Source organism: Enterobacter sp. LM3 (genome assembly GCF_046622475.1).
Lineage (GTDB): Bacteria > Pseudomonadota > Gammaproteobacteria > Enterobacterales > Enterobacteriaceae > Enterobacter > Enterobacter cloacae_P.
The window spans coordinates 1-48,612 of the sequence record NZ_JBJURN010000023.1; the positions used below are offsets into that span (position 1 = coordinate 1).

General features: G+C 53.5%; 45 protein-coding genes and 2 pseudogenes. 30 read left to right on the top strand and 17 right to left on the bottom strand.

Features of this window, described 5'->3' with window-relative positions; translation table 11 throughout:
* Window positions 1-309 precede the first annotated feature (309 nt).
* A complete protein-coding gene (tynA, locus tag ACJ9N4_RS18835) occupies window positions 310-2,586 on the bottom strand; it encodes a primary-amine oxidase (protein WP_196391253.1) in 2,277 nt (758 codons plus the stop codon).
* 165 nt (window positions 2,587-2,751) lie between these two features.
* Window positions 2,752-4,791, bottom strand: coding sequence for a phenylacetic acid degradation bifunctional protein PaaZ (gene paaZ / locus ACJ9N4_RS18840; RefSeq protein ID WP_182271330.1), 2,040 nt, complete (start codon window positions 4,789-4,791; stop codon window positions 2,752-2,754).
* 284 nt (window positions 4,792-5,075) lie between these two features.
* On the opposite strand from paaZ, the gene paaA reads away from it, so the two are divergent.
* From paaA to ACJ9N4_RS18920, 16 genes are all read left to right on the top strand, one after another.
* Window positions 5,076-6,005 (top strand): 1,2-phenylacetyl-CoA epoxidase subunit PaaA, encoded by a 930-nt coding sequence (gene paaA, locus ACJ9N4_RS18845; protein ID WP_411500710.1) that lies wholly within the window; start codon window positions 5,076-5,078, stop codon window positions 6,003-6,005.
* A gap of 11 nt (window positions 6,006-6,016) precedes the next feature.
* Complete coding sequence (gene paaB, locus ACJ9N4_RS18850) at window positions 6,017-6,304, top strand: 1,2-phenylacetyl-CoA epoxidase subunit PaaB (RefSeq protein WP_182271332.1); 288 nt, start codon at window positions 6,017-6,019, stop codon at window positions 6,302-6,304.
* An 8-nt stretch (window positions 6,305-6,312) separates the two neighbouring features.
* Window positions 6,313-7,059: a 1,2-phenylacetyl-CoA epoxidase subunit PaaC gene (paaC, locus tag ACJ9N4_RS18855; protein ID WP_411500711.1), complete on the top strand. Its 747-nt coding sequence runs from the start codon at window positions 6,313-6,315 to the stop codon at window positions 7,057-7,059.
* Window positions 7,060-7,073: 14 nt separating this feature from the next.
* Complete coding sequence (paaD, locus tag ACJ9N4_RS18860; protein ID WP_411500712.1) at window positions 7,074-7,571, top strand: 1,2-phenylacetyl-CoA epoxidase subunit PaaD; 498 nt, start codon at window positions 7,074-7,076, stop codon at window positions 7,569-7,571.
* Between the two features lie 7 nt (window positions 7,572-7,578).
* Window positions 7,579-8,649 (top strand): 1,2-phenylacetyl-CoA epoxidase subunit PaaE, encoded by a 1,071-nt coding sequence (gene paaE, locus ACJ9N4_RS18865; RefSeq protein ID WP_196391256.1) that lies wholly within the window; start codon window positions 7,579-7,581, stop codon window positions 8,647-8,649.
* On the top strand, window positions 8,646-9,413 hold the full coding sequence (gene paaF / locus ACJ9N4_RS18870; protein WP_182271336.1) for a 2,3-dehydroadipyl-CoA hydratase PaaF: 768 nt from the start codon (window positions 8,646-8,648) through the stop codon (window positions 9,411-9,413). The genes paaE and paaF overlap by 4 nt, the downstream gene beginning before the upstream one ends.
* Window positions 9,413-10,201, top strand: coding sequence for a 2-(1,2-epoxy-1,2-dihydrophenyl)acetyl-CoA isomerase PaaG (gene paaG, locus ACJ9N4_RS18875; protein ID WP_411500718.1), 789 nt, complete (start codon window positions 9,413-9,415; stop codon window positions 10,199-10,201). The genes paaF and paaG overlap by 1 nt, the downstream gene beginning before the upstream one ends.
* Window position 10,202: 1 nt before the next feature.
* Window positions 10,203-11,630 (top strand): 3-hydroxyacyl-CoA dehydrogenase PaaH, encoded by a 1,428-nt coding sequence (gene paaH, locus ACJ9N4_RS18880; RefSeq protein ID WP_411500713.1) that lies wholly within the window; start codon window positions 10,203-10,205, stop codon window positions 11,628-11,630.
* Entirely contained in the window at window positions 11,620-12,042 is a 423-nt protein-coding gene (gene paaI / locus ACJ9N4_RS18885) for a hydroxyphenylacetyl-CoA thioesterase PaaI (protein ID WP_182271338.1), read from the top strand. Before paaH ends, paaI begins: the two co-directional genes overlap by 11 nt.
* Window positions 12,042-13,247 carry a 3-oxoadipyl-CoA thiolase gene (pcaF, locus tag ACJ9N4_RS18890; RefSeq protein WP_182271339.1) on the top strand — a complete coding sequence of 402 codons (1,206 nt, stop codon included), beginning with the start codon at window positions 12,042-12,044 and terminating at the stop codon, window positions 13,245-13,247. The genes paaI and pcaF overlap by 1 nt, the downstream gene beginning before the upstream one ends.
* Before the next feature lie 26 nt (window positions 13,248-13,273).
* Window positions 13,274-14,596: a phenylacetate--CoA ligase PaaK gene (gene paaK, locus ACJ9N4_RS18895; protein WP_182271340.1), complete on the top strand. Its 1,323-nt coding sequence runs from the start codon at window positions 13,274-13,276 to the stop codon at window positions 14,594-14,596.
* Between the two features lie 110 nt (window positions 14,597-14,706).
* Window positions 14,707-15,642, top strand: a complete 936-nt coding sequence (gene paaX / locus ACJ9N4_RS18900; protein ID WP_182271341.1) for a phenylacetic acid degradation operon negative regulatory protein PaaX — start codon at window positions 14,707-14,709, stop codon at window positions 15,640-15,642.
* Window positions 15,643-15,651: 9 nt separating this feature from the next.
* Window positions 15,652-16,248 carry a phenylacetic acid degradation protein PaaY gene (gene paaY / locus ACJ9N4_RS18905; RefSeq protein ID WP_182918469.1) on the top strand — a complete coding sequence of 199 codons (597 nt, stop codon included), beginning with the start codon at window positions 15,652-15,654 and terminating at the stop codon, window positions 16,246-16,248.
* Between the two features lie 190 nt (window positions 16,249-16,438).
* Window positions 16,439-16,831, top strand: coding sequence for a cell envelope integrity TolA C-terminal domain-containing protein (locus ACJ9N4_RS18910; protein WP_182918468.1), 393 nt, complete (start codon window positions 16,439-16,441; stop codon window positions 16,829-16,831).
* Between the two features lie 107 nt (window positions 16,832-16,938).
* Complete coding sequence (locus ACJ9N4_RS18915; RefSeq protein ID WP_182271344.1) at window positions 16,939-17,283, top strand: DUF1294 domain-containing protein; 345 nt, start codon at window positions 16,939-16,941, stop codon at window positions 17,281-17,283.
* Window positions 17,284-17,394: 111 nt separating this feature from the next.
* Window positions 17,395-17,913 (top strand): DUF2569 domain-containing protein, encoded by a 519-nt coding sequence (locus ACJ9N4_RS18920; RefSeq protein WP_182918467.1) that lies wholly within the window; start codon window positions 17,395-17,397, stop codon window positions 17,911-17,913.
* A 261-nt stretch (window positions 17,914-18,174) separates the two neighbouring features.
* Here ACJ9N4_RS18920 and ACJ9N4_RS18925 read toward each other — a convergent pair whose 3' ends face one another.
* The 4 genes and pseudogenes from ACJ9N4_RS18925 to ACJ9N4_RS18940 all read right to left on the bottom strand — a co-directional run.
* Window positions 18,175-18,447, bottom strand: a complete 273-nt coding sequence (locus ACJ9N4_RS18925; RefSeq protein ID WP_182271346.1) for a hypothetical protein — start codon at window positions 18,445-18,447, stop codon at window positions 18,175-18,177.
* 134 nt (window positions 18,448-18,581) lie between these two features.
* A complete protein-coding gene (locus ACJ9N4_RS18930) occupies window positions 18,582-19,181 on the bottom strand; it encodes a DUF3916 domain-containing protein (protein WP_232105419.1) in 600 nt (199 codons plus the stop codon).
* 144 nt (window positions 19,182-19,325) lie between these two features.
* Complete coding sequence (locus ACJ9N4_RS18935) at window positions 19,326-19,763, bottom strand: VOC family protein (RefSeq protein WP_182918466.1); 438 nt, start codon at window positions 19,761-19,763, stop codon at window positions 19,326-19,328.
* A gap of 83 nt (window positions 19,764-19,846) precedes the next feature.
* A pseudogene (locus ACJ9N4_RS18940) lies at window positions 19,847-20,244 on the bottom strand (MFS transporter); the annotation flags it as partial.
* 64 nt (window positions 20,245-20,308) lie between these two features.
* Between ACJ9N4_RS18940 and ACJ9N4_RS18945 the strand changes: the two are divergent.
* The 4 genes and pseudogenes from ACJ9N4_RS18945 to ACJ9N4_RS18960 form a co-directional block, all read left to right on the top strand.
* Window positions 20,309-20,455: pseudogene (locus ACJ9N4_RS18945) on the top strand (WbuC family cupin fold metalloprotein); the annotation flags it as partial.
* Window positions 20,456-20,628: 173 nt separating this feature from the next.
* The gene (locus tag ACJ9N4_RS18950; protein WP_411500714.1) at window positions 20,629-23,019 is read left to right on the top strand and encodes an ABC-three component system protein; all 2,391 of its coding nucleotides are present in this window, start codon (window positions 20,629-20,631) and stop codon (window positions 23,017-23,019) included.
* The gene (locus ACJ9N4_RS18955; protein WP_182918463.1) at window positions 23,012-23,557 is read left to right on the top strand and encodes a hypothetical protein; all 546 of its coding nucleotides are present in this window, start codon (window positions 23,012-23,014) and stop codon (window positions 23,555-23,557) included. Before ACJ9N4_RS18950 ends, ACJ9N4_RS18955 begins: the two co-directional genes overlap by 8 nt.
* Window positions 23,544-26,357, top strand: a complete 2,814-nt coding sequence (locus ACJ9N4_RS18960) for an AAA family ATPase (RefSeq protein WP_196391263.1) — start codon at window positions 23,544-23,546, stop codon at window positions 26,355-26,357. Before ACJ9N4_RS18955 ends, ACJ9N4_RS18960 begins: the two co-directional genes overlap by 14 nt.
* A gap of 235 nt (window positions 26,358-26,592) precedes the next feature.
* Here ACJ9N4_RS18960 and ACJ9N4_RS18965 read toward each other — a convergent pair whose 3' ends face one another.
* Both ACJ9N4_RS18965 and ACJ9N4_RS18970 read right to left on the bottom strand, forming a co-directional pair.
* Window positions 26,593-26,907: a PTS sugar transporter subunit IIB gene (locus ACJ9N4_RS18965; protein WP_182271349.1), complete on the bottom strand. Its 315-nt coding sequence runs from the start codon at window positions 26,905-26,907 to the stop codon at window positions 26,593-26,595.
* Window positions 26,908-27,016: 109 nt separating this feature from the next.
* Window positions 27,017-27,925 (bottom strand): LysR family transcriptional regulator, encoded by a 909-nt coding sequence (locus ACJ9N4_RS18970; RefSeq protein ID WP_182918461.1) that lies wholly within the window; start codon window positions 27,923-27,925, stop codon window positions 27,017-27,019.
* Window positions 27,926-28,024: 99 nt separating this feature from the next.
* Here ACJ9N4_RS18970 and ACJ9N4_RS18975 point away from each other — a divergent pair, with 99 nt between their 5' ends.
* The gene (locus ACJ9N4_RS18975) at window positions 28,025-29,143 is read left to right on the top strand and encodes an alkene reductase (RefSeq protein WP_182271351.1); all 1,119 of its coding nucleotides are present in this window, start codon (window positions 28,025-28,027) and stop codon (window positions 29,141-29,143) included.
* Between the two features lie 25 nt (window positions 29,144-29,168).
* The gene (locus tag ACJ9N4_RS18980; protein ID WP_182271352.1) at window positions 29,169-29,708 is read left to right on the top strand and encodes an ester cyclase; all 540 of its coding nucleotides are present in this window, start codon (window positions 29,169-29,171) and stop codon (window positions 29,706-29,708) included.
* A gap of 48 nt (window positions 29,709-29,756) precedes the next feature.
* Here ACJ9N4_RS18980 and ACJ9N4_RS18985 read toward each other — a convergent pair whose 3' ends face one another.
* Entirely contained in the window at window positions 29,757-30,224 is a 468-nt protein-coding gene (locus ACJ9N4_RS18985; RefSeq protein ID WP_182918460.1) for a DUF1348 family protein, read from the bottom strand.
* 104 nt (window positions 30,225-30,328) lie between these two features.
* Between ACJ9N4_RS18985 and ACJ9N4_RS18990 the strand changes: the two genes are divergently transcribed.
* Window positions 30,329-30,940, top strand: coding sequence for a TetR/AcrR family transcriptional regulator (locus ACJ9N4_RS18990; protein WP_182918459.1), 612 nt, complete (start codon window positions 30,329-30,331; stop codon window positions 30,938-30,940).
* Window positions 30,941-31,150: 210 nt separating this feature from the next.
* On the opposite strand, the gene ACJ9N4_RS18995 is transcribed toward ACJ9N4_RS18990, so the two are convergent.
* A complete protein-coding gene (locus ACJ9N4_RS18995) occupies window positions 31,151-32,179 on the bottom strand; it encodes a methionine synthase (protein WP_182918458.1) in 1,029 nt (342 codons plus the stop codon).
* 27 nt (window positions 32,180-32,206) lie between these two features.
* Window positions 32,207-33,181 carry a DUF1852 domain-containing protein gene (locus tag ACJ9N4_RS19000; protein ID WP_182271356.1) on the bottom strand — a complete coding sequence of 325 codons (975 nt, stop codon included), beginning with the start codon at window positions 33,179-33,181 and terminating at the stop codon, window positions 32,207-32,209.
* Window positions 33,182-33,390: 209 nt separating this feature from the next.
* Here ACJ9N4_RS19000 and ACJ9N4_RS19005 point away from each other — a divergent pair, with 209 nt between their 5' ends.
* Window positions 33,391-33,930, top strand: coding sequence for a DUF2058 domain-containing protein (locus ACJ9N4_RS19005; protein WP_182271357.1), 540 nt, complete (start codon window positions 33,391-33,393; stop codon window positions 33,928-33,930).
* A 7-nt stretch (window positions 33,931-33,937) separates the two neighbouring features.
* Here the strand turns inward: ACJ9N4_RS19005 and ACJ9N4_RS19010 are convergent, their stop codons facing one another.
* Both ACJ9N4_RS19010 and azoR read right to left on the bottom strand, forming a co-directional pair.
* Entirely contained in the window at window positions 33,938-34,636 is a 699-nt protein-coding gene (locus tag ACJ9N4_RS19010) for an RluA family pseudouridine synthase (RefSeq protein ID WP_182918457.1), read from the bottom strand.
* Between the two features lie 90 nt (window positions 34,637-34,726).
* A complete protein-coding gene (gene azoR / locus ACJ9N4_RS19015) occupies window positions 34,727-35,332 on the bottom strand; it encodes an FMN-dependent NADH-azoreductase (RefSeq protein ID WP_182271359.1) in 606 nt (201 codons plus the stop codon).
* Between the two features lie 204 nt (window positions 35,333-35,536).
* Here azoR and hrpA point away from each other — a divergent pair, with 204 nt between their 5' ends.
* On the top strand, window positions 35,537-39,439 hold the full coding sequence (gene hrpA, locus ACJ9N4_RS19020; RefSeq protein WP_411500715.1) for an ATP-dependent RNA helicase HrpA: 3,903 nt from the start codon (window positions 35,537-35,539) through the stop codon (window positions 39,437-39,439).
* A gap of 113 nt (window positions 39,440-39,552) precedes the next feature.
* Here hrpA and ACJ9N4_RS19025 read toward each other — a convergent pair whose 3' ends face one another.
* Complete coding sequence (locus ACJ9N4_RS19025) at window positions 39,553-40,179, bottom strand: O-methyltransferase (RefSeq protein ID WP_182274509.1); 627 nt, start codon at window positions 40,177-40,179, stop codon at window positions 39,553-39,555.
* 425 nt (window positions 40,180-40,604) lie between these two features.
* Here ACJ9N4_RS19025 and ACJ9N4_RS19030 point away from each other — a divergent pair, with 425 nt between their 5' ends.
* A complete protein-coding gene (locus ACJ9N4_RS19030) occupies window positions 40,605-41,399 on the top strand; it encodes a YdcF family protein (protein ID WP_411500716.1) in 795 nt (264 codons plus the stop codon).
* 33 nt (window positions 41,400-41,432) lie between these two features.
* Here the strand turns inward: ACJ9N4_RS19030 and gap are convergent, their stop codons facing one another.
* Window positions 41,433-42,434, bottom strand: coding sequence for a type I glyceraldehyde-3-phosphate dehydrogenase (gap, locus tag ACJ9N4_RS19035; RefSeq protein WP_411500717.1), 1,002 nt, complete (start codon window positions 42,432-42,434; stop codon window positions 41,433-41,435).
* Between the two features lie 190 nt (window positions 42,435-42,624).
* Between gap and cybB the strand changes: the two genes are divergently transcribed.
* Window positions 42,625-43,161, top strand: coding sequence for a cytochrome b561 (gene cybB / locus ACJ9N4_RS19040; protein WP_182271363.1), 537 nt, complete (start codon window positions 42,625-42,627; stop codon window positions 43,159-43,161).
* Window positions 43,162-43,205: 44 nt separating this feature from the next.
* On the opposite strand, the gene ACJ9N4_RS19045 is transcribed toward cybB, so the two are convergent.
* Both ACJ9N4_RS19045 and ACJ9N4_RS19050 read right to left on the bottom strand, forming a co-directional pair.
* Window positions 43,206-44,273, bottom strand: coding sequence for an oxidoreductase (locus tag ACJ9N4_RS19045; protein ID WP_182918453.1), 1,068 nt, complete (start codon window positions 44,271-44,273; stop codon window positions 43,206-43,208).
* A 16-nt stretch (window positions 44,274-44,289) separates the two neighbouring features.
* Window positions 44,290-45,033 carry a DeoR/GlpR family DNA-binding transcription regulator gene (locus tag ACJ9N4_RS19050; protein WP_182918452.1) on the bottom strand — a complete coding sequence of 248 codons (744 nt, stop codon included), beginning with the start codon at window positions 45,031-45,033 and terminating at the stop codon, window positions 44,290-44,292.
* Between the two features lie 142 nt (window positions 45,034-45,175).
* Between ACJ9N4_RS19050 and ACJ9N4_RS19055 the strand changes: the two genes are divergently transcribed.
* The 3 genes from ACJ9N4_RS19055 (at window position 45,176) to ACJ9N4_RS19065 (ending at window position 48,457) form a co-directional block, all read left to right on the top strand.
* Window positions 45,176-45,451 (top strand): metal/formaldehyde-sensitive transcriptional repressor, encoded by a 276-nt coding sequence (locus ACJ9N4_RS19055; protein WP_003857256.1) that lies wholly within the window; start codon window positions 45,176-45,178, stop codon window positions 45,449-45,451.
* A gap of 33 nt (window positions 45,452-45,484) precedes the next feature.
* Window positions 45,485-46,603, top strand: coding sequence for an S-(hydroxymethyl)glutathione dehydrogenase/class III alcohol dehydrogenase (locus tag ACJ9N4_RS19060; RefSeq protein WP_182918451.1), 1,119 nt, complete (start codon window positions 45,485-45,487; stop codon window positions 46,601-46,603).
* A 159-nt stretch (window positions 46,604-46,762) separates the two neighbouring features.
* A complete protein-coding gene (locus ACJ9N4_RS19065) occupies window positions 46,763-48,457 on the top strand; it encodes a methyl-accepting chemotaxis protein (protein WP_182918450.1) in 1,695 nt (564 codons plus the stop codon).
* Window positions 48,458-48,612 lie beyond the last annotated feature (155 nt).

Sequence of the window (48,612 nt, forward strand, 5' to 3'; positions counted from 1 at the left end):
GTGAATTCATTTTTTGCACCTCATCAGTTATTTAATTTATAACCTCTGAACGTGTCTAAAACTATTAAACCACTTCACCCGTCCCCGAAAAGCCGGAAGGAATAAGCTGAGGGCACCGCGAAGCGGCGATTTTCTTTGCCGGGAGCCGGGATTGTTAAGGGGGCGCGATAGCCCCCTTAACACGTTCACCGCAGCGGATTATGCAGGTAGCAGAAATGTCTGAGTGAACGGAACGATACCACTGAAATAACAAAGTGCCTTTGCGTCGCTTAACTGACAAACATTAGGGCATCGCGCCCGGTCGTTTACTTATTTCTGCTCGTCTTTCTTCTTGCCAAGCGTTGGTGTCTCGTCGAAGAAGTTCCACGGTTTGAGCAGGGTATGCACCCATTCCGTCGGCATAATTGGCCACTCTTCGGCACGTGCAACGTGAGTTGTCCCGGTCGTCATCCAGACCACATCATCCTGGTCGTTCAGCGACTCGTTATCCTTGCTGTACTGGCCCAGGCCCGTATCGTGCGTTGAGCGGTTCGGGAATTTCCCTTCCGGGTACATTTCATCTGGATGGTAGCGCGTCACCCACAGCTGTTTATCCATAAAGCTCAGGCGGTGGTAGATCCACTCGTCCGGGGCAAACTTCGCACCGGTCGCCACCGGGTGTGTACCGCCCGCGTAAGGGATGATCTGGTACGAGACCGGGTTACCCATGCGGTTCTCTTTGCTGGTGTTACTCAGCAGCCGGATGGTACCCGGGTCAAATTTCTGCGCAGCCTGTTGCTCGGTATCAATGCTGTACTGATTGATCTGCATGGTGCTGGTACGCGGGCCACCGGCGGTGTTGGGTTTCACTTCCGGATCCATCGCCACCATCTTGTTATTGATACCATCCACGTCCATATCCAGACGGAAGTTATAGATGTGCTGGTGGGTGGTACCCACGATGTTATGATCGATCAGGGTGCCATATTTAGTGTCGTCTTTTGCGGTGGCATCATGCATGGTTTTCGCCTGCACGCCTTTCACGGCTTCAATACCCGTCGCGCCCGCATCAATACCGATGGTGCCATTTTCGTGGAATACCCAGTCGAAGATGTAGTCATAGTTGCCGACGGTACTGACCCAACGCACCACCAGTTCACGACGTTCGGTACTGACGTTCGGCTGACCCATCTCCTGGTGCTTATACTCCGGCCCGGCATAACGTTCGAAGATGGCGATTGCGCGAGGGATCTCCATGGGTGCACCGGTGTAATCCGGAATGGTTTCATTGAGCATCACGGCGTTAGACGGTACGTCTTTGCCGCGCACCAGTGGGGAGGTCAGCGTGCCCATGCCGTAGTCGCCGGAATCCAGATACGCCTTAAAGTACCAGCCGACATCCGGGTCGCCGTAAGGGACGATCATCCCACCGAGCGATCCTTCATACATGATCTGGCGCTTTTTGCCATTGTCGTTCCAGGTCACGGTAGAAATAACCGGCCCGACACGGGAGTCCAGGCTCAGGTGGAAATCCCAGTTCTGCCAGTGCACCATATCGCCGGTAATGGTGTAGTTTTTCCCTTCCGGTTCAATGATGTCGAGCGGTTTTTTCGGGGTTTCTATGCGGTCACGGCCATCATATGGGCGTGGAGCCATCGGAACCGGAACAACCGCACCTTCTTCAATTTTCTGGATTTTCTTCTGTTCGAGGTCGACCACTGCCACCAGGTTTTCGATAGGGTGTGCCCAGTAGTTACCGTCGCCAACGTCCAGATAGCTCACCACTTTCAGCAGGCGGTCTTCCTGTTTCAGCCCGTCTTTACCGTCAAAATAGCCGACGGTTAACGGGGTCGTAATGACCTTCTTCGGGTCGGTGACGCCGTGTTTTTTCAGCGCATCGGCATATTCCGGGCTGTCATTGATAATCTGTTGTACGGCGGTGAAGTCATCCAGCAACACCATGCCGTGCGCGTCTTTGACCGGCTCCCAGCGCAGGACTTTTTTCTCTTTCAGGTCAACCCGGCTTTCAATAACATGTTTTCCGTCCAGCATGATGACGTTCGCCTGGCGAGGAGAGTCTACCGGCGTACCGTTCAGCACAAAGTCCCACACTTTGGCTTTCTCTGGCTCAGCAAGGGCAATCTGGGTAAAGCGGGTATTCGGTTTAAAATCGGCAGAGGCTTTGACAATGTCGACAGCCTGCTTAATTTCGTCAGCCGTTAACGCATTTAACGGGTGAGGGCGTTTTTCAACCTGGAAAGTCTGGTCAAGGCCGGACTGGAAGACATCGTTAATGAAGGTGTCAGCGATCCAGGCTTTTTTGTTTTTCATCACCACCGGCACCTGCAGCTTCAGGGTTTTGCCGTTGACGATGGCGGTTTTTGCGCCGGGTTTTACCTTCACAAACGCACCGTCTTTGGTAATGGTGAACATCTGTGCGTAATCATCCCACTGCACATCAGCGCCAAACGTCTGCAGCGTTTTGTCCATCGGGACCATATGCGCCTCACTGCCGTGGGCGAAAACGGGAGACTGCCAGGCGCAAAACAGAGCAACTGTCATGGCCAGTGCCGTTTTACGGGCAGAAAAAGAAGAGTTGCTTCCCATCGTTGACCTCATATTGTTGTGTTTATTGTGTTGTGATGACCTTATCCTGACAGCCGCAGGCGAAAAGCGTTTGCCTGCATCTGCCAGGTTATTTGCCAGTCTTGCCAGGTTAAAAAAAGACCGGGGGTAAATCACACCCCGGTCAATGGACTTGAGAGGAAAACGTCAGAAGTCGCTCTGCTGGCGCGCCACCAGCGTCAGAATGGAGTAGAGCGCGACGGCTTGTTGGTTCTGGTTGAAGATCTCAACGGCCCATTCCACCACGCCAGTCGGTTTTTCATCGGCAGAGCGTTGTTTCTTCAGCGTTTTGCGTTTGCAGGTCAGGCGCACCTGAATGGTATCGCCAGGTTTGACCGGCTCGATAAAGCGCAGGTTTTCCATGCCATAGTTGGCAATGACCGGCCCGACACCCGCATCGACAAACAGCCCCGCCGCGGCTGAAATCAGGAAGTAACCGTGTACCACGCGCTCGCCAAAGATCGACTCCGCTGCGCCGATCTTGTCCATGTGGGCGTAGAAATGATCCCCGCTCAGGCAGGCAAAGTTAACGATATCGGCTTCCGTCAGGGTACGGCGCGGCGTCAGCAGGCTATCGCCCGGCTGCAGTTCCTCGAAGTATTTACGGAATGGATGTACGCGATCTTCCTGCACTTGCGCACCGCGCACCCACTGTTTGCCAATGGCGGCGAGCATCGTCGGGCTGCCCTGAATGGCAGTACGCTGAAGGTAATGCTTCACGGCACGCAGACCGCCCAGCTCTTCACCGCCGCCCGCGCGGCCTGGACCGCCGTGTACCAGCTGCGGCAGCGGAGAACCGTGCCCGGTGGACTCTTTGGCCGACTCCTCGTTGAGGATTTGAATGCGTCCGTGGGCGCGCGCCGCACCGGAAATAAACTGGCGGGCGATGGTCTGTTCGGCCGTCACCAGCGTGCCCGCCAGGCTGCCGCCGCCCGCGCGTGCCAGCGTTATCGCGTGCTCTGCGTTACGGTATGGCATCAGGGTGGCAACCGGGCCGAAGGCTTCGGTGGCGTGCACGGCAGGGGTCTCGTCCGGCTGCGGGCAGAAGAGCAGGGTTGGCGGGAAGAACGCGCCCGCGGCCTGCAGATCGGCTTTGCCACCCAGACGGATCTGGCAGCCTGCGGCAACCAGCAGATCGACTTTTTCCTGCACGTCGGCGCGCTGTTCACTATTCACCAGTGCGCCCATTTTGACCCCTTCCTGTGCCGGGTCGCCCACCACCACTTTTTCCAGCCGCGCAATCAGCGCCTGGCTGACGGTATCAATTTGCCCCTGCGGCACAATAATGCGGCGAATAGCCGTACATTTTTGCCCGGCCTTCGTGGTCATCTCGCGGACCACTTCGCGAATGAACAGGGCAAATTCCGGTTGATCTGGCGTGACGTCTTCCCCCAGCACGCAGCAGTTCAGGGAGTCTGCCTCCATCGTGAAGGGGATCGCGTTCGCCACGATGTTTGGGTGAACGCGCAGGCTCTGTCCGGTGCTGGCGGAGCCGGTGAACGTCACCACGTCCTGGCTGTCGAGCTGGCTCAGCAGATCGCCTGCACCGCCGCAGATCAGGCTGATGGCTCCCGCCGGTACCAGACCGCTTTCCACGATCGATTTCACCATTGCCTGCGTGACCTGCGCGGTGGCGGTGGCGGGTTTGATGATCGCAGGCATCCCGGCAAGCCAGGTGGGAGCCAGTTTTTCCAGCATGCCCCAGCACGGGAAGTTAAAGGCGTTGATATGCACCGCCACGCCAGATTTTGAGGTTAATACGTGGCGCGCTGCAAAACCGCCTTCTTTCGACAGGGGGATCAGCTCATCTTCTGGCCACAGCGTGTCGTCCGGCAGTTCGCGGCTACCGAGGCTGGCATAGGTGAAGAGGGTGCCGATACCCCCTTCGATATCGACCCAGCTGTCGGCCTTTGTCGCCCCGGTCTGGGCTGACAGGGCATAAAACTGTTCTTTCTGGCTGAGCAAATGTTTTGCCACCGCTTTCAGCATGGCGGCTCGTTCGATAAAGGTCATCGCGTGAAGTGCTTTACCGCCGTGTTCAATGGCGTAGTGGCGGGCGGCCGCCATATCCAGCCCTTCGCTGGTGACTTCCCACAAGGCTTCGCCGCTGATGGCGTGATGAATATTGCGCTCGCGGCCCCGGCCAGACTGCCAGGTACCGGACAAGAAGCTGGCTAACTGCTGCATCGCTTATCTCCAAATGTTACGTAATTTCACTATAGATAGTTTGATCATGAATCATAAAAATCAAGCTGAGTTTTAATGAATTGTTAACGTTGTGATCTGGCATGACGAAATACAGCTCATAAAGCCTCAGTTCACACGCCTTGCTTGAAAAGCCTTGCGAGCAGCATCACAAAACAAGGAAACATTTCTTGGGGTTATATTTAACTTCTGTGTAACTTTTAAGAAACGAAATGATTCACCATTTCACTTGTTAAGATAGATTAGCGAATCATAAAGGTGATGATGTGACGCAAGAACAACGCTTTGAGCAGCGCATAGCGCAGGAGACGGCCATCGAGCCGCAGGACTGGATGCCTGACGCCTACCGTAAGACGTTGATCCGCCAGATTGGTCAGCACGCACACTCTGAAATTGTCGGCATGCTGCCGGAAGGGAACTGGATCACCCGCGCCCCCACGCTGCGCCGTAAAGCCATTTTGCTGGCGAAAGTGCAGGACGAGGCCGGCCACGGTTTGTATCTCTACAGCGCGGCGGAAACGCTGGGCTGCGCGCGGGAAGACATCTATCAGAAGATGCTCGACGGCAAAATGAAATACTCCTCCATCTTCAACTACCCAACGCTGAGCTGGGCTGATATCGGCGTAATCGGCTGGCTGGTGGACGGTGCTGCCATCGTCAACCAGGTGGCGCTGTGCCGTACCTCTTACGGCCCGTACGCCCGGGCGATGGTGAAAATCTGTAAAGAAGAGAGCTTCCACCAGCGTCAGGGCTTTGAAGCCTGTATGGCACTGGCGCAGGGCAGTGGATCCCAGCGTCAGATGTTACAGGATGCTATCAACCGTTTCTGGTGGCCGGCACTGATGATGTTCGGGCCTAACGATGACAACTCACCGAACAGCGCCCGCAGCCTGGCCTGGAAAATCAAGCGCTTTGGTAACGACGAGCTGCGCCAGCGTTTTGTGAATAACACCATCCCGCAGGTGGAAATGCTGGGCATGACCGTGCCGGATGCTGACCTGCACCTGGACGAAGGGACGGGCAACTACCGCTTCGGCGAGATCGACTGGCACGAGTTTGACGACGTCATTAACGGGCGCGGTATCTGCAACCACGAACGCCTGGCCGCAAAACGTAAAGCCTGGGAAGAAGGGGCGTGGGTGCGCGAAGCCGCACTGGCGCACGCAGAAAAACAACACGCCCGCAAAGTGGCTTAAGAGGAAGCAACATGAGCAATGTCTACTGGCCGTTATACGAAGTGTTTGTACGCAGCAAACAAGGGTTATCCCACCGTCACGTTGGCAGTCTGCACGCCGCTGACGACCGCATGGCGCTGGAAAACGCGCGTGATGCTTATACCCGCCGCAGCGAAGGCTGTTCCATCTGGGTGGTGAAGGCGAGCGAGATTGTCGCCTCCCAGCCAGAAGAGAGCGGTGCGTTTTTCGACCCGGCGGAGAGCAAGATCTACCGCCATCCGACGTTTTACACCATCCCTGATGGCATTGAGCACATGTGAGGTCAGGGATGAAAACATTATCTGCATACGTCCTGCGTCTGGGCGACAACGGTCTGGTGCTCTCTCAGCGTCTGGGAGCCTGGTGTGGTCACGCGCCGGAGCTGGAAATTGACCTCGCACTGGCCAATATCGGTCTCGATCTGCTGGGACAGGCGCGCAATTTCCTGACCTACGCCGCCGAACTGGAAGGCCAGGGCGATGAAGATACGCTGGCCTTTGGCCGCGATGAGCGCCAGTTCCGCAATGTATTGCTGGTGGAACAACCTAACGGCAATTTCGCCGACACCCTCGTCCGTCAGTACTTTATGGATGCGTGGAACGTGGCGCTGTATGAGCGCCTGATCCACAGCAGTGACCGCCAGATTGCCGCTATTGCCGCAAAAGCGATTAAAGAAGCGCGCTATCACCTGCGCTTTAGCCGCGGCTGGCTGGTGCGCCTGGGTGACGGCACAGAAGTATCCGCACAAAAAATGCAGCAGGCGGTCAACAATCTGTGGCGCTTTACCGCTGAGCTGTTCGACGCCGATGACGTCGAACTGGAACTGGTTGCGTCCGGTATTGCCATCGACCCGCGCACGCTGCGTCAGGCATGGGAAAGCGAAGTGTTTGCTGGCTTGCAGGAAGCCACCCTGAACGTGCCCGATGAAGTGGCGTATCGCACTGGCGGCAAGCGTGGGCTGCACACCGAACATCTGGGGCCAATGCTGGCAGAGATGCAATATCTCCAGCGTATGTACCCCGGGCAGCAGTGGTAAGAGAGGGGAATGTCATGCAACGTCTCGTGGACATCGCACCTGCACAAATCCCGCAAATCTGGTCGCTGTTAAGCCAGATCCCGGATCCTGAAGTCCCGGTTTTGACCATCACCGATTTAGGTATGGTGCGCAGCGTTTCCGCGCAGGGCGAAGGCTGGGTGATTGGCTTCACGCCAACCTACTCGGGCTGCCCGGCGACGGAACACCTGCTGGGAGCCATCCGCGACACGATGACTGCGCATGGCTTTACCCCGGTACATATCGTGCTCCAGCTTGAACCCGCCTGGACCACCGACTGGATGACAGCCGATGCGCGCGAACGTCTGCGTGAGTATGGCATCAGCCCGCCTGTAGGCCATAGCTGTCACGCCCATGTTCCTGCGGCGGTGAGCTGCCCGCGCTGTGCGAGCACCGATACCGCGCTCATCAGTGAATTTGGTTCAACGGCCTGCAAAGCGCTCTGGCGCTGCAACACCTGCCGTGAACCTTTCGATTATTTCAAATGCATTTGAGGCTGCCATGACAACGTTTCATTCATTAAAAGTGGCAAAAGTGGAACCCGAAACACGTGACGCTGTCACAATTACCTTTTCCGTGCCGCAGGAATTGCAGGATGCTTACCGCTTTCGCCCGGGTCAGCACCTGACCTTAAAGGCCACGCTGGGTGGTGATGAGCTTCGCCGCTGCTACTCCATCTGCCGTAGTACCGCACCGGATGAGATCAGCGTGGCGGTGAAAGCCATCGAAGGCGGGCGTTTTTCCCGTTATGCCCGCGATACGATTGTGCAGGGTATGACGATGGACGTCATGGTGCCGCAGGGCCATTTTGGCTATCAGCCCCGGGCCGAACGGGAGGGTCACTATCTGGCGATAGCGGCTGGATCGGGCATTACGCCGATGCTGGCTATTCTCTCCGCTACGCTGGCCACCGAGCCGAAAAGCCACTTCACCCTGATCTACGGCAACCGCAGCAGCCAGAGCATGATGTTCCGCGGCGCGCTGGCGGATCTGAAAGACAAATACCCGCAGCGCCTGCAGCTGGTCTCCATCTTCAGCCAGGAGCGGCTTGACAGCGATCTGCTTCACGGTCGCATTGATGGCGAAAAACTGCAGGCGCTGGCGAAAACCCTGATCAATTTCCGCCAGTATGACGAAGCCTTTATCTGCGGCCCGTCGGCGATGATGGACGACGCTGAAGCGGCGCTGAAAGCGCTGGGGATGGCAGAAAAATCTATCCACCTTGAGCGCTTCAACACGCCTGGCTCAGCGGTGAAACGCGCTGTAAACGTGCAGGTCGAAGGGCAGAAAGTCACCGTCCGCCAGGACGGGCGCGACCGTGAAATCACCCTGACGGCCGATGACGAAAGCATTCTTGATGCTGCCCTGCGCCAGGGGGCAGATCTGCCCTATGCCTGTAAAGGCGGCGTGTGTGCCACCTGTAAATGTAAAGTGGTGCGCGGTAAAGTGGATATGCTCACCAACTATAGCCTGGAGCCGGACGAGCTGGCTGCCGGGTATGTCCTGAGCTGTCAGGCGTTGCCGTTAACCGCTGACGTGATCGTCGATTTCGACGCGAAGGGGATGGCATGAGCGAACTGATTGTCACCCGTCATGGTCGTGTATTGCAGCTGACGTTGAACCGTCCGGCGGCGCGTAATGCGCTCAACAATGCGCTGTTAACGCAGATTGCTGAAGAACTGGAAGCCGCAGCGGCGAATACCGACATCTCCGCCTGTGTGATCTACGGCAACGAGCGCTGTTTCGCTGCCGGAGCCGATCTCAATGAAATGGCGGAGAAAGATCTGCCCGCCACGCTGAACGATATCCGTCCTCAGCTGTGGGCGCGGATCAACACCTTTAACAAACCTCTGATCGCCGCGGTTAACGGCTTCGCGCTGGGAGCCGGGTGTGAACTCGCGTTGCTCTGCGACGTGGTTATCGCCGGTGACAACGCCCGTTTTGGTCTGCCGGAAATCACCCTCGGCATTATGCCGGGTGCGGGCGGCACGCAGCGTCTTATTCGCTGTGTGGGCAAATCGCTTGCCAGCAAAATGGTGCTGACCGGGGAAAGCATTACGGCACAACAGGCGCAGAGCGCCGGTCTGGTCAGCGATGTGTTTCCGGCGTCGCTGACGCTGGAGTACGCCCTGAAGCAGGCCGCGCTGATGGCGCGCCACTCTCCGCTGGCGCTGCAGGCGGCGAAACAGGCGCTGCGCCAGTCTCAGGAAGTGCCGTTGCAGGCCGGGCTGGCCCAGGAGCGGCAGCTGTTTACGTTGCTTTCGGCGACTGACGATCGTCGTGAAGGCATCGACGCCTTCTTACAAAAACGCACCCCCGACTTTAAAGGACGCTAATTGTGGAATTTATTCTGAGTCATGTAGAGCAAGGCGTAATGACCCTTACGCTGAACCGCCCGGAGCGTCTGAACAGCTTTAACGACGTGATGCACCAGCAACTTGCGGAGTGCCTGAAGCAGGCCGAGCGGGATGACACCATCCGCTGTCTGTTGATCACCGGGGCGGGACGCGGTTTCTGTGCGGGTCAGGATCTTAACGACCGCAACGTCGACCCGAACGGCCCGGCTCCCGATCTGGGGATGTCCGTTGAAACCTTTTACAACCCGCTGGTGCGCCGTCTGGCAAAACTGCCGAAACCGGTAATTTGTGCGGTCAACGGCGTGGCGGCCGGGGCGGGGGCTACGCTGGCACTCGGCTGCGACATGGTGATTGCTGCCCGCTCCGCTAACTTTGTGATGGCTTTTAGCAAGCTAGGGCTAGTGCCGGACTGCGGTGGTACCTGGCTGCTGCCGCGCGTCGCCGGACGCGCCCGGGCAATGGGGCTGGCGTTGCTCGGTGACAAACTCAGTGCCGAACAGGCGCAGGCGTGGGGGATGATCTGGCAGGTGGTGGACGACGAACAGCTCTCCGTTACGGCACAGCAGATGGCGCTGCACTTTGCGTCGCAGCCAACCTTTGGCCTGGGGCTGATCAAGCAGGCGATCAACGCCGCAGAGACCCATACTCTGGATGCACAGCTTGATCTGGAGCGTGACTATCAACGTCTGGCCGGGCGCAGTGACGACTATCGGGAAGGTGTCAGCGCCTTTCTGGCGAAGCGCGCGCCGAACTTTACGGGGAAATAACATGGCGATACCTATCCGCACTGTCGCCGTGATTGGAAGCGGCACGATGGGAGCCGGGATTGCCGAAGTGGCGGCAAGTCATGGTCATCAGGTGCTGGTTTATGACCTCGCTTCCGAGGCCGTTTCCCGCGCGATTGACGGTATTCGTCAGCGTCTGGCTTCCCGCGTGATGCGCGGAAAGTTGTCTGCGGACTCTGGCTCGCAGATCCTCGCAAGGCTGGTTCCGGTGACGGATATCTCTGCCCTTGCCGCAGCGGATCTGGTCATTGAGGCGGCCTCTGAACGGCTGGAGGTGAAAAAAGCGCTGTTTACACAGCTGGCGGAAATCTGCCCGCCGCAGACGCTGCTGACCAGTAATACCTCTTCAATTTCCGTCACCGCCATCGCCGCAGACATTCGCCACCCGGAGCGCGTCGCGGGGCTGCATTTCTTCAACCCGGCACCGGTGATGAAACTGGTGGAAGTGGTCAGCGGGCTGGCGACATCGCCTGAAGTGGCCGATGCGCTGTGCGAGCTGGCGCTGAACTGGGGAAAACAGCCGGTGCGTTGCCAGTCAACGCCAGGTTTTATCGTTAACCGCGTGGCACGCCCGTTCTATTCCGAAGCCTGGCGTGCGCTGGAAGAACAGGTGGCCGCACCGGAGGTGATTGATGCCGCGCTGCGCGAAGGCGGTGGTTTCCCGATGGGGCCACTGGAGCTGACCGACATGATTGGTCAGGACGTCAACTTTGCCGTGACCTGTTCGGTGTTTAACGCCTTCTGGCAGGAGCGTCGTTTCCTGCCATCGCTGGTGCAGCAGGAGCTGGTACTGGCGGGACGATTGGGTAAAAAAAGCGGGCGGGGCGTTTACGACTGGCACGGCGATAAACCGGACGTGCAGTGGCTTGAGGCGGTCAACGACAGTTTTAGTCCGATGAGCGTCCAGAGAAAAAGTGACGGTGTCACGGAAATTGACGGCGTACTGTTGATTGAAACACAGGGCGAAACTGCGCAGGCACTGGCGCTTCGGCTGAACAGCCCGGTGGTGGTGGTTGACCGTATTGAGCGCGACGTGGCCGTTATCGCGGCGGCGTCCAGCAATCCGCACACCGCCACGCAAAAGGCCATCTTCTGGCTGCAACAGCAGGGACACCGGGTGGTGCAAATTGCCGATTATCCCGGCCTGCTGGTCTGGCGGACGGTGGCGATGATTGCCAACGAAGCGCTGGATGCGCTGCAAAAAGGGGTCGCCAGCGAGAAGGATATTGATACTGCGATGCGTCTGGGCGTGAATTACCCGAGCGGCCCGATTGCATGGGGAGAACGTCTGGGCTGGCAACGCCTGCTCACGCTGCTGGAAAACCTGCAACGTCATTACGGTGAAGAACGCTATCGCCCCTGTTCACTGCTGCGCCAGCGGGCGCTTCTGGAGAGTAGCTATGAGTCATAACGCCTGGCATAACGCCCGCACCATGTATGAACAGGATGCCTGCGCGCAGGCGTTGGGGATCGACATTATCGAGATGGATGACGGGTATGCGGTGGTGACCATGACCATCACCCCGCAGATGCTCAACGGCCATAAAACCTGCCACGGTGGACAGCTGTTCTCACTGGCAGACACCGCCTTTGCCTACGCCTGTAACAGTCAGGGACTGGCGGCGGTGGCATCGGGTTGCTCCATTGATTTTCTGCGTCCAGGTTTTGCCGGGGACACGCTGACCGCCACCGCGCGGGTGAAGCATCAGGGCAAGCTGACCGGCGTGTACGACATTGAAATCCAGAACCAACAACAGAAAACGGTCGCTCTCTTTCGCGGGAAATCTCACCGCATTGGCGGCAGTGTGACAGGAGAAGCCTGATGCGTGATGCATTTATTTGTGATGGTGTTCGTACCCCGGTTGGTCGCTATGGCGGCGGATTAGCGGGTGTACGTGCGGACGATCTGGGGGCAGTGCCGCTGCGTGCGCTGCTGGCACGCTACCCGCAGCTCGACCTGGAACGTATTGATGATGTGATTTTCGGCTGTGCCAACCAGGCGGGGGAAGATAACCGCAACGTGGCGCGCATGTCGGCGTTGCTGGCAGGTTTGCCGCAGACGGTTTCCGGTACCACCATCAACCGTCTGTGCGGTTCGGGGCTGGACGCGATTGGTTTTGCCGCTCGCGCTATCAAAGCCGGTGACGGCGATCTGATGATTGCGGGGGGCGTGGAGTCGATGTCCCGCGCGCCGTTTGTGATGGGTAAAGCCACGGCGGCGTTTCAGCGTCAGGCGGAGATCTTTGATACCACCATCGGCTGGCGATTTGTGAATCCGCTCATGCATCAGCAATTCGGAACTGACAGCATGCCGGAAACGGCAGAGAATGTAGCTGAATTGTTAAATATCAGCCGTGCCGATCAGGACGCGTTTGCCCTGCGCAGCCAGCAGCGTACCGCACAGGCGCAGCAGAATGGTGTTCTGGCGCAGGAAATTGTGCCGGTACGGGTGCCTGGTAAAAAGGGAACGGTGACAGAAATCAGCGTGGATGAGCACCCGCGCGCCGATACCACGCCTGAACAGCTCGCCGCGCTCAAAACCCCGTTTCGTAAAAACGGCGTGGTAACCGCGGGGAATGCCTCCGGCGTGAACGATGGTGCCGCCGCGCTGATTATCGCCAGCGAGCAAATGGCACTTGCGCAAGGTCTGGTTCCACGCACCCGGATCGTGGCGATGGCCACCGCCGGTGTTGAACCGCGTCTGATGGGGTTAGGCCCGGTGCCAGCCACCCGTAAAGTGCTGGAGCGCGCCGGTCTGAATATTAACGATATGGATGTCATTGAGCTTAACGAAGCCTTTGCTTCACAGGCGCTGGGCGTGTTGCGTCAACTGGGATTACCGGACGATGCCGCACACGTCAACCCGAACGGCGGCGCTATCGCATTAGGCCACCCGCTGGGAATGAGCGGTGCCAGGCTGGCACTGGCTGCCAGCAATGAGTTGCACCGACGCAACGGGCGCTATGCGCTTTGTACGATGTGCATCGGTGTGGGTCAGGGCATCGCCATGATCCTTGAGCGTGTTTGAGCGAATTACAATGTGAGTACCCTACAATGACAACGACAAATACAACAAAGCTTGATCCGATCGAAACTGCATCCATTGACGAATTGCAGGCTCTGCAAACCGAGCGCCTGAAGTGGACGCTGCATCACGCCTACAACAACGTTCCGATGTACAAACGTAAGTTTGACGCTGCGGGCGTTCACCCTGACGATTTCAAAGTGCTGGACGACATTCGTAAATTCCCGTGCACCACCAAGCAGGATTTGCGCGATAACTACCCGTTCGACACTTTTGCCGTACCGATGGAGCAGGTGGTGCGTATCCACGCCTCGTCCGGTACTACCGGTAAACCGACTGTCGTGGGTTATACCCAAAACGACATCGACAACTGGGCTAATATTGTTGCCCGCTCCCTGCGTGCCGCAGGCGGCAGCGCAAAAGATAAAATCCACGTGGCCTACGGCTACGGCCTCTTTACCGGCGGACTGGGGGCACACTATGGTGCTGAGCGTTTAGGGGCGACGGTGATCCCGATGTCCGGCGGTCAGACCGAGAAGCAGGCACAGCTGATCCGTGATTTCCAGCCGGACATGATCATGGTTACACCGTCCTACTGCCTGAACCTGATTGAAGAGCTGGAACGCCAGATGGGGGGCGATGCCAGCACCTGTTCCCTGCGGGTGGGCGTGTTCGGCGCTGAGCCGTGGACACAGGCCATGCGCCGTGAAATTGAAAAACGACTGGGGATCACCGCCCTGGATATCTACGGGTTGTCAGAAGTGATGGGCCCGGGTGTGGCGATGGAGTGTATCGAAACCGCCGACGGCCCGACCATCTGGGAAGATCATTTCTACCCGGAGATTGTCAATCCGAACGACGGCACGGTGCTGGCCGACGGTGAGCAGGGCGAACTGCTGTTCACCACGCTGACCAAAGAAGCGTTGCCGGTGATCCGCTACCGCACGCGTGACCTGACGCGTCTGCTGCCGGGCACCGCACGCACTATGCGCCGTATGGATCGCATCAGCGGGCGCAGCGACGATATGCTGATCATCCGTGGTGTCAACGTATTCCCGTCGCAGCTTGAAGAAGAGATCGTCAAGTTTGAACACCTCTCTCCGCACTATCAGCTGGAGGTGAACCGCCGCGGACATCTTGATTCGCTTTCGGTGAAGGTGGAGCTGAAAGAGAGCAGCTTAACGCTCACTCACGAGCAGCGCTGCCAGGTTTGTCATCAGTTGCGCCACCGCATTAAATCAATGGTTGGGATCTCCACCGACGTGATGATCGTTAACTGTGGCAGCATTCCGCGCTCTGAAGGGAAGGCCTGCCGGGTGTTCGACCTGCGTAAGGTGGCAGCGAACAGCTAAGGCCAGACGTGTCACCCTGGCTCTCTCCCTTTGGGGAGAGGGCTGGGTGAGGGAACCAAACCGCACAACATTTTATGCTATGATTCATCCAGGAAAAAAATCACAACAGAATGAATCACATGAATAAACTCGACGCCTTCATCCAGCACGCAGTCAGCTCCGTTCCCATCAGCGGGACATCGCTTATCTCTTCCCTGTACGGTGATGCACTTTCCCATCGAGGCGGTGAAATCTGGCTCGGCAGCCTGGCCGCTTTACTTGAAGGCATGGGGTTTGGTGAACGTTTTGTGCGTACCGCGCTGTTCCGCCTTAACAAAGAGGGCTGGCTGGATGTTTCCCGCATTGGGCGTCGCAGCTTTTACCGTCTGAGTGATAAAGGACTGCGTTTGACCCGTCGCGCGGAGAATAAAATCTACCGTGCGGAACTGCCCGCATGGGACGGCAAATGGCTGCTGCTGCTCTCTGAAGGTCTGGACAAAACGACCCTCGCCGATGTGAAAAAACAGCTTATATGGCAGGGGTTTGGCACGCTTGCGCCGAGCCTGATGGCCTCGCCATCTCAGCATCTGGCGGATGTGCAGTCCCTGTTGCATGACGCGGGCGTGGCGGAAAACGTCATCTTCTTCGAGGCTCACTCACCGCTGGCACTGTCCCGCGCTGCGCTACGCTCCCGGGTAGAAGAGTGCTGGCAACTGACAGAACAAAACGTCATGTACGAGACGTTTATCGACTCATTCCGGCCGTTGTTGCCGCTGCTGAAAGAGGCTGCGCCGGAAGAGTTGACGCCAGAACGTTGCTTCCAGATCCAGCTGTTACTGATCCATTTTTATCGTCGTGTGGTGCTGAAAGACCCGCTGTTGCCGGAAGAGTTACTACCAGCGCACTGGGCAGGGCAAAGTGCCCGACAGCTCTGCATCAATATTTATCAGCGTGTGGCACCGGGAGCGCTGGCGTTTGTCAGTGAGAAAGGCGAAACCTCCGTCGGTGAACTGCCCGTGCCTGGCACGCTCTACTATCAACGCTTTGGTGGTCTTACAAGCGCATAAGGAGTGAGGATGCCTGTTTATCAAATTGACGGTCTGACGCCGGTCGTGCCTGACGAGAGCTATGTTCACCCGACGGCGGTACTTATTGGTGATGTGATCCTGGGTAAAGGTGTTTACGTTGGCCCAAATGCCAGCCTGCGCGGCGATTTTGGCCGTATTGTGGTGAAAGACGGTGCCAACATTCAGGATAACTGCGTGATGCATGGTTTCCCGGAGCAGGACACCGTGGTCGAGGAAAACGGGCATATTGGCCACAGCGCCATTCTGCACGGCTGCATTATCCGGCGTAACGCACTGGTCGGGATGAATGCGGTGGTGATGGACGGCGCGGTGATCGGCGAAAACAGCATTGTCGGTGCGGCGGCGTTTGTGAAGGCGAAAGCGGAAATGCCTGCCAACCATTTGATTATTGGCAGCCCGGCCAAAGCGATTCGTGAGCTGAGTGAACAGGAAATAGCGTGGAAGATGCAGGGCACGCGGGAATACCAGGTGCTGGTGGAACGCTGCAAGCTGACGATGCATCAGGTTGAACCGCTGCGCGAGGCAGAACCCGGGCGGCAACGGCTGATATTTGATGAGAATTTGAGGCCAAAGTCGGCGGGGTGAGTGGGCTTGAGGTCAGCCCGTTAGCCACGTCTGTCTCAGGTCGCAGACAGACGTGGCTAACGGGCTGATTAAGCGAACAGGTACGAGTATTTCTGTCGCCGGGTTCAATAATGGTAGCTGGTCAGGGGCGCGAATTGAAATATGATAGGGGGCTAAACGTTAGCTGACAAAACGAGAGGGATTTCGTCATATGGAAAAGAAAATCTTCATACTGATTGCTCTGGCCGGTTTAGCTGCGGGTTGTGCGCCGTTACATCCTTCCGGGTGCCATAAAACCACGGCAACGGGCAGTTGCGGTTCTGGCCGCTGGGACGATCAGGATGAGTGGGGCGCTCAGGCCCGGGCAATCAAAGCGGCTATTAATGCCAAACTTGTTGCACCACAAAGCTGGAAAGGGAAAAAATGCAGATTGCATATCGAGTTTGCTCAGGATGGCACTGCTTCAAATATTTCGACCAGTGATGGTAATAAAGCATATTGTGAAGCGTTAAAATCCGCTGCTCAGAAAGCCACATTCCCCGCCTTTACCCATCCGGAGGTATATGGAGATTTCCAAAAATCGCGCTTTGATATGCTCGGCTAGTTCATCACCTCCACGTGGCTAAGCGACAGGCAGCGGGTTCTTCCCGCCATTTATGTTGCGTATAATGCGGTGTCGATACAATTCTGATAATTGCTGTGACTAATAATATGAATCTCAATCGCTTTTGTTATCTGCTACTGATCTTCGCGGCATTCGGGAGCCTTTTTACGTCGTATCCCTTTGTCACGTGGCTTCTGCTTGTCAACGTACTGACACTGACGATTTACGGCATAGACAAAATGGCGGCGCGTAAGGCCTGGCGCAGAGTGCCAGAATCTACTTTGCTGGTGTTTGGATTGATGGGGGGGTGGCCGGGGGCGATTGTGGGTCAACAGCTCTTTCGCCATAAAACACAAAAGCAACCATTTAAAACATATTTCATCATCAGCGTGGTATTGAGTCTCTCAGTGATGGTGGCGGTTTATCAGTACTCTCCATTTTTCCCTTCCTGAACAGGTAATACCCCTAAAGAAAGTGCATGGTTAGCCGATATTGGTGAAGCTTTACTCTGTTCTGGGGTAAAGCCACATCACTAAGATCGAACATATCAATAAGGATGAATAATGAACGACACCTCTTTTAAATGGACGTGTATTACATGTGACAAGGAGATCCCGCAGCATCTTGAATATTGTGCTGAGTGTGAGGAAAAACGATATCGTAAAATAGGCGGTTTGTTATATCTGCCACTGATCAATATACTGTTTATCGCTTACTCTTACTTCAATTCTCTGGCAGTAACTTTAAGTGCTGGCATGGGAACGTTAGGTCGTCTTCCGATCTCCCAGACTATCTATCTCTTTATTGCTGCTGGGGTTAACTTAATTTTCCTGCTCTTTGTCATTTATATTGTTTCTCTGTTTTTACGTAAAAAGAAAGAGTTACCCCTGGCTTATTGTGCATTGCTTGTTTCGAGTGTCACTCTTATGCTAATTGATCGGGTAGCCACTTCTTACATATTCCCGCAACTCACCCTGGACTTTGCTCAGGTGATGCCTGTTATTACATATGTGATTTACGCTTGTATATGGATCCCGTACTTCCGCACCTCCGTACGGGTTAAAAAGACGTTCATTTGGTAGGCGAACCAGGCAGTCAGTAAACGATATTAAAGGATTTTTGGTGGATTTGATTCCCGGTATTGAACAAGCTGAATCTGTTGAAGTCTCAGATTGTCAGGGCTGCAACTGCAGCCCTGCGCCTGGAGCGGACATTACAAAAGTGAAAGAAGGAATATCTCATTCGAGATAACCAGGGCAGCAATTATTCGGTAGCATTCCGCTTATCTGTGATTTCTGTCAAGGTTTGTTGATTTTTTTTATTGACAGCCTGTCTCTTAAAAATTAGCGGAAGAAAATGAGTGCCACCATCAATCCCGCAACTAAAACAGCACAGTAGAAAAAGATGTTCCCTGTGTATTCAGAAAGTGCGTTTAGGTGCTCTTGACCTTGTTTATTTAGTATTTGAATGGCGTCTTTTTCATTATCTGCTTCTATTGTATAAGGATATCTAGTAAATCCTTTATGTTTCAGTTCATTAGAAATATGTCTCGTCAATAGATTCTTAGCGATTACTTTGGACTCATCACCTTTAATGAAGATTACATAGTTATTCACATCTATTTCCTCTACATGAAAAAATACCTAACACCATTGATATAACGTTAGTAAGACTTCTGAAACTATTGTTATTAGTAGGGTACGAGTACGTCTGCTTTTTGCTGTGAGTTCAACCTATGGATGCAACACACCTAAGCAACCTGACCATAATACCAGCGTTCTCCTGTGAACCATTCATCACGATCCTCGCTTCCATAGTATTCGAGTGTGATACCGATTTCCTGTACGTTAGCTGGCAGAATGAGTCCCCACTCAGCAGCAAGGCTACGATCTTTGATCAAAGCAGAAGCACCATTTTCAGAACGACCTTCAGTTACGAAGCCTTGATAATATTCCTCGGAGCGATAAAGACAGACCTCACTTGTAAACATATCCGGAAGACATACTACAGCGGTAATCCGAGGGCTGTAATTCATACCAGCAGTGGCCGTTATGAGGTTTGAACATGCATTAATCAAAGCTTGCGCACAAGCTGCTTTGGTTTTAAGCGTGCTATATTTCCCCTGAACGAGGTTGATATCTACTGGAATTTTGAAATTCCAGTAATGCTCATCTTCTGAAAAAACACTACGTTCAAGGTTGTGAAAAGTACCAGCCCAACGGTTAAGAGCTTTTATGCGTCGGGGAATATTTCTGACTTTGGTTCGATGATCTCTGTTAAGTCGTCTACTCATGAATAATTTACTTTTTAGCTGCTCAAACGGTTCACGTTGTGTCCCTACAAAGAGCATTCTATCCTAAGTTGTTCAGTTTATCGTTACGTCTGCAATTTAATGCACCGCAATCGGCTTGCAAGAATTTATGTTTGCCCCTCGCTCAAAACAGATCTCACATTTCCTCATGCAAGTCTGCTTCGCGCCAGAAGCGAACACCACTTACCCCCGTAGCCACGGTGTGATCGTCAACCCGGTAAGCAAGCCTTCAGGGCTAAGCAGGCGAGTAACGGTTTGCCCCCACGGTTCGGTGCGGTTAGCCACCAGCAGGCGATAGCCTTTTTCACTCAGGATACGGGTAGCAGAAGCGAGATCCTGTACCTCATATTCAATCCATCCCTGCGGTATCGGATGGTCGGCTGGCCACTGCTCCTCGCCAAAACATGATGTTGCAGCCTGTGATAGCGGCCAGACGGCAAAATGTTTAACCCCCTCCAACATACCTTCTTCGGCAAGAAGATAGTCGCAGTTACCCTCCATTGGCTTAAGCGGCAATCCGAGTGTCTCGACATAAAACCCTGCACTGGACTCTGTATTTCGCGAAATGGGCCCGAAACCCGCGACAAACAAAACCTCAACGCCTGGTAAAATCTGCGACATATCCACCCCCTTAATTGCCTGAAATTAATTCTGAATTTATATTACGGCTGGCCTAAACGCTACCCTCAATTCTGGTATCTCATTCACTGTACGGGTTTAGCACTCAGGGCTATGACAATCAACAGGATGGCACCCGCACTCATTACCAGCCATGCGCTGGTCAGTGAAACCGCATTGTCGCGAAGGATCCCTCGCAATTAATGGCATGAGTGCAGCAATCATGTATCCACCACCTTGCACTTTAGAGAGTAACCTCCCGGCCTGTGCAGGTGTTCGTGTGTGCTAGAAGGTGATGATGAGAGACTGCGGGAAGATGGCTCCGATACCTGTGCAGGCAGCAAGGTTGACACTGCCTACCCGGCGAAAATACCAGACACATTAGCCTCGCCATCAGTAGCAACAGAACAGCGAGCAGTGGAACACGACGATCGGGGAATTTATCAGCCAGCGCTGAAACGACAAACCCTGCGACAACTTCGGTTGAATGGTATAACGTCTTGCGGCAATCTGGTTGCTGTAAGCTGTTCAAAATCACAAAGGCTCATATGAAACAAATTACTATCAGTGACCTGAAACACCAAAGCGAGCAAGCCGCAAATTCCCCTCGCTTACGTGCTCATCGGAATTTCCACACTGATCTGAGTGATCCAGTTCAGCGTCTAGCTATTACTATGGAGCCAGGCACCGCTGTGCTGATGAAATGGTACGCTCAGGTGCAAGTGGGCGATGGTGGTTTTACTCTGTAAATTATTTACAGTGGGCCCAGCGAGTTGAAATGTGATCCTATTCAGTTGGCATTTTAAAATACTAATCACTTGCGATCTAAAATATTACGAACGGTCCTCTTTTAAAACGGAATGATAAAATGGCCCATTCATTACAACGACTTGATGATGACCCTCTAAGGGAACAAATCCGGGGGGTAAATGTCTATCAACATGACAGCGGCCAGCTTCCCTTCGGAAACATTGATGCCTCACATTTTGAGTTATTGATTGCCGATCTTTTCCGGCATATGCAGGGCACTGGAGTCGATTGGAACTGGTATGATGATGTCTGCCGGGTAAATGATGGTGCCGATAATGGCGTTGATGTCCTGTTATCTCTTGATCAAGAGAGCCGGGGTATTGTGCAGTGCAAACGTTATTCGAGCGCTGACGTTACCATGACGCTGGTTCGTCAGGAGTTGCTTGCTCTTACTCTGCGCGGACTGATCATTGACGACCTGCTTCCTCCCGAGGATCACTCAACACCCTTCCGGTATATTCTTGCGGTATCCAACAACGTCGCGGCAGATGTGTTCAGTTTCTTTACAAAGAAAAATGCTGTGATTAAAGATCTCACGAATAACCAAAGTAAGTGGGAAACGGCGGCCAGAATCGTTAAGAGCAAATATGCCCTGCTTAAAAACAGCTCTGTGTTTACCGGTAAAACCGATGCCCAGCTTCTGGCGATGGTGAGCGACAGATTAAAAGCATTTAAATATACGCTGTTCCGTCAGGAGTCACTTTCTCCGCTGGTGAGGAGGTGCGACTATGTCATGAATACCTATTTTGCCCGGGAGCAAGTTTGTACGGTAGATGAGATCCACCGGTTATTCCAGGAGTATATGCCGGAACAGCCAGAGCTGCTTGCGTCAAATTACCTTGCTTACAGGTCCGTATATACACGGTATTTCAACGCAACAATGCTGTACGGTAAACGACTTCATTCGGTACTCATCCACCAGAGAGGACATGAGGCGCTCAAGACACTAGACGAGATGCTGACAACACATCTTCCCCGCCAGACGGGCTCACAGCCTTCGGTAATTGTGTTCTGTGCAGATGCCTTCACACTATCTGATTATGCAACCCTTAATAATCTTATCAGCAGCTATCCCTTTCCCGTTGTGTTGCAAGCTGGTTTCGGGTGCGTAAAAGGCAGTGATCTGAATGGGTTACGAGAATCAGCGATAAATTTCCCGGACGGTGACACAACGCTTTACCCGGCTGACGCAGACTATCAGGGGGGCTGGTGCTGGATAAAGGAAGAGAATTCAGCTCCAGAGGTATGGTTATTACTCGAAACCACTGACCGCGGTTCGGGGACTGGACACGGCAGATTGTCCCTTCGACTGAGTTTTGCGGATATCAATCTCTGGTGCACCCTGAGTGGTGATTTTTACCCGGATACGCTGAATAAACACTTGCTGTGCGAAAAAGTTCTGGTCGGGATGAAGGATGATCGTTCAGGAAGAGGTAATCTCCTGCTCGTCTCTTCTGCCGGCCCCATTCAGCAGAACACAGTCTGCCGTCAGGTGAATCTGTTCAATATGCTCAGAAGGCAGTCGGAGTTGGGGGTGGTACTTTGTCACGCGGCAGGAAACCCGGAAATCAGTGAGGCTCTGCGACATGCCACGGGATTTTTCCCGCTGAGTACCGGCGATGACCGGTTGTTCCTCTGTCCGAAGGCGCAGGATTTCTTCCTCCTGAGAAGCAGTCACATTGCCTCCGTTATACTAACGCTTACCTTTGACAAGACCCGTAACAGTTTTAGCCTGATTGATTCCTTTTTATATCAGCGGCATGCGGGGCAGTTACTGTCCCTCAGCAAGGGCATTCAGATGGAGCTTGACCGTATGTTAAGCCCGTTGATCCCGGCGACGATGTATCCTATGACTTCCGCCGGTCTCACTGCTCTGCGCCAGGGAATACTGACGGGAACAATCCCATATCCGGAAAACCTGGTGCAATATGCACTCAATGGTACGGGCTCTGAAAACAACACCGAACCGGATTCCCTGCATTATCATAGGATTGCCCTGCTTCGGATCCTGAAAGCGCTTAGTTATCTCTCCGGTGATGTCAATATCAGCTGGCAGTCTGACACGAGCATGACGGCACACCTTTCCTGGGAACAGGCAGGTGGGCAGAAGGACGGGATCCTTGGCTGGGATGCTCAGGGAATGAATTATATCCAGGTGCAGAGTCGCCTGCTCGAATGGATGAGGGATGGTTCATGGCACCCCGACTTATTTGTTTTCGCTCTCTTCGAGGGACATATGCCAGCCGGGCAAAACCGGGTACCGCTCGATCTGACCCGCAATGACATTGTACAGCCCGACGAAATTCCGGACAGCACCGTTATGCCAAGGATTTCCCGCAGGGCCTGGGTGGTGGGGCTGATGGACTTGGTGCAAAACAGCATGACAAGCACAACAACAGCGGATCGCACGTCCTTCCTGAAACAGATACAGGGTCTAAAAAATGGATAACCTAGTAAACCTGATAGATGCCAGAGCCAGCATGACAGGGTTTTTACCCCATAAAAAGGCCCGCACCCGATTTGCGCAGGTGAAGCATGCGGTAGGGTATTGGGAGTCCGATTATGCCTCGCTTCTGCTCTGGGATGTCAGTTATGTGCCTCAAAACGACCTCATCCGTGTGATGAATTACGGTGAGCAGGTTCTTGATACCCTGACGCGCGAAAGAGAAACAAAAGGGTACGTTATCGATGCTTCTCTCATTTATGCCTTCAGGGATCCGTCCCTATGTCCTTCAGCTCTTGTCGGACGGATCGAACGTGACACACATCTGGCCCGTAAGCACGTTGTTATTAGGGTGGACGGCCGTTGGACCCGGACAGAACGGATCACTGTTCTGGGGCTTTCCCCAGTCTCGACAGAAATTCATGCGTCCGATGGCGCACGTTTTACCGATGCTACAGAGCGTCTGATCATGGACATTACCCACAGCAGTCCCTCCGGTCTTGCCCGCCGACATGCAAATGAATGGGAGAATGGTGATGTTTGATTTACGCATTTTATCGGTAAAGATTAAGAATTTCAGGGGTATTAAGGGAGAGGTTACGCTTCCACTTGATGCGGGGCTGACCGTCATTTATGCGGTAAATGGCACGGGAAAAAGCACGTTGTGTCATGCAGTTGAGTGGGTTCTCACTGGTGAAGTGGCCGAGGTCCCTGCAGATGCGTTGGTGTGCCATTTCGCCACCGGTACGACGGAGGTGACCTGTGTTTGTCTTCTTGATGGAAAAAAAACAACCCTGGTTCGCACCCTGCAGGGTGCCACTCTTCAAACAGAGGAAGGAGAAGAGAGGCATATAAAAGATGACGAGTTGCTCGCGATGCTGACGCCGGCAGAAGCTGGTCTCAAAGCGCGATCAAACATTGCCACGAGAAACAAACGCGAGTGGTTACGGCACAGTCGCTGGCTCTATTCGCATTCGCTGGCTCTGCTGGTTGATGAAGCCGAATCGGAACAGCGTTCACAAATTTTTGCCAATATACTTGGCTATGGTCACTTACTTCCTCAGCAGAAATTACTGATGGACTATCTGCGGTATTTGCCACAGTCCGTCTCGCTTTATAAAAAGCTCAGGGATACGGAAACAAAACGGCAGGAACTCGAACAAAAGCGTGAGCATTACGGGATACTTGCAACCCGCACCGAAGAGAGGCTGACAGCGCTATGTGATGCGCTGCGGATCCCGAGGGAAAACGTTCCTCCCCGGACACAGCTTGATCGGGCCTTGATGACACTGCAGATACGGCAGTTTGATCATCAGCTTCAGCAAACTCGCTACAGACAACTCGCCGAAACCTGGGAATCCGCCCACTATGCGGAAAAAGAACTGACACTTGCGGATCAAAAACATCTCTATTTTGAATCTGAGATCCGTTCCCGTGAGGAAAAGCAGAGTGAACGGAAGACGCAGATACGTGCTTTAAAACACCATATTGCGGAAGTGAACCACCAGCGGGACAGGGTAACCGAAACTCTCACCACTCTTAACAATCAGTGGGAAATGGTCAGTGAGCGCGTTTTTGAAACCATCGGGGAGTATCCAGACCGACTCACATTAGCGCAGTTACAGGCAACGGTGCCTGAATCCCGTCTCTCCTCTGCCATGAGCGGAAAACGACTTTCCTTACTGCATAAAGCTCTCGCCGTACACCGGGCATGCTGGCCTGACGAAGACACGAGAAAGGAGTGGCAAGAATACATACGGGAATACAGTGATGAAGCTCCGCTGAAAGCCAGGGGGGAGCGTTTTCAGGTGCTTAAGGAAAAGCGCGATTCTTTCCGTTTCAGACAGATACATCTCAACGACACTCTGACTCAGCTCATAATCCTCGGCGAGCGTATCGTCAGTCATTCTGGTGAAAGTCATTGTCCATTATGCAGCCATGACTGGGAGGGAAATGCATCTCTGATGGAGGCGATACGGCAGTCAGAAAGCATGCTCTCGCCAGCTTTACATGCACTTAAGACCGAGCTGCGGCAAACTGAAGAGGAGATGGGGCAGCTCCGGGAAGAGATCCGTGGCCTGAAAGTTAAACGAGATCGTGCTACTAGCTATCAGGAACGTCTGCGTCGTGCTGATAAAACGTTTCTTGAACAAAAAGCGCTTCTTGATGTGGAGTGGCTCACGCCCTTGACTCCGGAAACGTGGCGACATGAGACACTGGAAAACTACTTAACCCGGCTGAATATGGGCCGGATGATTGCCGAGTTTGCGGATAAAATTAGGCAAGCTGAGAGGTTACTGGATGACCAGACACTGAGGAATGATGTCGCTCTGGGGGATCTGCCTGAGGAATACCGTTCAAGACTTACAACTACGCAACGAACACATGAGGTTTTGCTGACCAATCTTGCTCGCCAGCAAGCAGAGCTGGAACTAAAGCTCGGACAGGAGTCTGTTTTGTTAAATGAACTGATTTCCGAGCGTAATCACATTGAAATAGTGCTTCGAGGGTACAGGGAAACCTGGGACTCATTCAGAACATTATGGGACAGTTTTACCGGAAACGCTCCGGTAAGTCAGAAAACACTTTCTGAATACAAAAACACACTGGATAACGATCTTACTGCCGATGAGAACATCACCCTGCTATATGAAAAGGCTAAGCTTGCCGTTCATGCCGCTGTAGCTGGCGAAGACTATACCCTTCTGCTCAGTGAAGAGAAGGAACTTCGTCAGCGTATTGAATTACAGGCAAAACGCAAACAGGTCGCTAGTGTTGCTCTGTCAGAAGTTACGCATGAAATTGAGAAACTGGCAGATGCACGCATTAATGAGCTGATCGTGCCGGCTTCAGAGCTCTTCTCCAGAATGCATGCCAATGAGGTCTATAAGGGACTGAATATTGCAGGCAAAGGAGAACTTCGCTGGCGGGCTCTGGTTGAAGGGCCGGGAGACAATGATGATGCTTTGGTGGCTGACAGCTACTTCAGCCAGGGGCAACGTCAGGATCTGGCCCTTTCTCTCTATCTGGCGCGGGCACGTTCTCTGGGGGGCACATTCTTTCTGGATGAACCCGTGGCACATCTTGACGATCTAAACCGCGCTGCAATGGTCGATATCTTCAGGGTGCTTTCAGTCCAGAATCCAAATATGAGTCTTGTGCTGACCACCAACAGCGATCTGCTGAGGCGGCATCTGATACAGAAGTACGCCCTACTGAGCGATCAGGCGCTGACGGTGATTACTATGACAGGAAATCCTCATCAGGGAGTCGATGTTACGGTCAGCTCAACAGGCAGGAGGCCTCACTTCCCGGATAACAGACTACCAGCCCCAGTCTGGTGAGGGGCTTCTCACCGGAGCGGACGGGGTTGTCGGCTACAACTCGTGTAGTAGGCAGGTTCTCGTCGCTGGCAGTAATGTAGAATTTTTGACCCCCATCGGGTATACCGTGCTACGGTGTTCCAGTTTCTGAACGCTATAGTCGGTTTAGCTACAATCATTTTTATCAATGCAGATGTTTGCAGGAGTTGTCTGGAGTACCCGAGCAGGGTACTCCAGTGCAATGCGGCATTTTATATCAGGCCGCCAGTTCGGGCATTTGCTCCTTCACGAAATTCAATACCTTCTTCGCGTCCAGGGACGCATAGGGCAGACTCTCAATAATGGCGATTGAACGCGTATTGCCAACCGTTTCTTTTATCTCATCAAGTTTGTATTGAATGTGCGGCGCAATGAGAAAACCGTCAAAAGCGGGGGCGACACTGGCGAAGTTATCCAGCCCGACAGCGCTAATCATCAGCGGATAGCCTTCCCGTTCAGCCAGAGACTGCATCTTTTTGGCGAGAGAGTTTGCGGTATTACCGAACAAACAACATATCAGAAGCTTTTTCATGTTTTTTACCTCCTGAAAACCGCTCACAGGGTATTCCTGGCATCATTCCTGAAATGAGTGCTACATCTTATTTTGTGACAAATAATGGATGGCGACTCTCAACGACTTATTACCGTTTAAGCCAGTCGAGAAAAAACTGGCTAAAAGCAGAGACCTGAAGCGGCTGTAATTTGCGTTGCGGGTAAACAAATTGCAGCCCGACATCTTTGCGGTCGTATCGGCTAAATCCGGTAAAACTGTCGGCAAACAGCACCGTGAGTCTGCCGGTCTCAACATCGTCTTTCACATCCCACCACGATTTTCCTGCTATACCCGCCCCACTGAGCGCCCACTGGCGAAGCAACGCCCCGTCGTCACACACCATCGCTGGTTCTACGCGAACGACGGTTTCTTCACCCTCATTTTCAAAACGCCATTCGTTCATTACCACCCCCTGAGACTCAAGTGCCAGACACCGGTGATGGGCTAAATCTGCAAAAGTGGAGGGGGTACCACGATCGTTCAGATAAGCCCTGGCAGCGACCAGAACCCGGTGATTCGGGCGGATATTTCTGACGACAAGGCTGCTGTCCGGCAGGTTGCCGAAACGAATGCTCATATCCAGCCGGTTAGCGACCAGATCCTCAACATGCTCCCTTAAATAGATGAAAAAGTTCACTTCAGGATGGAGCCGGGAAAATTCGATAACGGCGGGGCTAAGGTACTGCCTGCCAAAGTCAGAGGGGGCGGAGAGACGAATATTGCCACTGAGAACACCTTCTTTTTGTGTCAGTAACGACTCGGCGTGATGCATCTCTTCCAGTACGCGCAGCGCGGCATGGTAAAACTCTTCGCCTGCGCGGGTGAGCGTGATGGAACGTGTAGAACGATGGAACAGACGAGTCTGGTAACGCTCTTCAATTGCCTTCAGGCGGGCCGTCATGGTCGCAGGAGATAGCGACAGGCGTCGTCCGGCGGCGGAAAGGCCTCCTGCCTCGGCGACTTCAACCAGCAATGCCATGTCTTCAAGTTTGCCCATTATTCATTTTTTCCGAAAAGTGCATCTGTTTTTCGTGTAATTATCAAAGTCAGTAGCCATCTGTAAAGTGTTTTCATCCAAAGCACAAGGGATGAAATCATGAACCGTATTTCACTTTTTGAACGTTACAGGTTGGGTAAACAGAACCTGAAAAATCGTATCGTTATGGCACCGATGACGCGCGCGCGCTCACTTCAGCCGGGAAACATTCCGTCCTCCCTGATGGCTGAGTATTACCGGCAACGAACCAGCGCAGGATTGATCATCACGGAAGCCACACAGATCTCTCCCCAGGGCCAGGGATATTCATGGACACCCGGGATCCATTCTCCTGACCAGGTTACAGGGTGGCAACTCACCACGGGGGCTGTGCATCAGGCGGGAGGTGTGATTTTTTCTCAGCTCTGGCACGTCGGCCGGATGTCGCATGCCAGTTTTCACCAGGATGGAAAGCCCGTAGCCCCGTCAGCCCTGGCTCCTGACGCGAAGGTGTGGATAGTGAATGACAAAGGTGAAGGCCAAATGGTTGACTGCCCGCAACCGAGAACGCTTTCACGTAAGGATATTCACGGCATTATTGCTCAGTATCGTCAGGCTGCATTGAATGCTGTTCAGGCCGGGTTTGATGGCGTGGAAGTCCACGGGGGAAACGGCTATCTGATCGACCAGTTTCTGCGTCAAACCTCAAACAAACGCACGGATGAGTATGGCGGCACCCTCGCCAACCGGATCCGTTTTGCGCAGGAGGTGTTGAACGCCATTGCTGAGGCCATTGGTCACGAGCGCACGGGCATCCGCCTGTCACCGTTTATTACCCAACGCGGGATGAACGATCCGCAGGTCACTGAGGCAATACTCGCTCTCGCGGCCTGGTGTGAACAGCGAGGGATTGCGTTCATCCACCTGGCCGAAGCTGACTGGGACGATGCGCCACAAGTGCCTGACCACTTCCGTAAATCACTTCGTGAGGTATTCACGGGAACCCTTATCGTCGCGGGGAACTATGACCTTGATAAAGCGGAAAAAATACTGGCTGCGGGCTATGCCGACTTGATCGCGTTCGGTCGGCCGTTTATTGCCAACCCGGATTTACCGCATCGACTTGAGCACCATTTGCCTCTGGCTCGGGTGCGTGATCCCGCCACGCTGTTTGGTGGCACCGCGACGGGATATACCGATTACCCCATTTACAACCTGCAAGAGAATGATCTGCAGTGACCTTAATAACGAGTTGAGAGAGATTATGAAATATTCAACGTATTTGGCCCCAGGCGTAATGGCGCTCATTCTTGCTGCTACCACAGGAACAGCCTTTTCGGCCCAGGTAGAACTGGTGAAACCGGAACATCTTATTGTCGATAAGAGCCTGCCACAGACGCAATTAGCGGCGAATGAATATGTTGCCAGAGAGTATGCGACATTCTGGAATACGGGAAAAGAGTCCCTGGCCCGTGACGCCCTGGCGATTAATTTCATTGATAAAACGCCCCCTGAAGGTCGTAAGCAGGGACCTGATGGTGCAATTCTGGCCTCCAGGGCGTTTCGTTCAGCTGTACCTGATTTGCGCTGCGACGTTGAACAAATGATTATTTCAGGTAACCGTGTCGTATCCCATTTACATTTTCGCGGTACGTTCACCGGGACATTTGGCAAGCTGAAGGGGATGGGGCAGAAAATAGATTTCATCGCCACGGATATCTATGAAATCAGCGAAGGTAAAATTGTGGCTAACTGGCATATTGAGGATAACCTGACACTGATGAAACAGCTGGGCGCACTGTAAATTCATCACTCCGGGTAACCGGGGGTGGCCCGGAGTGATGCGTAAATCCTATAGCCCAAGGTCGCTCAACGAGGGGTGATCGTCCGGGCGTCTGCCCAGCAGCCAGTGGAACAGTCGCTCTGATCCCTTGATCGGCATATCGTTTACACAGGCGAAACGACGCTTCATCAATCCGTCCGGATCGAACTCCCAGTTTTCATTGCCGTACGAACGGAACCAGTTGCCTGAATCATCATGCCATTCATAGGCGTAGCGAACCGCGATCCGGTTTTCTGTGAATGCCCAAAGCTCTTTTATCAGACGGTAATCCAGCTCTTTCTTCCACTTCCGCTCCAGAAACGCCTGGGCCTCTTCACGGTTATTGGCGAATTCTGCGCGGTTACGCCATTGGGTATCCAGCGAATAGGCCAGCGCGACTTTCGCAGAGTCGCGACTGTTCCAGCCATCTTCTGCCAGTCTGACTTTTTCGATGGCACTTTCACGCGTAAAGGGCGGTAAAGGAGGACGTGTGTTCATGGCGATTACCTCAGAGTGATATTAAGTAGACAGGTCTGTCTACTTGCGGTAATCTAGTCCTGAAAAATAACGCTGTCAATACTCTCGTTTGAGGCTACCGAAAAGTGAATACAGAAATCACGAGCAACGATAAAAAAATCAGCGTCAGGGATAAGATATTACTTACGGCGCACGATCTGTTTTATTCCACGGGCTTCAGGGCGACAGGGGTGGATACGCTGATTAAAGAGGCGAAAGTGACGAAAGTGACGTTTTATCGCCATTTTCCGAGTAAAAGTTTACTTATTCTTGCCTATTTGCAATATCGGCATGAAATATGGATTAAGTGGTTTGAAACCACGCTGCGCCGACATCTCGACGAAAGCCAGATATCTTCTGATGCGTTATCTGCAACGCTCGCTGAATGGTTTATTTCGCCCCAGTTTCACGGCTGTGCGTTTATTAACGCCAGCGCAGAGGCAAAATCCGAAGATATTGAAAGCGAAATAAAAGAAATATGCCGCAATCATAAATTCGAAACAAAGAAAGTCATTACGTTGCTGACGGGAATGGCTGATGAGAACGTCGTCAGTGAAATAATGTTACTCATTGACGGCGCGATTATTCACGCGCAAATGGGGATAAATTCAGATGAGGTAATAAACCAGCTAAAGGCAGGTTTAATGAGACTGAGCGGAAACGGCTATACACCTGAACAACATTCATACCGGAAATGAGCGTGTGGCCCATAACTGCACATTCTCCCTTGATATCGGCTGGAAAACCTTGCGGAAGGACGCGGGGCTTGAGCCAGAACAAATACTCCGCGGATGTGCTCGCCCGTGCCGCTAAAAGTCATCGCTTGCGACCGCGCCTGGCTGGGAGACCGTCTATGTGATCGCATTATTCTCAGCCAGACGCGATGATCCCTGCGTCGGGGGTAGTGGTTACGCGCCGAGTTCTTTGCGGATAATCTCTGCCCCGGCGCTCAGGGCCTTCAGCTTACCGTTGGCAACCTGACGGGAAAGCGGGGCCATACCGCAGTTGGTTGACGGGTAAAGCTTGTCGGCATCGACAAACTGCAGCGCTTTACGCAGCGTATCGGCCACTTCTTCTGGCGTTTCGACACTGTTCGTGGCGACATCAATTGCGCCAACCATCACTTTTTTACCACGGATCAGTTCCAGCAAGTCCATTGGCACGCGTGAGTTATGGCACTCCAGGGAGATAATGTCGATGTTTGACGTCTGCAGCTTAGGGAACGCTTCTTCATACTGTCGCCATTCTGAGCCCAGCGTCTTTTTCCAGTCGGTATTGGCTTTAATGCCATATCCGTAGCAGATATGCACCGCCGTTTCGCATTTCAGCCCTTCAATGGCACGCTCTAACGCAGCAATACCCCAGTCGTTCACCTCATCAAAGAAGACGTTAAACGCAGGTTCATCAAACTGGATAATGTCGACACCAGCGGCTTCTAATTCTCTGGCCTCCTGATTCAGGATTTTGGCAAATTCCCAGGCCAGCTTTTCGCGGCTTTTATAATGAGCATCGTAGAGCGTATCAATCATCGTCATCGGGCCAGGCAGTGCCCATTTGATCGGCTTGTCAGTGAGCTGGCGCAGGTACTTCGCATCATCAACGAAAACCGGTTTTTGACGCGTCACGGCATCCACGACGGTAGGGACACTTGCATCATAGCGATTGCGAATGCGCACAGTCTGACGGTTTTCAAAATCCACGCCGCTGAGATGTTCAATAAAGGTGGTGACAAAGTGTTGGCGGGTTTGCTCGCCGTCGCTGATGATATCGATACCCGCGCGTAGCTGTTCGTCGAGGGATAAACGCAGGGCATCCTGCTTACCGGCACGTAATTCATCGTCCTGCAATTTCCACGGGGACCACAGCGTTTCGGGTTGGGCAAGCCAGGTTGGCTTAGGTAAGCTGCCAGCCGTTGATGTCGGGAGCAATGTTTTCATAATAATAAACCTTTTAATATTGATTAATCACAGCGTGAAGTTATGAGACCACTGCTCAAGAATGTGTTTGTAGGGCTTAATAAATTGCTCTTCCGTAAACTTGCCCTGCTGAATAGCGAGCTGGCTACGTTCTTCCCGGTCGTAAACAATTTTTGTTAATGAATGATCCTGTTGATTCAAATCCGGCTGATAGCATTGTCCTGCCGCCGAGTTCGCATTATAAATTTCCGGACGATAAATCTTTTGAAATGTCTCCATCGTACTGATGGTTCCGATCAGTTCAAGATTGGTGTAATCGGCAAGCAAATCGCCGGAATAATAAAAGGCAAAAGGTGCTGCGCTGTTTTCAGGCATGAAATAACGAACCTTCAGCCCCATTTTACCGAAGTACTGCTCAGTCAATGATGACCCCTCTGGCTGATACTCAATACCCAACACCGGGTGGGAGTTACCTGTGCGGTGGTAGATATCTTTACTGGAGACACTCAGGCAGATCACTGGCGGCTTTTTGAAGTTCTGCTGGTATTCAGCGGATTGTGTAAAGTGCTTAAAGATGTTGCCATGCAAATCACCAAAGTTATGTGGGATGCTGAACCTGGATTGATCTTTATTGTGATCGAGCAGCAATACGCTGAAGTCATAGTCGCGTACGTATGAAGAAAAATTATTCCCGACAATGCCTTCAACACGCTCGTTGGTTTCTTTGTCGACAATGAACGTTTGCAGTATTTCAATTGCCGGGAAGCTATTGTCGTCACCAACATTCATATCAACAGAAACAATTTCAAGCTCGACAGAATAACGGTCGGATTTAGGGTTATCCCAGCGTGCTAATGCATTAAAACGGTTGTTAATCATCACCAGCGTATTACGCAGATTTTCCTGACGCTTTTCACCGCGCGCTAAGTTGGCAAAATTGGTCGTAGTACGCGTATTTTCTGAAGGGTTATAGTTCTCATCGAAGCAACTGCGCTTAAGGGTGAATGTAAAATTTTTATTCATTGTGGTTATGCATCCTAAGTTCATGTTGCCAGAAAGTTATCAATACATCATTTATGCCTTAGCCAGTGGCGCAGGGGAAGTGACTTAATTTCAATGCAACATGAGCTATCTTCATACATGGTGAAAAGGACTAACGTTCGGCCAGTCTGGTACACCCTCGCTAATTCCCGGTATAATTGCCAAAATTTCCAACCGGTTTAGAAACGAACATGACAAAACTCACCTTACAAGAGCAGATGCTGAAAGCGGGCTTAGTGACCAGCAAGAAAATGGCTAAAGTCCAGCGCACGGCAAAAAAATCCCGCGTACAGGCTCGCGAGGCGAGAGAGGCTGTGGAAGAGAACAAGAAAGCGCAGATTGAACGTGACAAGCAGCTCAGCGAACAGCAAAAACAGGCCGTGCTTGCAAAAGAGTTCAAAGCGCAGGTGAAGCAGCTGATTGAAATGAACCGTATTACCGTTTCAAAAGGCACGATCACCTTTAACTTCACCGACGGTAATCTGATCAAAAAAATCGACGTCGATAAGCAGACGCAAACCCAGTTGATTAATGGTCGTCTAGCCATTGCGCGCCTGGTGATTAACGCTAACGGTGATTGTGAATACGCGATTATCCCGGCAGTGGTGGCGGATAAAATCGCCCAGCGTGATGCGGAAAGTATTGTTTTGAACAGCGCGCTGAGCCAGGAAGAGCAGGATGAAGACGATCCGTACGCAGACTTCAAAATCCCTGATGATTTGATGTGGTAAGCAACGTTCAGAATGGTGCGTCGTGACGGGCGTTGATCGCTTTTCCGCTCACCGGATGAACAAAATCCAGCCCGCTTGCGTGCAGCATGAGCCGGGGCGTCTGTTCGGTACCCGGCCATTCAAGACCACCATACAAATCGCAACCGATAATCGGGTGACCTAACTGCTGGCAGTGAATGCGTAGTTGATGGGTTCGCCCGGTCTCCGGGGTAAGCTGCACGCGCGTCAACGGTAACACCGTTCCGTCTTCCTGTTCCTGAAACATTCGCTCTACCACCCGATAACGGGAGCGGGCAGGTTTGCCGTTGATGGCGCAAATCGACATTAGCGGGAACAGCGCCGGATCTTTGGCAATCGGTGCATCAATGACCCCCTCGTTGTTATCCACATGCCCGCAGAGCAGAGCCGTGTAAACCTTGTTGATGGCGCGCTGGCTGAACTGATGGCAGAGCGCGGCATTGATCGCCTTATTACGGGCAATCACCATCAGCCCGGAGGTGCCGAAATCAAGACGATGCACCAGCGTGCAGCCGGGGAAGGCCTGTACCAGGCGGTAGTGTACAGAATCGAGGTTTTGCGGGTTTTTACCTGAGAGGCTCAACAACCCTGAAGGTTTGTTGATCAGTATAAGGTCGTCATCCTGCCAGAGGATCTCTATTTCCGCAAAGCACGGCGGGGCAATAAAAGTATCAATAATCGCAGACATCAGGCAGCCCGACAGGAGAGTGGGTGCGGATAATAACGAAATGGCGGGAAAAAGAAAAACCCTCTCACCAGGCGGTGAGAGGGGGAAATCTTAGGCGGCTACGAAATCATCGATAGCGGCTTTCGCATCAGACTGCGCTTTGGTCGCCATTTCCGGGCCGTAAGCGATACCTTCGGCGAACACGAAGTTCACGTCGGTGATGCCGATGAAGCCCAGGAAGACGCTCAGGTACGGTGTAACCAGGTCAGTTGGGGTATCTTTGTGAATACCGCCACGGCTGGTCAGAACCACAGCACGTTTACCTTTAACCAGACCTTCTGGGCCATTCTCGGTGTAACGGAAGGTTACGCCTGCACGCGCTACCAGGTCGAAGTAGTTCTTCAACTGAGTTGAAATGTTGAAGTTGTACATTGGGGCGTTGATCACGATGACGTCGTGCGCCTGCAGCTCAGCAATCAGCTCATCAGAGAGAGCCAGCGCTTCCTGCTGACGTGAGGTCAGTGGGGTGTCGCCTGGACGCAGCGCGCCAACCAGTTCGCCATCCAGCACAGGAATTGGGCGGGCAGCCAGGTCACGTACGGTGATTTCATCAGCAGGATGCTGTTCACGCCACTGCTCAACGAAGTAATCAGACAACTGACCAGACTGAGAGTACCCTGCCAGAATACTGGATTTCAAAACTAATACTTTGCTCATGGGTGATTCCTGTTTTGCATTTGATTGAAGGGGGGTGCCCCGTTGCTTGTTGACACTTTATTCACAATCCTGTCGCAGAGATAGCGCAATATATCGAAGTCTATGTTCGAATTTTTTGAATAAGGCACTGAAAGCGCCAATGTGGTACTCTATAGCAATCATTAAAATGAGATTTTACCCGGCAGAGCACTGCCCGTTAACGCTATGACAGAACAACAAAAATTAACCTTCCCGATGCTCCTGCAACAGCTTGATTCGTTGATGCTGCGCGACAAACAGCGGTTTGCCCGCCGTCTGCACGGGGTCAAGAAGGTTAAAAATCCTGATGCACAACAGGCCATTTACCAGGAGATGGCGAAAGAGATTGAACAGGCAGCAGGGAAGGTTGTGCTGCGCGAAGCCGCACGTCCGGATATCACCTACCCGGAAAACCTGCCTGTCAGCCAGAAAAAACAGGACATCCTTAACGCCGTGCGAGACCACCAGGTGGTGATTGTCGCGGGGGAAACGGGTTCCGGGAAAACCACCCAGTTGCCGAAAATTTGCATGGAGCTGGGGCGCGGTGTGAAAGGGCTGATTGGTCATACGCAGCCGCGTCGTCTGGCGGCGCGTACCGTGGCGAACCGTATTGCCGAAGAGCTGCAAACGGAGCCGGGCGGTTGCATTGGTTACAAGGTGCGATTCAGCGATCACGTTAGCGATAACACCATGGTCAAGCTGATGACCGACGGTATTCTGCTGGCCGAAATCCAGCAGGACAGGCTGCTGATGCAGTACGACACCATCATCATCGATGAAGCGCATGAACGCAGCCTGAATATCGATTTCCTGCTCGGCTACCTGAAAGAGCTGCTGCCACGTCGCCCGGATCTGAAAATCATCATTACTTCCGCGACCATCGACCCGGAACGTTTCTCGAAGCATTTCAACAATGCACCGATTATCGAAGTTTCTGGCCGTACTTTCCCGGTGGAAGTGCGTTATCGCCCGATTGTTGAAGAGGCGGATGATACCGAGCGCGACCAGTTGCAGGCTATTTTCGATGCCGTCGATGAGCTGGGGAACGAAAGCGCGGGCGATATCCTGATCTTTATGAGCGGCGAGCGTGAAATTCGCGATACCGCTGATGCGCTCAGCAAGCGTGACCTGCGCCATACGGAGATCCTGCCGTTGTACGCACGCCTGTCGAACAGTGAACAGAACCGTGTGTTCCAGGCGCACAGCGGGCGTCGCATCGTGCTGGCAACCAACGTGGCGGAAACCTCGCTGACCGTGCCGGGCATTAAATATGTCATCGACCCGGGTACGGCGCGTATCAGCCGCTACAGTTACCGCACCAAAGTTCAGCGTCTGCCGATTGAGCCGGTTTCACAGGCCTCTGCAAATCAGCGTAAAGGGCGCTGTGGCCGTGTATCGGAAGGGATTTGTATTCGCCTCTATTCCGAGGACGATTACCTGTCGCGCCCGGAGTTTACCGACCCGGAGATCCTGCGTACCAACCTGGCGTCCGTCATCCTGCAGATGACCGCGCTGGGGCTGGGTGATATCGCCGCGTTCCCGTTTGTGGAAGCGCCGGATAAACGCAACATTCAGGACGGCGTGCGCCTTCTGGAAGAGTTAGGAGCCATCACCACTGACGAACAGGCAACGGCGTATAAACTGACCCCGCAGGGGCGTCAGCTCAGCCAGCTGCCGGTTGACCCGCGTCTGGCACGTATGGTGCTGGAAGCGCAGAAACACGGCTGTGTGCGCGAGGCGATGATCATCACTTCGGCGCTTTCCATTCAGGATCCGCGCGAGCGGCCGATGGATAAACAGCAAGCGTCTGATGAGAAACATCGTCGCTTCCACGATAAAGAATCCGATTTCCTCGCCTTTGTGAACCTGTGGAACTACCTCGGCGAGCAGCAGAAAGCGCTGTCGTCGAATCAGTTCCGCCGCCAGTGTCGTGTGGATTTCCTTAACTACCTGCGCGTGCGCGAGTGGCAGGATATCTACACTCAGCTGCGCCAGGTGGTGAAAGAACTGGGTATTCCGGTGAACAGCGAACCGGCTGAATACCGTGAAATACATATCGCGCTGTTGACCGGTCTGCTGTCCCATATCGGGATGAAAGATGCCGAAAAACAGGAGTTTACCGGCGCACGTAACGCCCGTTTCTCCATCTTCCCTGGCTCTGGTTTATTCAAAAAACCGCCGAAGTGGACCATGGTGGCCGAACTGGTGGAAACCAGCCGTCTGTGGGGGCGTATTGCTGCCCGTATCGATCCTGAATGGGTTGAGCCGGTTGCTCAGCATCTGCTGAAGCGCGCTTACAGTGAACCGCACTGGGAGCGGGCGCAGGGCGCGGTCATGGCGACCGAAAAAGTGACCGTTTATGGCCTGCCGGTAGTGGCGGCGCGTAAGGTTAACTACAGCCAGATTGACCCGGCGCTGTGCCGCGAGCTGTTTATTCGTCATGCGCTGGTTGAAGGCGACTGGCAGACGCGCCACGCGTTCTTCCGTGAAAACCTTAAGCTGCGTGCTGAAGTTGAAGAACTTGAGCATAAATCCCGTCGCCGCGACATTCTGGTGGACGATGAAGCACTGTTCGAGTTTTACGACCAGCGCATCAGCCACGATGTGATTTCTGCCCGTCATTTCGACAACTGGTGGAAGAAAGTCAGCAAAGAGACGCCTGACCTGCTCAACTTTGAGAAGAGCATGTTGATCAAGGAAGGGGCGGAGTCGGTCAGTAAGCTCGATTACCCGAACTTCTGGCACCAGGGCAACCTCAAGCTGCGACTGACCTATCAGTTTGAACCGGGAACGGATGCCGATGGTGTAACGGTGCATATCCCGTTGCCGTTGTTAAACCAGGTGGAAGAGAGCGGGTTTGAGTGGCAGATCCCCGGCCTGCGCCGCGAGCTGGTGATTGCGTTGATTAAATCGCTGCCAAAACCGGTGCGCCGTAACTTTGTTCCTGCGCCGAACTATGCCGAAGCATTTTTAGGCCGCGTGACGCCGCTGGAGCTGCCGCTGCTGGATTCTCTTGAACGTGAATTCAGGCGTATGACCGGCACCACTATCGATCGCGATGACTGGAACTGGGATCAGGTGCCCGATCACCTGAAAATCAGTTTCCGCGTGGTGGACGATAAAAACAAAAAACTGCAGGAAGGCCGTTCGCTAACCGAACTGAAAGATGCCCTGAAAGGCAAAGTTCAGGAAACACTCTCTGCCGTCGCGGATGACGGTATCGAGCAGAGCGGGTTGCACATCTGGAGTTTTGGTCAACTGCCGGAAAGCTACGAGCAGAAACGCGGCAACTATAAAGTGAAGGCCTGGCCAGCACTGGTGGATGAGCGTGACAGCGTGGCGATCAAGCTGTTCGATAATCCGCAGGAACAGCAGCAGATGATGTGGCGCGGGCTGCGTCGTTTGCTGCTGCTCAACATCCCGTCGCCGATCAAGTATTTGCACGAGAAGTTACCGAACAAAGCCAAACTGGGTCTGTACTTTAACCCGTACGGCAAGGTGCTGGATCTTATCGACGACTGTATCTCCTGCGGCGTGGATAAGCTGATTAACGAGGCGGGTGGCCCGGTCTGGTCGGAAGAGGCGTTTGTCACGCTGCACGATAAGGTGCGGGCAGAGCTGAACGACACCGTCGTGGAAATTGCTAAACAGGTCGAGCAGATCCTGACAACCGTGTTCAACATCAACAAACGCCTGAAAGGGCGCGTGGATATGACGATGGCGCTTGGGCTATCGGATGTGAAAGCTCAGATGGCGGGGCTGGTTTACCGTGGGTTTGTTACCGGCAATGGCTTTAAACGTCTGGGTGACACCCTGCGTTACCTGCAGGCGATAGAAAAACGTCTGGAGAAAATGGCCATCGACCCACATCGTGACCGCGCGCAGATGCTGAAAGTGGAGAGCGTTCAGCAGACGTGGCAGCAGTGGCTGAACAAGTTACCTCCGGCGCGCCGCGAAGATGAAGACGTGCAGGCGATCCGCTGGATGATTGAAGAGCTGCGCGTCAGCTTCTTCGCTCAGCAGCTGGGAACGCCATATCCGATTTCGGATAAACGTATTTTGCAGGCAATGGAGCAGGTTTCAGCGTAGCAGTTACCCGGGAATCCCTCTCCCGGTGGGATGAGGGTTCCCCCGTAAAGTAATCGGGCAGTGCACAATTCCCTCACCCCTCTGGGGCGAGGGGAACCCTCCGGCACACATGTTCATCCGTTCACTATTGCCAGCGTAAAGCCATCCCACCCCTTCAGACCGACCGTTTGCAGCGCTGTGGCAGTAAGACGTGGATTATCTCCCGTCATCTCAATAAACCGCCGTACGCCCTGTACGCGTGCGTCATCACTTTGGCCGTTAATGACTTCGCCGTCGCGCACGACGTTATCACCGATAATCAACGTGCCCGGACGCGAGTAGTACAGTGCCCACTCAAGGTAGCCGGGATTGTTTGGTTTATCGGCATCAATAAAAATCAGGTCAAACGGGGGAATATCGCCAAATTGTTCGAGGGATTTGAGCGCCGGACCTTCTGTCAGTTCAATGCGCTCATTAAGCCCCGCCAGCTGGATATTCGTGCGTGCCACCTCAGCATGTACCGGGTCAGCTTCGAGTGTCATCAGCTTCCCGTCAGCCGGCAGGGCGCGAGCCATCCAGATGGCGCTGTAAGCACCCAGCGTGCCAATCTCCAGAATGCGTCTTGCCTGTGTCATACGGACAAAGAGGGCCAGAAGCTGCCCCTGATTAGCGGCAACGTCGTGCTCAGGTAAACCGGCACGTTTGTTGTTTTCGAGAACCTGCTGGAGAACCTCATCCTGAGGAATGAGCGAAGAAATCATGTAATTATCGACTGCAGACCATTGTTGTTGCACAGATTGACTCCTTAGTTTCAGGCTTGTCTTAAAGCGTTTCCTGGCCTACTACCTGGTGTCCGATGATTCAGCGTCTGACGTAAAACAGAGTTCAAATGAATATGATTCATTCATGTTAATCATATGTGAGTGGAAAAGTTAATGAAAAACGAGCGCTGACAGGGTCACGATGAAATAATCAGCAATCGGTGCTTTTTCACTGGAGGTGAGTGGCGTAATGTTTTGTATGATGGTTAATCGAAAGCATAAAATGCAGGTTAGCCCGGCTGTTTTTGATTATTCCAGAAAGATGGCAATCTGCCGGGGTGACGGGGATGTCGGCTTTCGGAGATATCTCCTGTTCAGCCACGATGTGCGCAGTACTCTGACCCAAACACTGTAAGGATATCACTATGACACGGGCACGTTTCCCTTGTTTACCCGACGCCACACGCCATGCCATTAACATTGTGGGAGAGTGGCTGGCGCAGGACGATCTGCAGAACGATCAGTCCGTTGATCTTGTCATTCTGGCGGGAAATGCGGTTATTCCGACTATCGACGCTGCCTGTCGCGTGGCGGCAGAGCAGGGTGTTCCGCTGCTTATCAGTGGTGGTATCGGCCACTCCACCTCTTTTTTGTATGCCGCGATTGCGCGCCATCCCCGCTATAACACGCTTCCCACCGCTGGGCGCGCTGAAGCCGCCATTCTGGCGGATATCGCGCGTGAGTTCTGGAATATCCCTGCGGAACGGATTCTGGTGGAAGATCAGTCAACCAACTGTGGTGAGAACGCCCGCTTTAGCCGGGAGATGATAAAACGCCACCGTCTGGCCGCTGAATGCGTGCTGGTGGTTCAGGACCCTACCATGCAGCGACGCACTATGGCGACTTTTGCACGTGTGTGTCGGGACGAGCCTGTATCGCCGATGTGGGTAAGCCATCCCGGCGTAACGCCGGTGTTGCAAAATAGCGATGACGGTCTGGTCTTGCGGGGCGGGAATGAAGGCCTTTGGCCTGTTGAACGTTATTTGTCGCTGGTGCTGGGTGAGCTCCCGCGCCTGCATGACGACATTAACGGCTACGGCCCGGCAGGGCGAGATTTTATCGCCCATGTTGAATTTCCTTCAGACGTCGACGTCGCGTGGCGTACCTTGCGCGAGGACGCGATCCTGACCGATGCCCTCGCCAGCCGTTCACTGCTCTGAAGATTCCCCTCTCAGCAGAGAGGGGATGTTGAGTTACAGCGCGGCATACTTATCCAGCGTACGCACCAGCTGTGTGACAAACCCGTATTCGTTGTCGTACCAGGCGACGGTTTTGACCAGTTGCACGTCACCCGCATCTGTCACTTCTGTCTGGGTGGCATCAAATACTGACCCAAAGTGAGAGCCGATCACATCGGAAGAGACAATCTCTTCATCGGTATAACCGAATGATTCATTGTTTTCCGTGGCCCGTTTCAGCGCCTGATGAATCTCCTCGACGGTGACATTTTTGTTCAGGACAGAAACCAGCTCAGTCACGGAACCGGTCTTGACCGGGACGCGCTGCGCATGACCTTTCAGTTTGCCGCTGAGGGCCGGGATCACCAGACCAATGGCCTTTGCAGCCCCGGTGGTGTGCGGGATGATATTTTCCGCCGCCGCGCGCGAGGCGCGAAGATCTTTCCCGCGCGGGCCATCCACCAGCGCCTGAGTACCGGTATAGGCGTGAATGGTGGTCATGGTACCCACGTTGATACCAAATGCGTCGTTCAGGGCTTTCGCCAGCGGAGCCAGGCAGTTGGTGGTGCAGGAGGCGACGGAAATGATCGTATCGCGACTATCGATGGTGTCGTCGTTGACGTTGAACACAATGGTTTTCATCTCACCTGCGGGGGCCGAGATCAGCACTTTTCTGGCTCCTGCATCCAGATGGGCTCTGGATTTCTCTTCCGAAGTATAAAAACCGGTGCATTCCACGACGATATCGACCCCAGCCGTTTTCCACGGAATATGTTTAGCCTCTTTTTCGGCGTAAACCGCGATCGATTTGCCATCGACAATCAGCGAATCTTCGGTGAAATCAACGCTCCACGGAAAGCCGCCGTAGTTAGAATCATGTCTGAGCAGATAGGCCAGAACTTTGGGGGAGGTAAGATCGTTGATGGCAACGACGGTGTTGCTGTCCTGGGTTTCAAGAAGGCGACGAAGTACAAGGCGTCCAATGCGTCCAAATCCGTTAATACCAATTTTACTCATGGTTTACTCCTGGTGAACGTGTCGGTGCGACAGTGTGAACTCATCCAGGCTTAGACCATGACGGGCATGGCGGCAATTGAAGATGCTTCATCCCTGGGGAAGTATTTGAAAAACCATGCAGAAAAGTTAATGAATTTTTAGGGAAAGCTGGTTATGTTGGCGCGGTATTTGTTCTTTATCAGGAAATGACATGCGCACTAAATATACAAGCCTGCAAATAAGCATTCACTGGCTGGTGTTTCTGTTAATTATCGTGGCCTACTGTGCAATGGAGTTCAGAGGCTTTTTCCCCCGTACCGCCCGTCCCCTGATTAATATGATCCACGCCTCGTGCGGTATCGCGATTCTGGTGCTGATGGTGACGCGCCTGCTGGTTCGCCTCAAATTCCGCTCACCGCCGATCCAGCCGAAGCCTAAAGCGATGGTGACAGGGTTATCCCATCTGGGGCATCTGGTTGTTTATCTGCTGTTTATCGCCTTACCGTTGGTGGGTATTATGATGATGTATAACCGTGGTAATGACTGGTTTGCCTTTGGCATGGTGATGCCGTACGCGGCGGAATCGAATTTTGACCTGGTGGACGTTCTGAAAGAGTGGCACGTGACGCTGGCCAATCTGGGGTATTTTATCATTGGCCTGCACGCACTGGCGGCGCTGATGCATCACTACTTCTGGAAAGACAACACGCTTCTGCGCATGATGCCGAAAAAAAGCCAGACCCCATGATTTTTATGCCCTGCGGTGAACTGCAGGGCATCCTTCACGTCTGATTATTGCAGATGGGCGCGTTCTTCTGGCGTCAATTCCAGCGACTGGGTTGACCCTGTCTCTGATGATTTCACTGCCGCCTCCAGCACTGCCATGACCGCTAATGCCTCAACAGGATGAACCGGGTTATCGATCTTACCTGTCAGCGCATCGCGCACATTGATGTAATACTGGCGCTGGTCGCCTTTCGGGGTTTTAACCGCCTGCGCGTCGCCGCTGGCACCAAACAGCAGCATATCGTCGCTGTCTTCCCCCCAGCTTTCGCTACCTGGAATAACGCCAGCCAGCAGTTGCGCCTCCTGTTGGTCAATTCTGGCTTTTACCACGCTGCCTTTATCCCCGTGTACGGTAAAACGGGATGTCCCGCCCGCAACCAGCATGCTGCAATGCAGAATGACCTTGTGCTCCGGGTAATTTAATACAACGTGTGCCCAGTCATTAATTTCTGCGCCGTCGCGCAGTGTCGCAATATTGCCCTGAACGGACTGAGGCAGGCCAAAGAGCTGCAGCGTCTGGTCGATCAGGTGCGGCCCCAGGTCAAACCACAAACCACTCCCCGGGACGTTTTGCTCTCTCCAGCGCACGCGAACTTCCGGGCGGAAACGATCGATATGTGACTCAAGGTGTTTAATCTTACCGAGACTGCCTTGTTCAATAACCTGCTTAATACCGAGGAAATCGCTGTCCCAGCGGCGGTTGTGGAAGACGGAGAGCAGCAGCTGCTTTTCATCAGCCAGGGCAATCAGGTCGCGTGCTTCCTGCATATCAAGGGTGAATGGTTTATCCACCACCACATGTTTGCCTGAGTTGAGGGCAAGCGTCGCCAGCGGCGCATGAGTTGCGTTAGGGGAGGCTATTACCACCAGGTCAACATCCGGATGCTGGATTGCCTCTTCGGGGGACGCCACAACGGTCGCATCCGGGATATCACGTTTGACCTTTTCTTCATCGCGAGAAGAAACCACCGCCAGCTTAAGTCCTTCAACCGACTGGATCAGCGGAGCATGGAAGGTTTTACCCACAAATCCATACCCGATCAGTGCAATGTTAATTGTCTTCATTTTATTCATGACCTTCTCCACGTTATTACGCGTCTGCAAGGGTGATTTGCAATGCGTCAGTATCCCCGGCTTCAGCCCAGGGACGGTCTAAAAACAGTTGATGAATGTCGGATAACCCGCAAACCAGATGCGGTTCACAGTGGTTTAATTTCAAATGGTCGGCGACGATCCAGTGTTCATGGCTTGCCGCCAGCATGGCTCGTTTGACTTCCGCATCGGCTTCTGTGCTGGCGCTCAGGCCGAGCCGGGCGTGAATGGCGCACGCGCCGAGGATAGCAATGTCCGCCCGGTAGCGGGACAGCAGGGATAGCGTGGCGCTACCGGCAAACAGGCGCTGCTTCTGATCCCATTTTCCGCCGAGCAGGATCAGCCCGATATCTTCCCGGTCGCTAAAATGCTGCGCGATATCCAGCGAGGGGGTGATCACCGTCAATGGCCCCTTAAGAAAACGCGCAACCGCCATCACCGTGCTGCCGGCATCCAGAAACAGCGTCGACCCGGCAGGGACGCTTTCCGCCACCCGTTTTCCCAGACGTTGCTTGGTTTCAGGCAGCAGCGTATTTCTGCCCTGGCGATCCATTGCCGGGAGATTAAGCGCGATAGCCCCGCCGTGGTTCTTCTGTGCCAGACCCTGTTTTTCGAGGTCGGTCAAATCACGGCGGATAGTATCAGCAGAAACCTGCAGCTTTTCTGCAAGCTCAGTAATACTGGCTTGGCCCTGTTCACTCAGAATATCAATGACATATTTTTGCCTGGCGGTTTTGTGCATGTTTCTTTTAATCCTGCAGAATGTCGCAATAAATCGCATATTACAGCATTTTGCGGGAAAGGGAATATCAGATGCAATGGACGGTTTACATAAACAAATAACTCAAATACCATACCCCCCTATAGTATCTAAGGAGAGCCGTATGCCGCATTCGCCCGAAGATAAAAAGCGTATCCTGACCCGCGTTCGCCGCATTCGGGGGCAGGTCGATGCGCTTGAGCGCGCGCTGGAATCAGGCGATCCCTGTCTGGCTATCCTGCAGCAAATTGCCGCCGTGCGCGGTGCTGCTAATGGCCTGATGGGCGAGATGGTCGAAATTCACCTCAAAGATGAGCTGGTGACGGGGGAGACAACCCCGGATCAGCGGGCAGTTCGGATGGCAGAAGTCGGCCATTTACTGCGCTCTTATCTAAAATAAACCCACAGACCTCACAACAAGGGAAGAGACACTATGAAATCTCGCGCAGCTGTCGCGTTCGGCCCAGGCCAGCCGCTGAAAATCGTTGAAATTGATGTCGCACCACCGAAAAAAGGCGAAGTGCTGATCAAAATTACCCATACCGGCGTGTGTCATACCGATGCATTCACCCTGTCAGGGGATGATCCTGAAGGCGTATTCCCGGCAGTGCTCGGCCATGAAGGCGGTGGGATCGTGGTGGAAGTGGGCGAGGGTGTGACCAGCCTGAAGCCAGGCGATCACGTCATTCCGCTGTACACTGCGGAATGTGGCGAGTGTAAGTTCTGTAAATCCGGTAAAACCAACCTCTGCCAGGCCGTGCGTGCGACGCAGGGGAAAGGGCTGATGCCGGACGGTACCACCCGTTTCTCTTACAACGGTGAGCCGGTTTATCACTACATGGGGACCAGTACCTTCAGTGAGTACACCGTCTGCGCGGAGATCTCGCTGGCAAAAGTGAACCCGCAGGCTCCGCTGGACAAAGTCTGTCTGTTGGGTTGCGGTGTGACCACCGGGATCGGCGCGGTGCATAACACGGCGAAAGTCAAAGAGGGCGACACCGTTGCGGTGTTCGGTCTCGGTGGCATTGGTCTGGCGGTTATCCAGGGAGCGGTACAGGCAAAAGCCGGTCGTATCATCGCGGTTGATACCAATCCGGAGAAATTCCGGCTGGCGGGCGAAATGGGGGCGACCGATTTCGTGAACCCGAAAGATGACGAAAAACCGGTTCAGGACGTCATTGTTGAACTGACTGACGGTGGTGTCGATTTCAGCTTTGAATGCATTGGTAACGTTGACGTGATGCGTTCTGCCCTCGAATGCTGCCATAAAGGCTGGGGTGAGAGCGTTATCATTGGCGTGGCGGGTGCAGGTCAGGAGATCAAAACGCGTCCGTTCCAGCTGGTGACGGGGCGTGTATGGCGTGGTTCGGCATTCGGTGGCGTGAAAGGTCGCACCCAACTGCCGGGCATGGTTGAAGATGCGATGGCCGGGAAAATTCAGCTCGATCCGTTCATCACCCATCGCCTGCCGCTGGAACAGATCAATGAAGCATTCGATCTGATGCACGAAGGTAAGTCCATTCGTACCGTCATCCATTTCGGCGACAACTAATTATTCTGCCAGCGGTTTTTGCCGCTGGCCTTTCTTTAATAATCTTCTCTAAAGTGTGACCTGTCTTGCGCTTTTCGCCATAATCAAATTTCCTGCCGTGCCGATGACTATTTTACAGGCGTGTTTATACGCATCTTACCTACAAGAGAGTCGACGGTCATGGACAACACAACTTCGATGCAGGCGCAGCAAAAGCTGAGCTTCTTGCATCACATCAGGCTGGTTCCGCTGTTTTCCTCCATTCTCGGTGGCATCATTCTTCTGTTTGCCTTGAGCTCAGGCCTGGCGGGCTATTTCCTGTTGAAAGCGGATACCGATCAGCAGGATGTCACATCAGAAATTCAGGTTCGTCTGGGTTTATCAAACAGCTCTAACCACCTGCGAACCGCGCGTATCAACATGATCCATGCAGGTGCGGCAAGCCGTATCGCTGAAATGGAGGCGATGAAGCAAAACATCAGTGAAGCAGAAACGCGCATTAAGCAGTCGCAGGAGGGATTTAACGCGTACATGAATCGCGCTGTGCGCACACCTGCCGACGAAGCGCTGGATGCTGACATAAAAGCGCATTATGACGCGTATATCGCCGGTCTTCAGCCGATGCTCAAATTTGCCAAAAACGGCATGTTTGAAGCCATCATTAACCACGAAAATGACATTGCGCGTCCGCTGGATGACGCCTATAACGACGTGTTGTTGAAGGCGATTAAAATCCGTACCGATCGTGCCAACGCATTGACAGCAGAGGCACATACCCGAACACAACTGGGGCTGATGTTTATGATCGGTGCGTTCGGGCTGGCACTGGTGCTGACGGTCATGACCTTCATCGTACTGCGCCGCACGGTGATCAACCCGCTGCAACGTGCCGCAACGCGCATTGAGAATATCGCTAAAGGCGATCTGACCATGTCGGAGGATGTGGCAGGGCGTAGCGAAATCGGGCGTCTGACGCGCGATCTGCAAATCATGCAGCGCTCTCTGGTGACCACGGTAGGCACCGTGCGTCAGGGAGCGGAAGAGATCTACCGCGGCACCAGCGAGATTTCTGCCGGTAACACCGACCTCTCTTCACGCACCGAGCAGCAGGCCGCCGCCATTGAACAGACGGCAGCCAGCATGGAACAGCTGACGGCAACCGTGAAGCAAAACGCCGATAACGCACATCATGCAAGCAAGCTGGCGGAAGATGCCTCTGGCAAAGCCAGCCGCGGTGGTCAGATGGTTTCCGGCGTGGTGAAAACAATGGGTAACATCTCCACCAGTTCGAAGAAAATCTCTGAAATTACCGCAGTCATTAACAGCATTGCGTTCCAGACTAATATCCTGGCACTCAACGCCGCGGTAGAAGCCGCACGAGCGGGTGAGCAAGGCCGTGGTTTTGCGGTGGTGGCGAGTGAGGTGCGTACTCTGGCAAGTCGCAGTGCGAATGCAGCAAAAGAGATTGAAAGTCTGATCAACGAATCCGTGTCACTGATTGACCAGGGTTCCGGCGAGGTGGTGGCTGCGGGCAACACCATGAATGAAATTGTCGAGGCGGTTAAACGCGTCACCGATATTATGCTGGAGATTGCCGCTGCGTCTGACGAACAGAGCCGGGGTATTGTGCAGGTGAGCCAGGCGATTTCGGAGATGGATAAAGTCACCCAGCAGAACGCCTCGCTGGTGGAAGAAGCCTCTGCAGCCGCGGCATCGCTCGAAGAGCAGGGTGCGCGTCTGACTGAGGCCGTCGGAGCGTTTCGGTTGAGTGGTAAAACACAGGGGCGTGGACAACCTCAGACCTCTGTGGCCGTAAAACCTGCGGCGTTACGTCCAACGGTCGCGGATAACGGGGATAACTGGGAAACGTTCTGAGTTCGCTACCCGGAAAAAAAGGGTCATATGATCTAATGCTTGTCAGTTAAGCATGGTGGATAATTCCGTTCACCTTAATATCCGCAGAAAATAATACGCTCACAACCTGTGAACGGGATAAGGGGGCCACCGCGGCCCCCTTATCAATCCCCGCG

Excerpts from the sequence above, each read along its gene's own strand:
- tynA (WP_196391253.1), bottom strand. The coding sequence starts at position 2,586 with ATGGGAAGCAACTCTTCTTTTTCTGCCCGTAAAACGGCACTGGCCATG.
- paaZ (WP_182271330.1), bottom strand. The coding sequence starts at position 4,791 with ATGCAGCAGTTAGCCAGCTTCTTGTCCGGTACCTGGCAGTCTGGCCGG.
- paaB (WP_182271332.1), top strand. The coding sequence starts at position 6,017 with ATGAGCAATGTCTACTGGCCGTTATACGAAGTGTTTGTACGCAGCAAA.
- paaC (WP_411500711.1), top strand. The coding sequence starts at position 6,313 with ATGAAAACATTATCTGCATACGTCCTGCGTCTGGGCGACAACGGTCTG.
- paaD (WP_411500712.1), top strand. The coding sequence starts at position 7,074 with ATGCAACGTCTCGTGGACATCGCACCTGCACAAATCCCGCAAATCTGG.
- paaE (WP_196391256.1), top strand. The coding sequence starts at position 7,579 with ATGACAACGTTTCATTCATTAAAAGTGGCAAAAGTGGAACCCGAAACA.
- paaF (WP_182271336.1), top strand. The coding sequence starts at position 8,646 with ATGAGCGAACTGATTGTCACCCGTCATGGTCGTGTATTGCAGCTGACG.
- paaH (WP_411500713.1), top strand. The coding sequence starts at position 10,203 with ATGGCGATACCTATCCGCACTGTCGCCGTGATTGGAAGCGGCACGATG.
- paaI (WP_182271338.1), top strand. The coding sequence starts at position 11,620 with ATGAGTCATAACGCCTGGCATAACGCCCGCACCATGTATGAACAGGAT.
- pcaF (WP_182271339.1), top strand. The coding sequence starts at position 12,042 with ATGCGTGATGCATTTATTTGTGATGGTGTTCGTACCCCGGTTGGTCGC.
- paaK (WP_182271340.1), top strand. The coding sequence starts at position 13,274 with ATGACAACGACAAATACAACAAAGCTTGATCCGATCGAAACTGCATCC.
- paaX (WP_182271341.1), top strand. The coding sequence starts at position 14,707 with ATGAATCACATGAATAAACTCGACGCCTTCATCCAGCACGCAGTCAGC.
- paaY (WP_182918469.1), top strand. The coding sequence starts at position 15,652 with ATGCCTGTTTATCAAATTGACGGTCTGACGCCGGTCGTGCCTGACGAG.
- ACJ9N4_RS18910 (WP_182918468.1), top strand. The coding sequence starts at position 16,439 with ATGGAAAAGAAAATCTTCATACTGATTGCTCTGGCCGGTTTAGCTGCG.
- ACJ9N4_RS18915 (WP_182271344.1), top strand. The coding sequence starts at position 16,939 with ATGAATCTCAATCGCTTTTGTTATCTGCTACTGATCTTCGCGGCATTC.
- ACJ9N4_RS18920 (WP_182918467.1), top strand. The coding sequence starts at position 17,395 with ATGAACGACACCTCTTTTAAATGGACGTGTATTACATGTGACAAGGAG.
- ACJ9N4_RS18930 (WP_232105419.1), bottom strand. The coding sequence starts at position 19,181 with ATGCTCTTTGTAGGGACACAACGTGAACCGTTTGAGCAGCTAAAAAGT.
- ACJ9N4_RS18935 (WP_182918466.1), bottom strand. The coding sequence starts at position 19,763 with ATGTCGCAGATTTTACCAGGCGTTGAGGTTTTGTTTGTCGCGGGTTTC.
- ACJ9N4_RS18950 (WP_411500714.1), top strand. The coding sequence starts at position 20,629 with ATGGCCCATTCATTACAACGACTTGATGATGACCCTCTAAGGGAACAA.
- ACJ9N4_RS18955 (WP_182918463.1), top strand. The coding sequence starts at position 23,012 with ATGGATAACCTAGTAAACCTGATAGATGCCAGAGCCAGCATGACAGGG.
- ACJ9N4_RS18960 (WP_196391263.1), top strand. The coding sequence starts at position 23,544 with ATGGTGATGTTTGATTTACGCATTTTATCGGTAAAGATTAAGAATTTC.
- ACJ9N4_RS18965 (WP_182271349.1), bottom strand. The coding sequence starts at position 26,907 with ATGAAAAAGCTTCTGATATGTTGTTTGTTCGGTAATACCGCAAACTCT.
- ACJ9N4_RS18970 (WP_182918461.1), bottom strand. The coding sequence starts at position 27,925 with ATGGGCAAACTTGAAGACATGGCATTGCTGGTTGAAGTCGCCGAGGCA.
- ACJ9N4_RS18975 (WP_182271351.1), top strand. The coding sequence starts at position 28,025 with ATGAACCGTATTTCACTTTTTGAACGTTACAGGTTGGGTAAACAGAAC.
- ACJ9N4_RS18980 (WP_182271352.1), top strand. The coding sequence starts at position 29,169 with ATGAAATATTCAACGTATTTGGCCCCAGGCGTAATGGCGCTCATTCTT.
- ACJ9N4_RS18985 (WP_182918460.1), bottom strand. The coding sequence starts at position 30,224 with ATGAACACACGTCCTCCTTTACCGCCCTTTACGCGTGAAAGTGCCATC.
- ACJ9N4_RS18995 (WP_182918458.1), bottom strand. The coding sequence starts at position 32,179 with ATGAAAACATTGCTCCCGACATCAACGGCTGGCAGCTTACCTAAGCCA.
- ACJ9N4_RS19000 (WP_182271356.1), bottom strand. The coding sequence starts at position 33,181 with ATGAATAAAAATTTTACATTCACCCTTAAGCGCAGTTGCTTCGATGAG.
- ACJ9N4_RS19005 (WP_182271357.1), top strand. The coding sequence starts at position 33,391 with ATGACAAAACTCACCTTACAAGAGCAGATGCTGAAAGCGGGCTTAGTG.
- ACJ9N4_RS19010 (WP_182918457.1), bottom strand. The coding sequence starts at position 34,636 with ATGTCTGCGATTATTGATACTTTTATTGCCCCGCCGTGCTTTGCGGAA.
- azoR (WP_182271359.1), bottom strand. The coding sequence starts at position 35,332 with ATGAGCAAAGTATTAGTTTTGAAATCCAGTATTCTGGCAGGGTACTCT.
- hrpA (WP_411500715.1), top strand. The coding sequence starts at position 35,537 with ATGACAGAACAACAAAAATTAACCTTCCCGATGCTCCTGCAACAGCTT.
- ACJ9N4_RS19025 (WP_182274509.1), bottom strand. The coding sequence starts at position 40,179 with ATGATTTCTTCGCTCATTCCTCAGGATGAGGTTCTCCAGCAGGTTCTC.
- ACJ9N4_RS19030 (WP_411500716.1), top strand. The coding sequence starts at position 40,605 with ATGACACGGGCACGTTTCCCTTGTTTACCCGACGCCACACGCCATGCC.
- gap (WP_411500717.1), bottom strand. The coding sequence starts at position 42,434 with ATGAGTAAAATTGGTATTAACGGATTTGGACGCATTGGACGCCTTGTA.
- cybB (WP_182271363.1), top strand. The coding sequence starts at position 42,625 with ATGCGCACTAAATATACAAGCCTGCAAATAAGCATTCACTGGCTGGTG.
- ACJ9N4_RS19045 (WP_182918453.1), bottom strand. The coding sequence starts at position 44,273 with ATGAATAAAATGAAGACAATTAACATTGCACTGATCGGGTATGGATTT.
- ACJ9N4_RS19050 (WP_182918452.1), bottom strand. The coding sequence starts at position 45,033 with ATGCACAAAACCGCCAGGCAAAAATATGTCATTGATATTCTGAGTGAA.
- ACJ9N4_RS19055 (WP_003857256.1), top strand. The coding sequence starts at position 45,176 with ATGCCGCATTCGCCCGAAGATAAAAAGCGTATCCTGACCCGCGTTCGC.
- ACJ9N4_RS19060 (WP_182918451.1), top strand. The coding sequence starts at position 45,485 with ATGAAATCTCGCGCAGCTGTCGCGTTCGGCCCAGGCCAGCCGCTGAAA.
- ACJ9N4_RS19065 (WP_182918450.1), top strand. The coding sequence starts at position 46,763 with ATGGACAACACAACTTCGATGCAGGCGCAGCAAAAGCTGAGCTTCTTG.